This is a genomic window from Kribbella sp. NPDC051620 (assembly GCF_044453825.1).
Taxonomy (GTDB): Bacteria; Actinomycetota; Actinomycetes; order Propionibacteriales; family Kribbellaceae; genus Kribbella.
Genome location: NZ_JBITDB010000001.1, coordinates 1,033,738 through 1,087,117, shown reverse-complemented (window position 1 = coordinate 1,087,117; position 53,380 = coordinate 1,033,738). Strand labels below are relative to the sequence as shown.

The window sequence follows — 53,380 nt, the reverse complement described above, 5'->3', positions numbered from 1 at the left end:
ACAAGCCCGCCCTTCGGACATACATGAATCCGAAAGCCGCCGGGTACCGGAAGGCGCTCTGACGAGCCACGGTCGACCTGGGTTGCGCAATCAGCCCATCAGCGCTGCTGTGCCGTGTCGACCTGGCATCGCGAAGGACACCAACGATGGATCCAGCAGTAGTCCAGCAAGCCGTCGGCGTGCTGATGGACTGGTACGACATCTCGCCGGATGCGGCGGCCCGGCAGTTGCAGGCATGGGCCGACAAGTGCGGCGCCACGATCGGGGAAGTCGCCGAAGGCCTCGTCCGCGGGATCTGCCTCGGCCGGCCGACAAGCTGCCCGGAGCAGATCCTCCGCCGGCTGGAAGACCTGCTCCGTCAGCTACCGACCCCGGCAATGGTGCCGGACTGAACAGTCAGGGGCGGCTGAGCGCGGCCAGGAGATGGTCGACGTGCTGAGGGGTGAGGTGGGTCGCCGGAACGCCGTGTACGGCTGAGACCAGGCGTCGGGCGAGGTCGCGGACCGCGAGGCCGCCGTTGCGGGAGTGCCAGGTCAGCAGCGCGAACGCCGCGTCCGGGTTGAGTCCGTAGACGATCATCAGGATTCCCTTGGCCTGATCGATGTCCGCGCGCGAGGCCAGCGCCCGCCGCAGGTGGCGGACTTCCTCGATCAACAGGTCCGGGGAGGGCGGAGCCGTAGCCGGCAGGCTCAAGAGCTCGGCCACTGCCATCGGCCGGGTGGGAAACGCCCTGACTGTGAGCGGACGCCGGGTGGTCAGCTCTTCGAGGACGTCCGGCTCCAGGCCGGCGACGGCCGTCGGCATGCTGTCCGGCACCACCTCGGTCAGAACCTGCGCCATGGTGGCCAGACCCTGCTCGTTCGCGGCGGCCAGCACCGTCGCATCGACCAGCATCCGGTCGGGCCACCAGCCGACCGCGTCGCGGACGACACGGCGCAGCTGTCTTTCCAGCCGTCCGTCGAGGTTGCCACGCAAGGTGGCGGTCAGCAGACCGGGGACGAAGTCGAACTCGACCCGCAGCGCCGGACCACTGTCGGCAAGCCAGCGGAACCGGCCGGGTACGGAGTCGGGGCGCGTACGCACGAAGGATGAATCCATAGCACTGAAACCCTTGGTGACGGGACGGGCCAGGCTGCCTTCCGAACCTGGTTCAACCGTAGATCGCGTTCAGGCCGCCAGCAAGGCGGATCGCAGCCGCAGCATGATCTCCTGCAGCAATCGCGAGACCTGCATCTGGCTCACGCCGATCTCGGTGCCGATCTCGGCCTGGGTGCGATGGTCGACGAAACGGCGCCGAAGGATGAGCTGGTCGCGCGGCGCCAGTCCCTGCACGACCGGCCGCAGCGATTCCACGTGCTCGACCAGCCGATAGGTGTCGCCGCGTTCGGGGATCAACGCGCTCAGCGTCAACGACGAGGACCCACCGACGGTGGCGTCCAGCGAGGCAGGACGGAAACATCCCTGCGCCCGCTGCGCGTCCACCACTTCCCTTACCGGTACGTCGAGGTGCGCGGCCACCTCCGCGTCGTCCGGCCAGCGGTGCAGGGTCGCCGCCAGCTCGTTCTCGGCAGCGCTGATCGCTGCCTGCAGATCCTGGATCCGGCGCGGTGGCCGCACCATCCACGCCTGGTCCCGGAAGTACCGCAGGATCTCGCCCCGGATCGTGGGCAGTCCGTACGACCGGAAGTCGGTGTCCGGGCCCGGCCGGTATCCCCGGGCCGCCTTCACCAGGCCGACCATCGCGATCTGGTTGAGATCCTCCTCATCGACACCGCGGTGCCGGTACCGCCGGGCAAGGGTGTTGGCGATCGGCACCCCCGCCACCGTTGCCTGCTCCACGAGTTCGGTACGCCTGCTGCCCGACTCGACGGCCGCCAGCCTCAGCAGCCGCTCCACCTCGGCCGCGTGCTGTCCTCTGTGATGCTGCTGCGTCGTCGTACGGGATGGTTCACCAATAGCCACCGAGGGCTCCGCTCAGCCACTGCCGGCTAGCTGACGCGGGGCTGGGTCAAGGCCGACGTTCCTCCCGTACCCAGCTCTATCCGGAGAAACGCTTCGCTGCCCAAAACCTCTGCAGAGCGGGACCTCGGGAAGAAGAAGCGCTACTGCACGTGTACGAGCACTTTGGAGGGGTACTGCCGCGTCCTCGTTCCTGAGGAGGTGAACCTGGATGCGGGTTCTCGGAGTCAACGCGATCTTCCACGATCCCTCGGCCGCGCTGGTGGTCGACGGCCGGATAGTTGCCGCGGCGGAGGAGGAGCGGTTCAGCCGGCGCAAGCACGGCAAGCGGCCGGTCCCCTGGTCGGCCTGGGAGTTGCCTGAGCAGGCGATCCGCTGGTGCCTGGCCGAAGCGGGTCTGCAACCGTCCGAACTCGATGCCGTCGGCTACTCGTTCGACCCGTCGCTGTGCGTCGATTTGTCGGGCCTCGGTGTAACCGATCCCGGCGACCAGGTCCGGGTCGATTACGCCTGGCGGGCGCCCCGATTCCTCGCGGCCGCGTTGCCCGGACTAGATCCGGAGAAGGTGGTTTTCGTACCGCACCACGTCGCCCACGCGGCGTCCGCGGGGCTGGCCGCGCCGTACGAGCGGAACGCCTGTCTGGTCCTCGACGGACGAGGCGAACGGGCCTCGCACCTGGCCGGCCTGTACGACGGCAACGAGTTGAAGGTGCTCGCCGCGCAGGAGCTGCCGCACTCGCTCGGCCTGTTGTACGAGGACCTCACCGAGCATCTCGGCTTCCTCCGGTCGAGTGACGAGTACAAGGTGATGGCGCTCGCGTCGTACGGAAAACCGCGGCATCTGGCCGACTTCCGTGAACTCGTCCGTACCACCGGTGACGGCGGCTTCGTCACCGAGAGTGTCGACTGGGCGGCCTTCGCGGCGGCCGGCCGAAGTGGCGAAGAGTTGTCCGGCGCCCAGGCGGACCTGGCCTGCAGTGTGCAGCGCCGGCTGGAGGAGGTACTGCTCGAACTCGCTCGCTGGTTGCACGAGCAGACGGGGGCGAAGGCACTCACGATGGCGGGCGGTACGGCGCTGAACTGTGTCGCCAATTCGGTGATCGCTCAGCACGGACCGTACGAGCACCTGTGGGTCCAGCCCGCGGCGGGTGACGCCGGTACGTCGCTCGGCGCAGCCCTGCAGTTAAGCGCAGTGACCGAGCGTCCGCAGCCGATGACCACGGCCGCGCTCGGCCGGGAATGGAGCGACGAGGAACTCACGGCCAGGCTCCGGCAGGCGGCGCTGCCGTTCGAGACGCCACCCGATCTGGCCGCGGTGGTCGGCCAGGCGCTGGCGGACAACGAGATCGTCGCCTGGTACCAGGGCAGGTCGGAGTACGGACCGCGGGCGCTCGGCCACCGGTCCTTGCTGGCCCACCCCGGACATCGGCAGAACCTCGAACGGCTCAACGACATCAAGGGCCGCGAACAGTTCCGCCCGGTGGCGCCGCTGGTCCTGGTGGAGAAGGCCGCCGAGATCTTCGCCGGCCCATTGCCCAGTCCGTACATGCTCTTCGTCCACGACGTCGCACCGGCCTGGCAGGAGCGGATTCCGGCCGTCGTACACGTCGATGGCACCGCCCGGATCCAGACCGTGGACCGCGCCGACGAGCCCTTGCTGGCCTCGCTGCTGGACGAGTTCGAAGCGCGGACCGGACTGCCGGTACTGGTCAACACCAGTCTCAACACCGCCGGCCGGCCGATGGTGGACAGCCCTTCCGACGCGCTCGAACTGTTCGGCTCGACCCCGGCCGGTCTCCTGGTGCTCGGTCCGCACGTCATCAGACGACAGGCGGCCTTCCGGTGACCAGTTGGTCGGTGGTCGTTCCCACTGTCGGCAGGCCATCCCTGCACGAGCTGCTGGCCGATCTCGCCAAGCAGCCCCGGCAACCTGACGAGGTACTCGTAGTCGACGACCGCGCACGGCCACGCGAGCCATTGGCCGTTGCCACGACCGTACTGCGGGGCCACGGTCGTGGGCCGGCCGCGGCCCGGAACCTGGGCTGGCGGCGCTCCGACTCCGAGTGGGTCTCGTTCCTGGACGACGACGTCCGGCTGCCCGAAAGCTGGTCGGAGGACCTGCTCGCCGACCTCACGACGGCCGATGCCCTGACCGCGGGCGTACAGGGGCGCATCGTCGTACCCCGGCCCGGTGACCGGCGGCCGACCGACTGGGAGCGCAGTACCGCAGGCCTCGAAGAAGCCGACTGGGCGACCGCCGACATGGCGTACCGCCGGTCGGCGCTGGCCGAGGTGGAAGGCTTCGACGAGCGGTTCCCGCGGGCCTACCGCGAAGACGCCGACCTCGCTCTGCGGGTCCGCCAGCACGGCGGAAAGCTTGCCAAGGGCAACCGTTACGTGATCCACCCGGTCCGGCCGGAAGACTTCTGGGTCAGTGTCCGGGTCCAGCGCGGCAATGCCGATGACGCCCTGCTACGGGCGATGTACGGCCGGGACTGGCGCCGGCTAACCGAGTGCCCCGCCGGCCGATTCAGATGGCACCTCGCGACCGTGCTGACGACAGTCCTGCTGGCGACCAGGCTGCGGCCTTGGGCGGCACTCGGTTGGGCGGCGCTCACGTCCGACCTCATCCGACGCAGAGTTCTTCCCGGACCGCGAACCGCCGGTGAGATAACCAAGATGGCGGTGACGTCGGCAGTACTCCCCTATGCCGCGGTCTGGCACCGAGCACGCGGCACACTGCGCCACCGCGGCAGCAAGCCGTGGCCCGGCCCGGTCAAGGCCGTACTGTTCGATCGGGACGGCACGCTCGTGCACGACGTTCCCTACAACGGTGATCCTGAGCAGGTCCGGCCGGTCGACGACGCGGCCGCCGCCGTCGAGCGATTGCGGACGGCGGGCGTGCGGCTCGGGGTGATCACCAATCAGTCGGGGATCGGCCATGGCCGGATCACCGCCGATCAGGTGGCCGATGTCAATCGACGGATCGACCAACTGCTCGGCCCGTTCCAGACCTGGCAGGTCTGTCCGCACCGATCCACCGATGGTTGCGCCTGCCGCAAACCCGCGGCGGGCATGGTCCTGGCAGCCGCGGCCGAACTCGGCGTCGCGCCGCACGAGATCGTTGTCATCGGCGACATCGGCTCGGATGTGGCCGCCGCGACGGCGGCCGGCGCCCGCTCCGTACTGGTGCCGACGGTGAACACCAGGCCCGAGGAGATCCTGACCACCCGCGCGACTGCTCCGAACCTCACCGCGGCTGTCGACCTCATACTCCGCCAAAGCCGGCGATCCTGATGCGAACCGTACTGATTACCCGGCTGGACAACGACGGCGACGTCTTGCTGGCCGGACCGGCGATCCGGGCCGTCGCGGCCACCGACCGCGTCGTACTGCTCGTCGCCCCGTCCGGCGAACAGGCCGCGCGCCTCCTTCCCGGCGTCCACGACCTACTCGTCTGGCCGTGCCCCTGGACCGGGTTCAATCCACCACCGGTCGAACGGAAGAGCGTCGACACGCTCATCGACGTACTGTCGCTCGCACATCTGGCCGCGGCGATCATCCTGACCTCGTACCACCAGAGTCCGTTGCCGATGGCCCTCTTGTTGCGGATGGCCGGTATCCCCGAGATCGCCGCTGACAGCGTGGACTATCCGGGCTCGTTGCTCGACCTGCGGCATCATGCCGAGCCGGGACACGAGGTCGATCGTGCCTTGTCGCTCGTGCGCGCCGCCGGCTACGAACTGCCCTTCGGAGACGACGGCAGGCTGCTGATCAAGACGAGACTGCCGGTCGCCAAGGCGGACGCCGAGCCGTACGTCGTCGTCCATCCGGGCGCGTCGGTGCCGGCCAGGTCCATGGGCCCGGGGCCATTGGCCCGAGTGGTGGAGGCCCTTTGCCGCGACGGTCATCGCGTGCTGGTGACCGGTAGTACGCAGGAGAAGTCCCTGACTGCAGCCGTCGCGGGCCGCAACGCGACAGATCTTGGCGGCCGGACCGACTACGCGCGACTGGCCGAGGTACTGCGCGGCGCCTCGTGCGTGGTGGTCGGAAACACCGGCCCTGCCCATCTCGCCGCGGCCGTCGGTACGCCGGTCGTCTCCTTGTTCGCGCCGGTGGTCCCAGCCCGCAACTGGGGGCCGTGGCGGGTTCCGTCGGTACTGCTCGGTGATCAGCAGGCGGACTGCCGCGACACCAGAGCCCGTGAGTGCCCGATCTCCGGACACCCCTGCCTGAACGGCATCGACCCGGAGGAAGTGGTCGTTGCCGTGCGCAAGCTGATCGAGGAGGTCGCAGCGTGAGGATTCTCTGCTGGCACGTCCACGCCGCCTGGATGACGTCGTTCGTCCAGGGGGCGCACGAGTACTACGTTCCGGTGCTGCCGGATCGCGGGGCGGACGGCAAGGGCCGGGCGCAGACCTACGAGTGGCCGGACACCGTGACGGAGCTCGGTCCGGAGCAACTTCGCGACGCCGAGTTCGACGCGGTCGTCCTGCAACGTCCACACGAGCTGGAGCTTTTCGCCCGCTGGACCGGACGGGCGCCGGGGCGGCGCGGAGTACCGGCCGTCTATGTCGAGCACAACACTCCCCGCGGCGACGTCGACGACTGGCAGCACTGGCTGGCGGCGCGGACGGACATCCCGATCGTGCACGTCACGGAGTACAACCGGATGATCTGGGACAACGGGATCGCACCGACCGTCGTGATCGAGCACGGGGTGCCCGACTACGGCTACCACTACCAGGGGTATCTCGACTCGTTGGTTGCCGCGATCAACGAACCGGTACGCCGCCGGCGGGTGGCCGGCCTCGACCTGCTCGAACGGATCGCGACCCAGGTGCCGGTGAGCGTCTACGGCATGGGCACCGACCAGCTGCTCTCCCGGATCACCGACGGGCTGGACGAAGTGGGCGACTTCTCCCAGGACTACCTGCACGAACGGATGGTCGAGCACTTCGGCTATCTGCACCCGTACCGCTGGACCAGCAACGGCCTCGCCCTGATCGAGGCGATGACGCTGGGTCTGCCCGTCCTCGCGATCGGTGCGACGGCGGCGTACGAGACCGTGCCCGCCGCCGCCGGCCTGGTCAGCGCCAGCCCCGACCGGCTGGCCGACATGGCAGCGCGCTGGCGGATGGAACCCGAGGAACCCCGCGAACGCGGCCGGGCAGCTCGCGAGCACGCGCTGCGGCACTTCGGTCTGCCGAGGTTCCTCACCGAGTGGGACGCACTACTGAAGGAGGTCTGCGCATGAGGATCGCGATGGTCTCCGAGCACGCCAGTCCGCTGGCGGTGCTCGGCGGAGCCGATGCCGGTGGCCAGAACGTCCATGTGGCGGCCTTGTCGCTGGCGCTCGCCGACCGCGGGCACCAGGTCGAGGTCTACACCCGGCGGGAAGATCCCGCCATCGCGGAGCGGGTCGAGCTGGGACCGGACGTCGACGTCATCCACGTTCCGGCCGGGCCGCCCGAGCCGATCCCCAAGGACGAGCTTCTCCCCCACATGCCGGCCTTCGGCCAGTGGCTCGGAAGTCGCTGGGCGGCCAGTCCCCCGCAGGTTGTCCACGCCCACTTCTGGATGTCCGGCCTGGCGTGCCGGCCGGCCCGGCAACTGGCCGATTTCCCTTACGCCCAGACGTTCCATGCCTTGGGCGTGATCAAGCGCCGGCACCAGGGCCGCAACGACACCTCGCCACCGGAGCGGCTGCGGATCGAGACCGGGCTGGCGCTGGCCGCCGACGCGGTGATCGCCACGGCGACCGATGAGGTGACCGAACTGCTCGCCCTCGGGGCCCGGGCCGAAACCCTGCACGTCGTGCCCTGTGGCGTCGATCAGTTCCCCGGCACCACAGCGGACGACCGCTGGTGGACCGACGGCCACCAGCGGATCCTGTCACTCGGCCGGCTGGTCGAGCGTAAGGGTGTCGACACCGTGATCGCGGCTCTGGCCGAGCTGCCGACTGCCGAGCTGGTGATCGCGGGCGGGCCGGTCACCGGATTCGACGACGATCACGAGGTACGCCGGTTGCGCGCCGAAGCGGATCGGCTCGGACTCACGGACCGGGTCAGACTGGTCGGGCCGGTGTCCCGCGCCGAGTTGCCCGGACTACTGCGCTCGGCCGACGTGGTCGCCTGCACACCCTGGTACGAGCCGTTCGGCATCGTTCCACTCGAAGCGATGGCCTGCGGGCGACCCGTCGTGGGCTCAGCTGTCGGGGGTCTGCTCGACACCGTGGTGGACGGCGTGACCGGCCTACTCGTACCGCCTCGCGACCCCGCCGCGCTCTCGACTGCACTGGCAACGCTGCTCGCGGATCCGGCTCTGCGGCAGCGGCTGGGCCAAGCGGGCAGCGCCCGGGTCGCCGCGAAGTACACGTGGCCGAAAGTCGCGGCCGCGACCGAACAGATCTATCGACGAATAGCTGCGCCGGTGGCAGCGGGAAAGGTGTCCTGATGGCTGACTTCGGAACGCTCGGCCAGCATCTCGGCCATCTCCAGGACGCGTTGCTCAGCCTCGATCACCAGCAGGAGGTGCTGGACGGCTGGGGGCGTCAGCTCGCCGTCGCGCTGGCCGGCGGCGCCAAGTTGCTTGCCGCAGGCAACGGAGGCAGTGCCGCCGAGGCACAGCACCTGACCGCGGAGCTGGTCGGCCGGTTCGAGGCCGACCGCGAGCCACTGTCGGCGTTGTCCCTGCACGCCGAGACCTCCAGCCTGACTGCGATCTGCAACGACTTCGGCCCGGACGGCATTTTCGCCCGCCAGGTCGCCGCCCATGGCAGGGCCGGCGACATCCTGATCCTGCTGTCGACCAGCGGACGCAGCCCGAACCTGCTCAGCGCCGCGACCACCGCCCGGGTCAAAGGACTGCAGGTCTGGGCGATGACCGGACCTCGTCCCAACCCGCTCGCCGATCTGGCCGACGAAGCGCTGCCGGTGGAGTCGGCAGCGTCGACCGCCGTCCAGGAGGCCCACCTGGTCGCGATCCACGCCTTGTGTGCGTCGGTGGAGTGGTACCTGCCGATGGCCCAGCGTGCGCAGCAGATGCACGAGGAGGTGCTGCGATGACGGGCCGGATCCTGGTAGTCGGCGACGTGCTGCTCGACCGTGACATCTCCGGTGACGTGCACCGGGTGACGCCCGATGCGCCCGTGCCTGTCGTCGACATCGAGACGGTGTACGAGCGAGCCGGCGGCGCGGGACTGGCTGCCACTCTGCTGGCCCGCGATGGCCTCGAGGTCAGCCTGGCGACGGCGACCGCCGACGATGAGCAGGCCGAACACCTCGGCGAGCTGCTGGCTGGGCGCGTCCAGCTCCAGCCACTGCTCAAAGCCTCGGCCACCCGGACCAAGACGAGAGTACGCAGCAGCGGCCAATCGCTGTTGCGGATGGACGTGGACGGAACGGTGGACCAGGCCGAGCCACCCGACCCGGCAGCACTGGCAGAATTCGCGGCCGCCCTGGCCCAGGCCGATGCCGTGCTGGTGTCGGACTATGCCGGCGGCGTCATCAGTCATCCCGCGGTCAACAGCCTGCTTCGCCGCTGGGCCGGCCGGCGACCGATGGTCTGGGATCCCCACCCGCGCGGCTGTGAGCCGGCGCCCGGAGTCACGGTGGTCACCCCGAACCGCTCGGAAGCGTTCCACTTCCGCGGCCGGGGATCGGATCGGCTCGACGAGGTGGCCGCCGCGTTGCGGGAGCAGTGGCAGACCTGGTCCGTGGCCGTGACCGATGGCAGCAAGGGAGTTCACTACGCCACGACGGACGCGCCGCCGAGATTCGTGCCCGCGCCGTTCGAGTATCGCGGCGACAGTTGCGGCGCCGGCGACCGGTTCGCCGGAACTGTTGCCGCTGGCATCGGTACCGGTAGCACCACGCCGGCGGCGATCGAGGCGGCGGTACAGGACACGGCCGAGTGGCTGGCCGGCGGCGGGGTGCAGGAAACCAGCCTGGCCGCACAGGAACCACCGGAGCTGGATCCGGAGGCCGTCATCCGGCGGGTCCGGGCAGCCGGCGGGACGGTCGTGGCGACGGGCGGCTGCTTCGACGTACTGCATGCAGGGCACATCGCCGCCCTGCAGGCAGCGCGGCAGCTCGGCGACGCGCTGATCGTGCTCGTCAACTCCGACGAGAGCGTCCGCCGGCTGAAAGGCGACCGGCGTCCGGTGAACCGGCAAGCCGACCGTTGCCAGGTACTGCGCTCGCTGCGTTGTGTCGACGCCGTCATGGTCTTCGCCGACGACGACCCGCGCAAGACGCTCGATCGGCTCCGGCCGGACATCTGGGTCAAGGGCGGCGACTACACGGCCGACATGCTGCCCGAGACGGCCGTCGTCAACGCTTGGGGCGGACGGGTCGTCCTGGTGCCGTACCTGCGCGGTCGCTCAACCACAGCAATCCTCGAGGAATGGAGCAGGTCATGAGTGTTGAACGAGTAGCGGTCACCGGCGGAGCCAGCGGACTGGGCGCCGCGGTGGTCGCGGCGGTCCGGAAAGCCGGCGGTACCGCGATCGCCCTCGATCGGCAGCAACCCACTGACAGCGAGGCCGGCTGGGTCGAGGTCGACCTGTCCGACCCCGCGGCGGCCGAAACCGCTCTGGCGTCGGCCGAGAACGCGATCGGTCCGCTGACCGGAGTCGTCACCGCCGCGGGCATCGACGCGTGCGGCCGGATCGAAGACGTCGAGCTGGCCGACTGGGTGCGGGTGATCAGCGTCAACCTCGTCGGTACGGCGGCCATCGCGCGCGCCGCCGTACCGCGGCTGGAGCGCAGCCATGGCCGGCTCGTCACCGTCGCCTCGACCCTCGGGCTGCGGGCGCTCAGTGACGCGACGGCGTACTGCGCGTCGAAGTTCGGCGTCGTCGGGTTCAGCCGGGCGCTCGCCGTCGAGACGGCCGGGCGGTTGGGCGTGACGATGCTGATCCCCGGCGGCATGCAGACGGCGTTCTTCGACGGCCGGCCGGAGCAGTACAAGCCCGGTCCGGATGCGGTGCTCAACGATCCCGCCAACGTCGCCGACGCGGTCGTCTACGCGCTGTCCCAGCCACGTGGAGTGGAGATCCGCGAGCTCGTCGTCTGTCCTTCCGTCGAGCCGTCCTGGCCCTGATGAGCGCTCCCTTCCTGGTACTTCGGGCGCTCGGTCTGGGCGACGCGCTCACCGGCGTACCGGCGTTGCGCGGACTGCGCAGGCTTGATGGTGATCGTCCGCTGCTGATCGCCGGACCGCGGCCGGTCTCGGACTGGCTCTGCCGGCTGGGTGTCGTGGACGAGGTCGTACCGACCGAGGATTTGTACGGTCCGCCGCCCGGGTCGAGACTCGGGCGGCACACGGCGGTCAACCTCCATGGCTGCGGACCGCAAAGCCATCGGCTGCTTCAGGCGGGTGGCCCAGCTGACCTGATCGCCTTCGACTGCGCGGCCGCCGGTTATCGGAGTGCCTGTCGCTGGGAACGCGACGAACACGAGGTCGATCGGTGGTGCCGGCTCGTCGCCCACGCGGGCGGGCCGTGCTCCGCCGACGACCTCCGCCTGGAGATCCCCGGGGTTGCCGACGGCACCATCGTCGTGCACCCCGGGGCCGCCAGCGTGGCGCGCCAGTGGCCATTGGGCCGCTGGGCTCAGGTGATCAACGAGATGACGGCCGAGGGGCCCGTCGTACTGACCGGGTCGGAGGCCGAACTGTGCGGGCAACTGGCCGCCCGGACCGGTGCGGAGGATCTCAGTGGGCGGCTCTCGCTCGACGACCTGGCGGCCCGGCTGGCCTCCGCGTCCCTGCTGCTGAGCGGCGACACCGGCGTCGCCCATCTGGCCACCGCGCTCGGGATCAGGTCCGTGACCCTGTTCGGCCCGACTCCGCCCGCGTGGTGGGGACCGGCCATCGATCCCGACCTCCACACCGTGCTCTACCGGGGAAGCCGGTTGGGTGATCCGCATGCGGACCGGCCGGACGAGGCGCTGCTGCGGATCACCGTTCCCGAGGTCGTCACCGCAGCGCGACAGCAGCTGAGGTCCGGAACCAGTCGACCGTCGACTGGAGACCGTCCCGCCATTCGATCCGCGGCTTCCAGCTGAGAACCTGCTCGGCCAGCGCGGTGTCCGGCCGCCGGACGGCCGGGTCGTCGACCGGGCGGTCGACAAACTCGATCCCCGCCGTCGATCCGGTCATCGCCAGTACGTCCTGAGCGATCCGCAGTACCGACCGCTCGTCCGGATTGCCGATGTTCATCGGGCCCGGGTGACCGCTGAAGGCCAGCCGGAGGATGCCGTCGACGGTGTCGTCGACATGGCAGACCGAGCGGGTCTGGCTGCCGTCACCGGCCACGGTCAGGGGTTCCCCGGCGAGTGCTTGCCGGATGAACGTCGGGATCGCCCGGCCGTCGTTCGGCCGCATCCTGGGGCCGTACGTGTTGAAGATCCGCACGATCGCGGTGTCCAGGCCCTCGCTGGTCCGGTACGCCGTGGTCAGCGCTTCGGCATAACGCTTCGCCTCGTCGTACACGCCGCGTGGGCCGATCGGGTTCACGTGTCCCCAGTAGGACTCCGGCTGGGGGTGGACCTGCGGGTCGCCGTACACCTCCGAGGTGCTGGCCAGCAGGAACCGTGCGTGCTTCTCCTTGGCCAGGCCCAGCGCGTGCCAGGTGCCGATGGCACCGACCTTGAGCGTCTGGATCGGCAGTCGCAGGTAGTCGATCGGCGATGCCGGGCTGGCGAAGTGCAGAACGAGCTCGACCTCGCCCGGGATGTGGACGAACTCCGTGAGATCAGCGCGGACCAGGCTGAACCGCGGCTCGTCGAGCAGGTGCGCGACGTTGTCCGGCGTACCGGTGAGGAAGTTGTCCAGGCAACTGACCCGATGACCTTCGGCCAGCAGGCGCTCACACAGATGACTCCCGACGAAGCCCGCTCCGCCGGTGACCACGACATGACTCTCGACCATGGCCCGCGGTACCCCCCGCGCAACCTCCGAAACGGAACTCGCGAGATCCGTCCGCCCGGCCTGCCGTACGTCTGGCCGACCTCGGACGGGCCACCTTGCCGGCCGGAATTGCGGGCGGTAGGCAACCAGCCCCAGGATTGACGCGGGGTACGGAGACGGCATGGGACGTAACCATTCCGATGATGCTCGCAGTCTCGCAGAACAAGTTGGAGCCCTGGCCCAGGCCGGTGGCGCCAAGATCGCGGTGGCGGAGTCGCTCACCAGCGGAGCGATCGCCGGCCGGCTCGGCGCGGCGCCGGAAGCCGGCTCCTGGTTCGCCGGCGGCGTGATCGCGTACTCCCCAGAGGTCAAGTTCAAGGTCCTCGACGTCGAGCCCGGTCCCGTCGTGACAGCTCGCTGCGCCGCCCAGATGGCCGGTGGGGTCGCCCGGCTACTGGTCGCCGACTTCGCCGTCTCGGCGACCGGAGTAGGCGGTCCGGAGCCCGACGAGGGACATCCGGCCGGCACCGTCTACCTCGCGGTCACCGGCGGCGCGTCCGGGAACGTCGAGGAGCACCACTTCGACGGCGACCCGTCCGAGGTGATCGAGCTGACGACGATCGCCGCCCTCCAGCTGCTGCTGACCGCCCTGAAGGCCGGTTAGCAGTCCCGGTATCACTGCGACAACGATGCGCGGACGGATGAATCGATGCTCCGGCCGTGGGAACCGCGGGCCGGACCGATGCCGCCCGGCATCGTCGCCGGTGACCCGGTCACCGGCCGGCAGTGAAAGGACGACGTCACCATGGTTGACGCTGCATCGCGAGGTACGACCACGACCACCCTTCAGAAGGCGGCCCTGACAGTGGCGGTGGCTTTTCTGGCCGTCGGAGTACTGGGGTTCATCCCGGGGATCACCACCGACTACGACACGATGATGTTCGGGGGCCACCACTCCGAGGCCAAGCTCCTCGGCCTGTTCCAGGTCTCGATCCTGCACAACATCGTCCATCTGCTCTTCGGCGTCGCCGGCCTGGTCCTGGCCCGGTCCGCGTCCGGAGCGCGGAACTTCCTGATCGGCGGCGGGATCGTGTACCTCGTCCTGTGGATCTACGGACTGGTGATCGACCGGACCAGCTCGGCCAACTTCGTACCGATGAACACCGCCGACAACTGGCTGCACCTCTTCCTGGGCGCAGCGATGATCCTGCTCGGTGTCCTCCTCAGCCGGCGCCCGGCCGCTCCGGCCACCCGCGCTCGCTGACCGAGCCGCCGGAGCCGTCGTCAGTGCCGGGTAGTGGCGCGGCGGCGGTTCCGGCGGATCAGGTAGACGACGATCGAGCCGCCGACCAGCACGGCGATGGTCAGCGGTGCGACGACTGCCAGCCACACCTGTGACCAGTCCGCGGGGTCACCGTCGTTGTCGCCCGGCGGGTTGACACCTGGCTGCGGCGTCGACCCCAGCGTCGGGCTCGGACTGTCTGCCACCAGAGTGATGGTCGTGGCGACGCCCGGCTGTGGGGCGGCCAGGTCCTGCACGACGATCCCACCCACGGCCAGGGCCAGCACGGCGAGGACCAACCTGATGACGGACATGATCAACCTTCTTCGTTCTTCTCGAGATGCTCCCGCCGGCCCTGGTCCTCGCCGGCATCGAGCAGGTTGTCGCTTGGCGCGCCGCTGTCGGCGTACTCCTGTTTCGCGACGTCGGGATGGTGCAGGTCGAAGGCCGGGCTCTCGGACCGGATCCGCGGCAGGCTGACGAAGTTGTGCCGCGGCGGCGGCGAACTCGTCGCCCACTCCATTGAACGGCCCCAGCCCCACGGGTCGTCGATGCGGACCAGCGGCGACTTGCGGGACTTGTAGACGTTGTAGAGGAACGGCAGGGTCGAGACTCCCAGCAGCATCGCGCCCACCGACGAAACCTGATGCAGGGTGGTGAAGCCCTCGTTCGCCCCGTACGACGCGTACCGCCGCGGCATGCCCTCGACACCCAGCCAGTGCTGCACCAGGAAGGTCGTGTGGAAACCGATGAACAGCAGCCAGAAGTGCAGCTTGCCCAGCTTCTCGTCCAGCATCCGCCCGGTCATCTTCGGCCACCAGAAGTAGAAGCCCGCGAACATCGCGAACACCACCGTCCCGAACACGACGTAGTGGAAGTGCGCCACCACGAAGTACGAGTCGTTGAGCTGGTAGTCCAAGGCCGGCGAGGCGAGGATGACGCCGGTCAGGCCGCCGAACAAGAAGGTGGTGAGGAAGCCGACCGACCACAGCATCGGGGTGTCGAACGACACCGACCCGCCCCACATCGTGCCGATCCAGTTGAAGAACTTCACCCCGGTCGGCACCGCGATGATGAAGGTGGACAGCGAGAAGAACGGCAGGCTGACGGCGCCGGTGACGAACATGTGGTGGGCCCAGACGACCACGGAGTACAAGGCGATGGTGATGGTGGCGGCGACGAGGCCGACGTACCCGAAGACCGGTTTGCGGCTGAAGACCGGGAGGATCTCGGTGATGATGCCGAAGAACGGCAGCGCGATGATGTACACCTCGGGATGCCCGAAGAACCAGAACAAGTGCTGCCACAGCAATGGCCCGCCATTGGCGGCGTCGAAGACGTGAGCCCCCAAGGCCCGATCCGCCTCCAGCATCAGCAGCGCGCCGGCCAGGATCGGGAACGCGATCAGCACCAGGATCGACGTGACCAGGATGTTCCAGGTGAAGATCGGCATCCGGAACATCGTCATACCCGGCGCCCGCATCGTGATGATCGTCGTCACGAAGTTCACCGCACCCAGGATGGTACCGAGACCGGCCATCCACAGACCCATGATCCACAGGTCACCACCGACCCCGGGTGACCTCTCCGGACCGGAGAGCGGCGCGTAGGCGGTCCAGCCGAAGTCGGCCGCGCCGCCCGGGGTCAGAAAACCGCCGAGGGTGATCAGGCCACCGAAGAGGAACAGCCAATAGCTGAACATGTTCAGCCGCGGGAACGCGACGTCAGGGGCACCGATCTGGACCGGCATGATCACGTTCGCGAAACCCACGAACAGCGGGGTCGCGAACAGCAGCAGCATGATCGTGCCGTGCATGGTGAAGAGCTGGTTGTAGACCTCTTCGTTGACGATCTGCAGACCCGGCTTGGCCAACTCGGCCCGGATCAGCAGCGCCATCACGCCACCGATCAGGAAGAACGCGAACGACGTGATCAGGTACAGCTGCCCGATCAGCTTGTGATCGGTCGTGGTGATGATGCGGACAACCACCTGCCCCAAGGGCCTCCGTGCCACCCGCTCGCCGGCCACCGAGGACCGCCGTTGAACCACCTCAACCATGCGTCACCGTCCTCCTCCCCCACTCGGCCCGGGAGGGATCGAGTCGGCCTTGACCGCGTTGCGTTCGCCGAGGGGGCGGGGTTCGCCCTTGGTGGTGTCGCGGACCGTCTGCTGCTCGGACTCCGCGTTGATCTCGGCGCCGAGCAGGATGGCGTACGCGGTCAGCCAGAGCCACAGCATCAGCACCACCACGGCCGCCAGACTGCCGTACGTCTTGGCGTAGTTGCCGAAGGTGGCGACGTAGAAGGAGAAGCCGATCGACGCGACCAGCCAGATCACCGTGGCAACGGCCGCACCGACGGAGACCCAGCGAAGACGCGGCGCATCGCGGTCCGGCCCCAATCGGTAGACGACTGCCAACGCGACCGTGATCAGCACGATCGCCAGCAACAGCCGTACGACCTCCAGCAGGACCCGCAACGGCGTCGCGACGTCCTCCCCGATCGCCGCCCCCGCCGCGAACAGGGCGATCGCGAGCAGGACGAAGATGATCGCTCCGACGGTCATCCCCAGCGCCAGCAGCTTGCGGCGTACGAACCCGCGGGACTCGTCCTCGTCGTAGGCGAGGTTCACCGCCGTGAGCAGGTAGCCGACACCGCCCGAAGCGCTCCACAGCGCGGCGACCACAGCGATCGCCAGGCCGATGCCCAGCCCCTGCCGCGGCGCCGAGGTGAGGGCATCGAGCTGCTGGAGCAGCAGATCACGCCCGGACGCGGGCATCGCCGCGGTCAGCTCCTCGGCCTGGTTGCGGATCTGCGCCGGATCCGCAACCAGCCCGTAGGCCAGCACGGCAGCCACGACAGCCGGGAACAGCGAGAGGAAGCCGAAGAACGCGACCCCGGCCGCCAGCAACGGAACCTGGTCGGCCTTGGCCTCCGCCCAGGCCCGCCGGACGACCTGCCACCAGCCGGTCGCCGGAATCTCGGCCGGCCGGTCGGCATCCATCCCCGGTACTGCGCGCTGCCGTGAACTCATCAGCTCGAGGAGCCGGCCTGGCGGACGTTGCCGGCCGAGTCCTTCGCATCGTCGGCGACCTGCCGCGCGGCGGAACGCCCGTCGTCGGCCACGTCGGTGGCCGCCTGCGACGCCGTCTCCTTGACGCTCTGGACCGCCTCCTGCACCGGCTCCCGCAGATCGTCCTTGATCTCCTGGGCGACCTGCGCGGCCTGCTCCTTCACCGGCCCGGCGGCTTCGGCAACCTTGTCCTTCGCCTCCTGGGCGAGCTCACGTTCCTTCGTCGAAGCAGGCATCGCGGCAGACACGATCCAGCCCGCGGCGAAAGCGACCAGGCCCGCGGCCAGCGGCGTACCGCGGGTGCGCGAACGAGCCATCTGCGGCGCAGAGCCGACCACTTCGCCGACCTTGCTGCCGGCGTCCTGCACCGACGAAGCGGCCGAACCAGCGGTGTCGCCGACCGTTCCGGTGACCGAGTCCACGGTCCCCATCACGTGGTCCTTCAGCCGGTGTACTCCGCCACGGGCCCGTTCGACCCGCCGGCCGACAATGCGGCTGGGGGTGACCTTCTCGGTCAGGGCATCGACGTCGCGGCCCACCCGGTGCCGGGTCTGCTCGATGTCGCGTCTCAGCTCTTCCGTGGTTTCAGCCATTGCGCATCCTCCTTGAGTGATTCGACCGTCTGGTCGGGTTTCGGGCTGACCTCCTGCAGTTCCCTGCGCCCGCGCGTCGCCAGCACCGCGGCGACGACCGCCCAGAGCGCGGCGACGATGAGCGCCGCCCAGATGAGATCCATCGCCTCGTCCAGGGCCCACATGATCGTGAAGGAGACGAAGAGCGCGACCATCCAGCCGGCCACCGCCGCGCCGCCGAGCATGCCCGCACCCTTGCCTGCCTTCTTCGCCTCGGCCTGTAGCTCGGCCTTGGCCAGGGCCAGCTCCTTACGGGTCAGATCGCCGAGGTCGGTGGTCAGCTGGGAGACCAGCTCGCCGACCGACTCGTCCACCGAGGCCGGCCTCGCGCCGCCGTTGGGTGATGATCCGCTGACCGTCATGTCACTGCACCGACCCGGGACCGAACCTCGGCGTCACCGGCGCACCCGGATCCGGATCCGGCGCGACCGGAGTCGGCGTCGGCGGTACCGGGCTCGTCGGCGGCATCTGGCTCGTCATCGGAGGTCCGGCGGTGGTCGTCGGAGGTACCCCTGTCGACGTCGGCGGTACCGGCGGCGGAGGCGTCGTCTGGCCGACCGGCGGCGCGCTCATCGGCGCCGACGGCGGTGTGGAGTAACCGTTGCCGGTGTCCGGGTGCCCTTGAGCTCCGTACCCACCGCGTGATGATGCCTCCGGTTCGCCGGCCGACAACGCCCGGGTCATCCGGCCGGCCACCATGCCTGCCGCGGCGGCCATCAGCAGGAAGGTGCCCGGCTTGCGCCGCGCGTAGCGACGTACCTCGTCGAGCAACTCACCCGGTTCGTGCTGCTGCAGGAAATCGGCCGCCTGGTTCGCGAACCCGGCGCCCTGCCTGGCCAGCTGAGCCCCCAGCCCGGACTGCCCATGCTCTGCCATCCCCCGCAATTCATCGCCGACTGCCCGCAGACTGTCGGCAGCACGGTCCTTCTGCTGACCGGCCTGGCCGGCCAGTTCGTCGCGCGTCTGACCCACCAGCCTGCGGGTCTGTTCGCGGGCGTCCGACGCCACGTCGGACGTCTTCTCCTTGACCGACTGCGCCACCTCACGGACAGCGTCGGCCGAGGTCTCCTTCAGTTGCCCGGCTTCGGCGCGGGCCGCGTCGGTGACGCTGTCCGCGGGCGGACTGCCGCCCGCCAGCTGCTGATTCGTCGTAGGCGTCATGACTGACTCCTCCAGGGATTTGATCTGTACTGCGAAAGATTCGGCTGGGTCCGCCGGGCAGAAGGCCGCGGCGAACGTCGGGCCGGGCGGCACACTTCCGTACCACCACCGGATACGAAACGCCTGTGCCCACGGCGAAACACGGCAATCGCGAGTGAATCCGGCACGGGCGGGGTACCGCAGGGCCAGGTTCGGCCAAGAGCCTCGGAATGCAAGCAGCACGGGGACGAAGATGACCAAACCGTTGGCCGGTACGCCCCTCGACGGCAGGAATCTGCGCTCGTTGTTCTCCAGCACTGCGGCTGGAACGGTTGGTCTGGAGGAGGAGCTCCTGCTGGTCAGCCGGGAAAACTGGCGACCGGTCGCGGCCGGCGACGTGGTGACCAAGGTCGGCGATCCGCGGGTGAAACCTGAGCTGATGGCCTGCCAGCTCGAGATCGCGACCTCCGCCCACAAGCAGCCGGCCAGTGCGATCGAGGAGTTGGGTGCCTGCCGAGCACTCATCGCGGCGGCGTGTACCTCCGACGTCGCCCCGATCGCCACCCCCGTTCATCCCCTGGTCGATGGCCCCTCGCTGCTCTCACAGTCGAACCGGGCAAGGGAGTTGGGTGCCCGGTACCGCGAGGTCATCAGCCGGCAACTGGTGTCGTCTCTGCAAGTACACCTGGCCTTCGGCGACGCGGACTGCACCTTGGCCGTCTACAACAGCTTGCGGAATCTCCTTCCCGAGCTGGCCGCACTGGCCGCCGCTTCTCCCTTCGCTGCTGGACAAGACACCGGCCTGTGCTCCGTACGCCCGGTGATCGCCACCCAGCTCCCCCGCCAAGGCGTCCCTCCGATCATCACCTCGTGGGAGCAGCACGCGCAGGAACTCACCTGGGCTGCCCGCGGAAGCTCGATGGCCGACCCCTCCGAGTGGTGGTGGGAACTCCGGCCCCACCTGCGGTACGGCACGCTGGAACTCCGAGTCCTCGACGTACAAGCGACAGTCGCCCGTACCGGCGCGATCACCCGGCTGGTGCACGCACTCGGCGCCCGGCTCGCCGAGCTGTATCAACTCGGCGAACTCGAGCCACCCGCACCGAGCTGGCGGATCGCTGAGAACCGCTGGTCCGCCCTCCGCGACGGTGTCCGCGGCGAACTCCTCGATCTGCGAACCGGCGAGGCCCGGCCGACCAGCCGCTGCCTCCACGAACTCATCGACGACGCCGAGCCGCACGCACCAGGCGGCCTGGACAGCGCCCGGGCGCTCGTCCGGAACCCGCCGGTGGAGCACCTCCGCGTACTCGGCGCCGAACGCGTGGTCCCTTGGCTGACGGAGGTGTTCACCGCATGAATCTGCTGATCCTGCCCGGCGTTTTCGCACCCATCTCGGACTCGTGGATGCTGGCCGACGCCATCCGCCAAGAGTCCATCGGCCCGGGCTCACAGGTGCTCGACGTCTGCACCGGCAGCGGCGTACTCGCCCTCACCGCGGCCTCTTGTGGTGCGGACACGACTGCTGTCGACGTCTCCCGCCGGGCACTGCTCACGGTCCGGCTGAACGCTTATCGGCACGGCCTCACTGTCCGTACCTTGCGAGGCCGCACGTTCGCGGCGCTCGGCGGCCAACGGTTCGACCTGATCGTGAGCAACCCGCCTTATGTGCCGTCGCCGCGTCCCGACGTACCGCGGTATGGCGCGAGTCGGGCCTGGGAGGCCGGCCACGACGGCCGGATCATTCTCGACGCCCTGTGCGATCAGGCCCCCGCGCATCTACGGCCCGGCGGAGTGCTGCTTCTCGTGCACTCCTCCCTGATCGGCACCGACAAGACCTTGGAGCGACTGCGACGGGCCGGACTGGTCGACGTCGAGGTGCGCCAGTCCGTCCGGGGTCCGCTCGGTCCACTGATGCGAGACCAGCAGGTCGCCGGCACGATTCCGGCCGACATCGACGAAGAGGACGTGGTCCTCGTCCGGGCAGTCGCGCCGATACCGAATTGACGCGTTAGTGCGGGGCCGTGGAGGGAACCGCCGTCCTTCAGCAATCACCGTCCTAGGAGGCCGGATGTTCTTCCACCGTCAGGAACTGCAGTTCAAGTCGACGCCGGATCGCGCGGACGCCGTCTACGCCCGCAAGCTGCAGGAGGTGCTCGGCGGCCAGTACGGCGAGATCACCGTTGCCATGCAGTACATGTTCCAGGGCTGGAACATGCACACCCCCGGCAAGTACCGCGATCTGGTCTTCGGCGTCGGCGCCGAAGAGGTCGGGCACGTCGAGATGCTGGCCACGATGATCGCCCAACTACTCGAGAAGGCGCCGTTGGGAATCACCGACGACGCCGTCCAGGACGACCCGACCGTCGCGGCCGTGATCGGCGGCACCGACATCCAGCAAGCCATCGTCGCCGGTGCCGGCGCTCGTGCGGTCGACAGCATGGGAAATCCCTGGCAGGGCTCGTACATCACCGCCAGCGGCAACCTGCTCGCCGACTTCCAGGCCAACGCCAACGCCGAGATGCAGGGCCGCGTCCAGGTCGCCCGGCTCTATCACATGACCGACGACCACGGGGTACGCGATCTGCTCTCGTTCCTGCTGGCGCGCGACACCATGCACCAGAACATGTGGCTCGCGGCCGCCGCCGAGCTGATGGAGGAAGGCGCGGAGTCGATGCCCGTGCCCAGCAACTTCCCCCAGGGCAAGGAGCACACGGACGTCTCGTACCAGTACCTGAACTTCAGCGACGGCCAGGCCGCCTCCGAAGGCACCTGGGCCAAGGGACCGACGCCCGACGGGCATGGCGAGTTCACCTACCACGACGGCCCGACGACCTCCGTACCGATGCCGCCGCCGACCCGTCCCGACGCCCGCTTCTACGGCACGACAGACCTTCCGAACACCGTCGAGAAGCTGGCGGGTTCCGCGCAGGGCAAGCTCAAGAAGGAGTGACCGCCCGTTTTCCCACGGGTACCGGCCGGTTGTGGTCGCTGACGGTAGCGGAGGAGCTGGCTGATGACAGATCGGTTGCAACTCTTCGTCCGGCTCGCGACTCTCGCCGCCGCCGATGAGACCCATACCGACCTGGCCGGCCGGCTGTGCGCGGCCGGCCGGTCGATCCTCGGAGCCGACGGCGCGGCGATCACGGTCGAGAACATCAGCTCGAACCGGACCACCCTTTCGACCACGGATGGGGTGATGGCGACGCTGGAGGACCTGCAGGACGTCACCGGCGAAGGACCCTGCCTGGACGCGTTCCGGCACAGCACCCACTTCGTCCTGGCCCTGAACGACAGGCCGGGTGGGCGCTGGCCGGAGTTCGCCCGGTCGGCGTGGCAAGCGGTCGGCGATCTGACGATGTACTCGTTCCCGATGCGCCCGGGCGGCAAGATCTTCGGAGTCATCAGCGTCTACCTGAGCAACGGCCGGGAACTGCCGGAGCCGATCGACACCGCCCAGTTTGTCGCCAACGCCGTCGGCGCCGCGCTGCTGGGTGATCCGACCGCCGCCGAGGGCTTCGGCACCGACAGCCCGTGGGCATCCCGTGCGCAGGTGCACCAAGCCTGCGGCATGGTGGCCGCCCAACTGCGGTTGCCACCGGACGACGGGCTGGCGATCCTGCGCGCCCACGCGTACGCGTACAACCTCACCCTGGCCGAGACCGCCCGCCAGGTAGTGGATCGTGAACTCGACTTCCGGGAGGACTCATGAACAGCCGGCTCGACGCCGCCATGTCGCAGAGCGCGGTCCGCGAGCTCGCGGCTGCCGCCGCCGCGCTGGTCGCCGAGCACGACGTCCTCGGATCGGTGACCGGTCTCCTCGCCGGTTGCCAGCGGTGCCTGCGAGCAGACGGCAGCGGGATCGTCGTACTACGTCCCGGCGACCGGCGGATGGAGTTCCTCGCCGCCACGAGCCACCGGGCCGAGGACATCGAGCTGTACCAGGCTCAGATCGACCAGGGCCCCGCAGCCGACACCCTCGCCGGCGGACAATCGGTGTCCGCGGGCAGCAAGGCCTTCGCCGATCGCTGGCCCGAGCTGGCGGACCGTTTCCACGCCCGCGGCTTTCGCAGCGTGTACGCGCACCCGATGGCCTGGCACGGCCAGACGTTCGGCGCGGTGAACCTGTTCTTCGCCGGCGACGAAGTTGCCGAGGGCATCGAGCCGGTCGCCCAGACGTTCTCCGACCTCGCCACGGTGGTCATCGCCCAGACCGGTACGAGCGGGCCGGCCGACCTCGCCGAGGGGCTGCGGAGCGCGCTGGCCGACCGGAACGTGATCGAACAGGCGAAAGGCGTGGTCGCCTACACCGACGACCTCAGCGTGGACGCCGCCTTCGAACGCCTGCTGGCACTGGCCCGGACCGCCGGCCGGCCGCTGTCGGAGGTTGCCGCCGGCATCGTCGACGGGCTGGCCGACCCACAGGCCACCCGGCCACGCAACTCCTGAGCCGGCCGCTCAGGCCCGCTCGCGGTCGAGTTGCTCGGTCAGTTTGTCGACCTTCGCCTCGAGCCGTTCCATGTCCTCCGCGTCGACGCGGAAGATCAGATGCTTGGCGCCGAGCAGCAGGATCGCCTGGAAGACGAGTTGAAGCCACTCGCTCTGCCAGTTCTCGAAGGTGCTGGCGAAGAAGTTGGTCAGGTAGTCGGCCCACTGGAACGCCTGGCCATGCTCCTGCTGATCACTGCGGAACTCGCTCAGCTGGGTGAAGAACTGGCCCAGCCACGACCCGACGAACAGCACAGCCAACACATAAACAGCACCCCAGCGGCGTGCATGACTCTCCCGCTGGTGATTCGGCCGGGGATCCGGCGCCAACTCATCACTTGGGTTCATGCCCGGCCGGTACCCACCTTCCACCGTTCACATGTAGGAGACGTGAATACAGGGTCAGCGGCAGGGGTACAGCGAGCCATGACAGTGACTTCGTTGCTCAGGGCCCGTCGGCAGCTGTACAGCTACTGGGCCATTGCCGCGATCCATCTGGTGGCGGTCGCCTTCGACTTGAAAGCCATCCGCTTGCTGTCCAAGGTGACGCTGATGCCTTCACTGGCCTCCTGGGTCCGGGAGCAGCAGGGTTCGCCCTTGCTCATCGCGGCGATTCTCGCCTCCGCGGTCGGTGATCTGCTGATGGAGCTCGACTGGCTGGTACCGGCCATGGCCGCGTTCGCCGTCGCGCATGCCTGCTACATCGCCGTCTTCTCCCGCGGTACGCGTCGCCGCTCCTGGATCGTACCGACGGTGTACTGCCTGCTCGGGCTGTCGGTCATGGTGGCCTTCTGGCCCGGGCTGGGTCTGTACCGGGCGCCCGTGGCCGCCTACGCGACAATGCTGATGGCAACGGCCGTGACGTCGTTATGGTACGGAGGCCGCGCCGGAGTCGGCGGCGCGCTCTTCCTCGCCTCCGACACGATGATCTGCGCGAAGCTCGCGGGCTACGACTTCCCACTGCGGACCTTGCTGCTGAAGACCGCCTATGGCGCCGGCCAGTATCAGATCGCCGTCGGTCTCACCGGCGGAGCTTCAGCGCGAACGCTCAGCCAGCGGTAGCCGTAGCCGTTCAGGTGGAGGTTGTCCGTTGCGGGTGGCTCGTAGCGCGCGTCGGCGAGCAGGTCCGCGTGCACTTGGTACGGCAGGTGTAGCTCGACCGCGTCGGCGGCGAGGTTCGCCAGCATCAGTACGGTGTCGTCGCCGCGGTGATGCAGGACGCCGAAGACCGAGGCCTCTTCGAACTCGACGACCTCGCAACTGCTCATCGGCAGTGCACCGAGTTCGAGCCGGCAGTGGACGAGTTGCGATACCCTGCGCAGCAACGATTCTTCGTCCGATTCCTGATCCGCGACGTTGACCAGCGCTGCGCCGTACGGGCCGTTCTCGAGCGGCGCGGGATCCACCACCGACGCCTTGCTGAAGCCGGCGTTCTCGCCGGCGGTCCACTGCATCGGAGTACGGACCGCGGTCCTCTCCGGGAGGGAGAGGTCTTCGCCCATCCCGATCTCCTCGCCGTACCGGACGACGGGCACGCCCGGCAGCGACTGAAGGATCGCGTGCGCCATCGCGGTCCGGCGTACGTCGCCGAGCATCGGTGCGACCCGGCGTCGGATACCACGCCCGTACGCCCGCATCTCCTCGGCCGGCGCGAAGGCCTGGAACACCTCCTCGCGCTCGTCCGGGGCGAGCCGCTCGAGGTCGAGTTCGTCGTGGTTGCGCAACCAGTTGACGTAGGTACAGCCCTCCGGCGGCTGCGGTTGGTCATGCAACGCGCGCCGCAGCGGCTCGGCGTCACCCCGCGCCAGGGCGAGAAACGTCAGGTTGTTCACCCAGAAGTCCAGTACGGCGTTCAGCCGGTCGCCACCGCCGAAATAGTGCTTGTAGGCGTCCGGCGGCTCGTCGACCTCACCCATCAACGGCGCACCGTCCGCGGCCGCGGCCAGTTCGGTAAGGAACCAGTAGCCCTGATCCCGATCGTCGGTCTGCGCGGCCTGCCGGACCATGTAGGGCACGGCATCGACCCGGAATCCGTTGACACCACGGTCGAGCCAGTGCCGGACGATCCGGGCAATCTCCTTGCGCACCTCCGGGTGCCCGACGTCGAGATCCGGCTCGTGCCGGTAGAACGCATGGCGGTAGTACATCCCAGCCCGCTCGTCGTACGCCCAGATCGAATCCTCGACACCGGGAAACACCGGCTCGCTGACCGCTGGATCGTCGCGCGGCTCGGACGCCCAGACGTAGTAGTCGCGGTACGGCGAATCGGGGTCCTCGCGAGCCGCCCGGAACCACGGATGATCCACCGACGTGTGCTGCACGACCAGCTCGACGATCACCCGGAGGCCTACCTCGTGGCAGCGCTCGACCAGTTCCTCGAAATCCGCCAGCGAGCCGAAACGTTGCGACACGTCCAGGTGATCGACGATGTCGTAGCCGCCGTCACGATACGGCGAGACGTAGAACGGCTGAAGCCAGATGGTGTCGGCACCGAGCGCCCGGATGTGGTCCAGCCGCCTGAGTACGCCGCCCAGGTCGCCCACACCGTCACCGTCGGCGTCGAAGAACAGGGCAGGATCCAGCTGGTAGATCACTCGTCCGTCGAGTCGCAGAAGATCACCCACGCCACAACCACCTCCAGTATCGGTCAGTACCCAGCAACAACTCCGCCAAGCTCGGCTACGAAGCGTGAAGGTCGTTGCCTTGGGTACCGGCCCGGCATGAGCGAACTCGACCAGTCGTCCGCGCCCGTGCTCGAAGCGCTGCAGGAGTACCACCGGCGCGGTTACCGCAACTTCTCGCCACCTGGGCACAAGCAGGGAAAGGGCGCCGACAAGCTGGTGCGGCAGGTGCTCGGGACCGACGTGTTCCGCTCCGACGTACTGGCGTCAGGCGCTCTGGACGATCGCAAGCAGCGCGGGAAGGTACTGTCGCGCGCTCAGGAACTGATGGCCGACGCGGTCGGCGCCGAGCACGCCTTCTTCTCGACCTGCGGGAGCTCGCTGTCGGTGAAGAGCGCGATGATGGCCGTCGCCGCCCCCGGCGAGAAGCTGCTGATCGGCCGTGACGCGCACAAGTCGGTCATCTCAGGACTCGTACTGGCCGGGATCCATCCGGTCTGGGTCCGGCCTGAGTGGGATACCGACCTGCACCTGGCACATCCGCCCCACCCGGAGGCCTTCGAGCGGGCCTTCGAGGAGAACCCAGAGGCGGTCGGAGCGCTGGTCACCAGCCCGTCGCCGTACGGGACCTGCAGTGATCTGAGCTCGATCGCCCAGATCTGCCACCGGCGAGGCAAGCCACTGATCGTGGACGAGGCCTGGGGAGCGCACCTGCCCTTCCACGACGACCTGCCCACGTGGGCGATGGATGCCGGCGCGGATGTCTGCGTGGTCTCGATCCACAAGGCCGGTGCGGGTTTCGAGCAGGGTTCCGTCTTCCACCTGCAAGGCGACCTCGTCGACCCAGTGAGGCTGCAGGAGAGCGAGGATCTCCTGTCGACCACCAGCCCGAACGTCCTGCTGTACGCCGCGATGGACGGCTGGCGACGCCAAATGGTGTTGCACGGCAACGAACTGCTCGGAGCAGCGCTCAAGCTGGCCCGATCGACCCGGGCCGACATCGACGGACTGCCCGGCCTGCGGGTCTTCGAGGACAAGCTGATCGCCGACGAGGCGTCGCACGACCTGGATCGCCTGCAGATCATGATCGACGTGCTCGACGCCGGCATCTCCGGCTACCAGGCCGCCGACTGGCTCCGGGAGCAGAAGGCGATCAACGTCGGGCTGTCCGACCACCGCCGGATCCTTGCCCAGTTGACCTTCGCCGACGACCCCGAAGACGCCGACCACCTCGTCTCGGCCTTGGCCGAACTCACCCGCACCCCGTTCCCGGCGCCGTCTTCGGTGGTCCTGCCGAGGCCGGCAGATCTCGAACTCGAACAGGCGATGCAGCCTCGCGAAGCCTTCTTCGCTAGCCACGAAACCATCCCGGTCGAGGAGGCGGCCGGCCGGATCGCCGTGGAGCAGATCACGCCGTACCCGCCGGGGATCCCGGCCATCGTGCCCGGCGAGCGCATCTCCGCCGGAGTCATCGACTACCTGCGATCGGGTGTCGCGGCGACCATGGTGCTGCCGGACGCCGCCGATCCCAAGTTCAAGACCATCCGGGTCAGCGAGAAGTAGCCCCCCGGCTCTGAAGGCGCAGAACGATTCGGGCCTGGGTACAAAGTTGGGCATGAGTGAGAACGAACGTCTGATCAACGCGTCTGTCGAGGACGTCTTCGCCATCCTCACCGACGGCTGGAGCTACGCGTCGTGGGTGGTGGGTGCTTCCCGGATCCGCGATGTCGAGCCCGGCTGGCCACAGCCCGGGCACAGCATCCATCACTCCGTCGGCGCCTGGCCGCTGCTCATCGACGACACCACCACGATCGAGCAGCACCAGCCGCTGCGCTATCTGCAGTTGAGGGTGCGCGCCTGGCCGACCGGCGAGGGGATCGTCGAGTTCGAGGCGACGGACCTGGACGGCCGGTGTCAGCTCGTGATGCGCGAACACCCCGCGAAGGGCCCGGCCGCCTTGCTCCCGAAGGCTCTGGTCGACCCGATCCTGCATGCACGTAATACAGAGACTCTCGAGCGTCTGGCGCTCATCGCCGAGGGCCGCCGCCTCTAGCGGCGCGCGCTCTCTAGCGGCGCGCTCTCCTCCAGGCTGAGGCCGAGGCTGCGGCAAGGCCTGCGCCGGTGGCGAGCAGGGCGAGCGGTCCCCGGTGCTGGGAGGCCCAGAGTTGGTAGCTGCGGTTCGTCGACCTGGCATCGAAGACACCGTGGCCTCCGAAGTCGTCCTCACTGTCGGCCGGTTCCCACAGATTGGCCGGCTGGCCGGGCTTCTGCGGCTGGTCGGTCTGCTGGGAGCGATAGCCGGTCCGGGCCAGATAGTGGTCCAGCAGCCCGGGTGCGAACTTGTTCGCGATCAACGTCCCCACGGTCGGCGCACCCACCCAGTACTCGCGGCGGCGCGGGTGGTCGGCGGCGTACAGGATCGCGGCCGCTGCCACTTCGGGCTGGTAGATCGGCGGTACCGGCTGCGGATGTCTGGGCAGCCTGGACAGCACCCAGGAGAACTGAGGGGTGTTCACTGCCGGCATCTGAACCATCGTCACCTTCACCTGCGACTTGTCGTGCAGCAGTTCGCACCGCAACGAGTCGTGGAAGCCCTGGATGGCGTGCTTCGCGCCGCAGTACGCCGACTGCAGCGGGATCCCTCGATAGGCCAAGGCCGATCCGACCTGGACGATCGTGCCGCGGTCGCGTGGTTTCATCCGGTCCAGCGCGGCCCGGGTGCCGTAGACATAGCCGAGGTAGCTGACCTCGGTCGCCCGCTTGAACTCCTTCGGCTCGATCTGCGTGAACGGCGCGAAGACCGACGTGAAGGCGACATTGACCCAGACGTCGATCTCGCCCAGCTCCTCCTCGACGCGGGCAGCCGCGGCCTCCACCTGGTCGTAGTCGGCGACGTCGACCGGGATGGGCAACGCCGTACCGCCTGCTGCCTCGATCTCCTCGGCCGCACCCTTCAGACCGGCTTCGCCGCGCGCCAGCAGCGCCACCTTGGCTCCTCGCGCCGCGAATGCTTCAGCGGTCGCCCGACCGATCCCGCCACTCGCGCCCGTCACCACAACCGTCTTCACTCGCTCGTTCACCGTCACTCCTTCGCTGACCTGTCAGGTGGTCCCGGTTCCCACCACGCCCACGCTTCATCCGCGCCTGGATCGTGGCTGACTTCGAACCGCTTCGGGTGCATCATGGGAGGCATGGATCATCCTGAGGACTCGGGTGCCCCAGGCGAGAAGCACGCTGATCCGCCGCTCGGCCTGACACCTGAGGAGGTGTCGGCTGCCACCGTGTTCGCGGGGCTCGCCGTGGAGCTCTACGACTCGCACGGCATCGAGCAGACCATCGACGCGGTGGTCGCCTTCGCGCTCCAAGCGCTCGGCTGCTCCCACGCGGGGGTGGCCATCGCCGGCCGGGGCCGCAAACCCGAGATCCCCGCCGTCACCGATCCGGTCGTGGCCGGGATCTACCGTGAACAGTTGGTCCACGGCAACGGACCGATGACCGTGTGCATGACCGAGCGTGCCCCGGTACTTGTCACCGACACCGCCCTGGACGGCCGGTGGCCGGAGTGGGCGGCCCACGTGCGCGAACTCGGCGTCCGGAGCGTCTTCGACGTACCGCTGAAGACGGCTGAAGGACCTGTCGGCGTGCTGGGGCTGTACAGCGCCGAGCCCGACGCCTTCAGCACCGACGACCAGGCCATCGCGCACATCCTGGCCCGGCACGCGGCCGTCGCCATCGCGAACGCGCGGCACGACGCCACAATGCTCCAGGCCATCGACGCCCGGAAACTGGTCGGCCAGGCGATGGGCATCCTGATGGAACGCTTCGACCTCGACGCCGACCGTGCCTTCGAGCTGCTGAAACGCTACTCCCAGGACCACAACCTGAAACTCCGCGACGTCGCCAAAACCCTCGTCGAAACCCGCCGCCTTCCCGACCACCAACCGGCCGGTGACCACGCACCCTGAGCCGTGACGAATCTCAGCGGCACCTCACCGCCCCCGCGCAGCGCCCTGACCCTGCGCCTCGTCCTCGCGGCGTTCGGGCTGATCGTGTGCGCCGGCGCCGCGCTGATCTTCGCGTATTCAGGAGTGCCGCCGGCCCTGATCGTCGTCGCCGTCCTGCTGGCCGTCGTCGCCGCGGCCGACCTCGTCATCGTCATCACCCGAAAAGCCCGCGGCGAGCCCGGCTGACCCCACCGCGATCCGGCCCGGCAGCCAGGCGAATCAGGCGTTCGTGCGCTGGTTGGCCGGCTTGGGTCGGCTCGGCCGGTGCTGCTGTGCCTCTGGCGCATCCTCGCGGGACGCGCTCTCGGGCGTCGGGCAGACCGGATCACGACGGATCGGGCCGCCGCCGAGTCTTCGGCTCTTCCACTGCTTCTCGTCGTAGTCGTAGTACGTGTCGACTCCGCCCACAGCCATCATCGTTCTCCCGCCAAACCAAACCACCGATTCGGCTGCTGGCTGCTCAACAGACCGCCGATTTCAGATTGCCACGGGACAGCCAACCCACACCAGTCCCGATTTCCGCACAACCGAGTCACGAACCTGCTCGCTGCTGATGTGGGGCCACGGCTCGCAGGAGCAGGACCGAGAAGGCCGCCAGCGGAACGGAGGTCAGCAGGCCCCACCAGAATTGGGTGACCACGAAGTACAGGCTGACCAGGGCCCAGGCGGTCGCCAGCGTGCGTAGTACAGGCCGGTACCGCGTGCGCGCGTCCACCGGCGGACCGGCTGTGTAACCGCCCATGCGGTTGAAGTGGACAACCATCCGCACGCGGGCGATCCAGCCCGCGACGAAAGGCGCCATCAACGCGACCGCCGGCCACACACCGGCGACGGCCGCCACGATCAAGGCGGCGAGGAAGACCGCGAGGGTGATCAGCGCAAGGGTCAGCTGGCCGCGGTACGAAGGCCGGGCGGTGAAGTCGCTCTGAGCGGGGACGGGTTGTGGACTCATCTCGCTTTCACGTGTGTTGGGCGGGCAATTCCTCGGGGGTCGTAGGCCAGATGCCCATGGCTGCGAGGGATTCACAGACGTTGGGGTCGGTGGCCGTGACCTCGAGGCGGCGGCTTGCTGCCCAGCAGCGGCGCTGAGCGGTGTCCATCAGGCGGCCGAGCACGGTGGGATTCCTTGGGTCGAGCTCGGCCTCGATGGTCAGAACTATGCCCTTCGCGCGGCGCTCGCAGGCATTCACGATCATCTCCCGCGCGGTCGAGACGGTGGCATCGGTCAGGACGCCCCCGACGACGATCCGCACGACGTCCGCATCGCATTCCCACCGCACCGGATTACCCTGCGCGTCGGCTCTGTCATACGCATCCATCACCATCATGGCTTCACCCCTGGTCGAACAGCACAAAGCGGCTCGCGCGCTGCCTGACGAGTGGCTCACCCGGTACCCACCTGGGACCGGGAGTCAAACCTGCGCGTACGACCGGCGGTGACAGCGACGACCGGGACAGCAACGACCGCCGCCGTGACAACGACCGTCAACCAGCCGGACAGGTAGTCGAGACGGTCGCCGCGGCCGGCCACGGCGACCGTGATCGCGACCATGATCGCCGTACCGAGCTGAGCCGCCGTGTTGAGCAGGCCGGCTGCGCTCCCCTGCTGCTCGCTCGGGACGGCAGTGCCGAGACCGTACGCCGCCACCGCGCCCACACCGTTTCCCAGTCCGGCCAACGCAAGCCCGGCCAGCAAGGCGGCGGTCGTGGACCACAAACCCACCGCGGCCGCGCCGACACCGATCAGCAGCAGGCCCGACACCAGCATCCTGCGCGGCCCGACGTGCGGCATCGACCGACCGGCCACGCCGGCACCGAGCACCACGGACACGCTGAACGGCAAGATCAGCAACCCCGCGCCCGCCGGGCTGAATCCCTTCTCGTCCTGCAGATACAGCGTGCCGACGACAACGAAGGAGCTCGTCGTCGCCGTGACACCGAACGACCCGATCAGCCCGGCCACGAACGGCCGTCGCCACAGCTTCGCCGGTACCAGAGGCGCGGCCGTACGACGTTCGCGAGCCACCAACCAACCCACCGCCACTACGCCGACCAGAGCCAGTACCACCGGGACAACCCAAGCGCGGGCAGCCGTGTTCGCGGCCGCAACCACCGCACCGACCGCTACGACCTGCAGCCCCACCGATCGCAGATCGAGGGCCACCGTCTTCGGAAGCACTCGATCCCGTTCTACCAGCCGCAGCAGTACCGCGATCAGCACCGCGGCGATCACCAGATTGCCCCAGAAGATCGCCCGCCAACTCACCGCCGAGGTCGTCAACCCACCCACCAGCAGGCCTGCCGCGCCCGCCAGACCACCACACGCGTTCCACGCGCCAAGGGCTCGATCGCGAGCACCCTGCGTCCGGGCCGCCCGCGTCAGCAGAACCAGGGCGTTCGGCACCGTCATGGCCGCCGCCGCTCCCTGGATCGCCCGCCCCGTGACCAACATCGTCATCATCGGTGCGACCGCGGCGACCACCGAACCGATCGCGAAGAGAACCAGCCCCGCGATCAACACCCGTCGGGCCCCGAATCGATCGCCGAGCCTGGCCGACAAGAGCAGCAGACTGCTGAAGCCGACCGCGTACACCGGCACCAGCAGGCCGGCTTGGCCTGCCGATCCACCGAGCTCAGCCAGCATCCGCGGCAGGGCGGAGACAACGACGGTCACGCCCATCACATCGACGACCTGGACCGTACAGAGAGCGACCAGACGGCCTCGTGAGTTGTCCATCAACCCACGTTAAGGTAATGCTTTCCGATACGAAAAGCGTTAGCGTGTTGGTATGCAGATCGAGCTGACCTGGACCTGGCTGGAAGGGCATCCATCGCTCGACTTCGCCAACACGGTGATCAGACGCGGCTGGACGGAGTACGAACTGATCAACTCGGTCGCCGACCTCGACTCCTGGCTGGACGCGGCAGCGCTGCCCGCGCCCCGCCCGCCGACTGTCACCGGGGACGACCTCCAGGCCTTCCTGCCGCTCCGCGACGCGGCACTCCGCCTACTGAGGGCCGGCGCCGGCCACGGCGACTGGCAGGCCACCGACGTCCAGACCCTCAACGAAACACTTCTCAGCCACCCCGAAGTGACGCTGCTCGGAGCGACGATGGGATCGGTGGAGTCCCGGCCGGTGGGCGCCCCGACGCCCTTCACGCTCCTGCTGGCGAAGCTCGCCGCCGAGGTCCGCGACGTACTCGCCGGACCGCGGCCCGACCTGGCATTCTGCGATGCCCCCAGTTGCGGCCAGCTCTTCTTCCAGCGCCGCCCCAACCAAGCCTGGTGCGGACCACCCTGCGGCAACCGCGCCCGAGTTGCCCGCCACCACACGACCAGCAGCAACTGACCGTCGTTCAGGACTTGGCGGTGGCTCGTCGGGCGGCCAGGTCGAACAGGCGGTCCGGGAGCAGGCTGCGTACCTTCGGGATCACCCTGGCGGCGACGCCGATCGGGTAGCGCGTGCGCGGCGTCGGAGCGGTGATCGCGTGCTCGATCACCGTCGCCACCTTCGCCGGGCTCGCGCCGTTCTTCGATGCGCTGCGCAACGATTCCCGGAAGGATTCGATCCGCTCCGCGTACCGGTCGCTGGCCGGCAGCCGGTCAAGGGTCTCGACCGCCTTGGCCCACAGCGGCGTTGCGATCGGCCCCGGTTCGACGATCGACACCGAGATGCCCTCCGGAGCCAGTTCCTGACGCCAGGTGTCACCGATCGCTTCGATCGCGTACTTCGACGCGTGGTACGCGCCGGCCAGCTGTACCGCCACCAGACCGCCCATCGACCCGACGAACACGACCCGGCCGCCCCTGCCACGCCGAAGCAGTGGCAGGGCGACCTGCGTCACCGAGACCGCGCCGATCACGTTCACGTCGAGCTGCTCGCGAAGGCTCTCGACCGGGAGCAACTCCAACGGCCCCGCGATCCCCTCCCCTGCCACGTTGACCACCGCGGTCAACGCTTCAGCTCCGAGGGCCGCCGACACCTCGGCCGCCAGCGCCTCGACGGACCCGCGATCCCGGACATCGACGGTATGGACGCTCAGCGCAGGCGAGGACTGCCGGGCCAGGATGTCGCCGTCGTCGCGGTCATGGACAGCGGCGAAGACGCGCATGCCCTGGCGATCGAGGTGCAGCGCCGTGGCGGCGCCGATCCCGCTGCCCGCGCCGGTGAGAAGTACCGACGTCATGCGTCCGGCCGCTCGACATCGCCGCGCCAGCCGCCGGACTCCGGGCCGTGCTCCTCGATGAAGTCCCGGAAGCGCTGCAGGTCGCCCTTGACCCGGCCGCTGATCATCCCGGACTTGTCCGCGACCTGCTCGGCGAAACCGTCAGGGTCGAGGTCCATCTGCGCGGTGACCCGGGTGGTCGTGTCGTCGAGCCGGTGGAAGGTGATCACGCCGGCGTGCCTCGGCTCACTCTCCGACTTCCAGGCGACCCGTTCGTCCGGATGCTGCTCGGTGATCGTCGCGTCGAACTCGCGCTTCACCCCGGCGATGCTGGTCACCCAGTGCGTATGCGTGTCGTCCAGCTGCCGGACCTCGTCGACCCCGTCCATGAACCGCGGGAACGACTCGAACTGTGTCCACTGGTTGTAGACGACGCCGATCGGCGCCTTGACGTCCACGGACTCGGTAGTGGTACCCATCGTCTGGTTTCCTCTCGGATCGGGAGATCTCCCGGTAACCCGCCGGGGCAGCCCGAAACCGGAACTTGTGCAGCCCGGCCCCGCCACGCCCAGCCGGGCGCAGTACCGGGATCGCGGTCGGCGAGGCATGATTTGGGCATGGATCAGCACGCTCACCCCGCTGCCCCACCCGGGGCGCACTCGGCCGCGGACACCTTCGCCCGGCTCGCTGTCGAACTGCACGACAACGACGGCGTCGAGGAAACCGTCCAGGCGGTCGTCGACTTCGCACTCCAGGCGCTGAGCTGCTGCACCCACGCCGGCGTCGCGCTGGCCACCAAGGGCCGCGGACTCGAGATCCCGGCGGTCACCGACCCCGTCGTCGCGGAGATCTATCAGGGTCAGATGGATCGCGATGACGGGCCGCTCACCGAATGTCTGCGAGGCCGCCGGGCGCTCCTGGTGATCGACACCAAGGACGAGGCACGCTGGCCCGAGTGGAGTTCACAGGTCCAGTCTCTCGGCGTGCGCAGCGTGCTCGACGTTCCGCTCACTACTGCTGCCGGAGTGATCGGGGTGCTCTGCCTCTACAGCAGCCACCCGAACGCGTTCACCCCGGACGACGAGGCGATCGCCCACATCCTCGCCCGGCACGCGTCGGTCGCGGTCGCGAACGCCCGGCACGACGAGTCCATGCTGCAGGCCGTCGACGCCCGCAAGCTGGTCGGACAGGCGATGGGCATCCTGATGGAGCGCTTCGACCTCGACGGGGACCGCGCGTTCGAAGTACTCAAGCGCTACTCCCAGGACAACAACCAGAAACTGCGTGACGTGGCCCAGTACCTGATCGAAACCAGAAAACTGCCTAGCCGCCTCACCAGCTAGCGATGGCGAGGCCGGCCGCTGCGAGGGTTCCGGGCGGGCAGCGGCCGGCCTGGCAGCCGGGTCAGTTCCACCAGTAGAAGTGGTAGCCGCCGCCGCGGTAGTAGATCTTGCTGACGATGTAGTTCTTGACGAGCACGTAGTCGTACCACTTCGTCACGCAGGCGCTGTAGTCGTAGCCGCACGCGACCTCGCCTTCACCCTGAACGCCTGTACCACCGGTGGTCTGCGCGTACGCCGCCGTGCCGCCACCACCGACCAAGGCCACCACCATTCCCACTACCGCCACCATCCGAGCAATGGGTCTCATGAGTCGATTCCGCCCTTCCGTCCTCAACCTTGCCTAGCGCAACATAGTCACGCTCTGTCCATCGCCCGGTACCCTGCGCAATCAGTCTCAATCCCCGGAAACCACCACTCCCTGCAGGCTTGGACCGCTGCATAGTCCTGGAGCGGACGGGAACCTGGAGGTCATGTCAGCCAGCTTGCCTGTTGCTTCGGTTGCCGATACCGCGCGTGCTGTTCGGGATGTACTGCTGCCCGTTGCCGCTCAGGGAGCGATTCTGCGGCGGCCGGCGATGACGTACCTCGCTCAGCGACTGGCTGCCGACGAGCGGTCTCTGCGGCAGGTTCGGCGGCTTCGGAAGCGGTACGGCGAAGGGCCGTTGCTGCTGCGGCTTCCCGGCCGGACCGTGGCGCTCGTCCTGCAGCCAGAGCATGTCCACCGAGTGCTGGAGCAGACACCCGTGCCGTTCTCTCCGGCAGCCGCCGAGAAGGTCGGCGCTCTGCGGCACTTCCAGCCGCACGCCGTACTGATCAGCGAACCAGCTCTGCGCGGTCCGCGACGGGAACTCAATGAGCACGCCCTCGACTCCCACCAACCCGTGCATCGTCACGCCCACAAGATGACCGGCATCATCACCGAGGAGCTGGACAAGCTCGACGCCACCGTGGGCTGGACCGGGTTCCGCGAGATCTGGTCACGCGCCGTCCGCCGGATCGTGCTCGGCGACCGGGCGGCCGGCGACACCGAGCTCACCGCGCTGCTGGACACCCTTCGCTCGAACGCGAACTGGGCCGAGTTCCATCCCCGCAACGCACCGGCAAGACATCGCTTCCAGGCACGACTCAGCCAGTACGTCGTACGCGCCGAGCCCGGCAGCCTGGTCGAGGCGCTCGACGCGACGCCGGACAGTCCACTCGATCCAGCCGGCCAGGTACCGCACTGGCTGTTCGCGTTCGACGCGGCAGGCATCGCATTGTGGCGGCTCCTCGCGCTGCTCGGCACCCATCCCGAGCAGGCCGAGATCGTGGCGTACGAGGCACGCCATCCGCAGGCGTCCCCGCTACTCGCCCAGGCCGGCGCCGCAGTACAGGAATCCCTCCGCCTCTGGCCGACCACCCTCGTCGTACTACGAGAAGCCACCGAACCCACCAGCTGGGCAGCCGGTACCGCCCCAGCAGGCACCCAGTTCGCGATCGTCAGCTCGGTCTTCCATCGCGACGACCAAGCCCTCCCCTTCGCCAACACCTTCGAACCGGCCATCTGGCTCGATGGCCGGTCGGACTCCGCCTGGCCGCTGATTCCGTTCAGCGCCGGCCCCGCCGTCTGCCCAGGCCGCAACGTCGTCCTGCTGACCACCAGCGCCGCCACCAGCCACGTCATCAGCAACTACGACCTGGACGTCGATCCGATCACCCGGGCTGACCTCACCGGGCGACTCCCGGGCTCCCTCGACCACAGCCGGATCAGAATCGGATTCTGGCGCAAACAGAGCCTCCCGACCGCAGACCGTCAGCTAGCTGAAAGGAGTAGTTCGTGACTGCGAAACCCGCCGAGATCGGGGATCTGCGACTGGCGACCGTCGTCGTCAACTCCACCGACATGGACAGGACCGCCGCGTTCTGGTCCGCGGCGCTCGGCTACACCGCACCGGACCGGATCGGTGAGCACGATCAGTTCGCGAAGCTCACCGATCCCGACGGCACCGGGCCGAGCGTGCTGGTCCAGCGAGCGCCGAAGATCCCGTCCGACCCAGCGCCGGTCCACATCGATCTCTACACCCGCGAGCGGGATCACCACATCGACCGGCTGGTGAAGCTCGGCGCGACCGTGGCCGACGACTGGGACTACCCCGACGAACACGACTTCATCGTGCTGCGTGATCCGGACGGCAACGAGTTCTGCGTGATCCACGTCGAGACCGAGTGAAGGGACGAAGACAGTGGCGACGAAGTTGAACAAGGCAGCCTTCGACCATGCGAAGGACCTGATCAAGAAGGCCAGGACGGTCAAGGACGAGCGGGACGACTGGAGCGAGCACGCGCCGACCGCGGACGAGGAGAACGCCTACCTCGACAAGCACGGCTGGGACGACTTCGGCCTGTGGTACCTCGGTATCGACACCGAGCAGAGCGAGCAGACCAAGGGCCGCTACAAGTTCCCGTACGGCGACTTCCGGCGCGTCCACCGCTGTGGAGTGATCAGCGCCGAGTCCCGCGCCGCGCAGTACGACCATGACGAGATCGCGGAAGCGGTCGCCGAGCTCCACGAGCTCCTCGACGGCGACCACTCCTGACCGACCGCCCGCTTGACCGCCTTGTGAGGAACGCGATGGCCCGCCAGCCCTACAGCCGTGAAGACGAAGACGCCGGTGAACGCCTCGACCGGCACTGGAACGAGCTCCTGCAGGAGCTCCGGCTGGCTCAGACCGGCACCCAGATCCTGTTCGCGTTCCTGCTGACCATCGCCTACCAGAGCGGGTTCCAGGCGGCCGACCAATTCACCCACCACGTGTACGCGGTGACCCTGACCGCGTCGGCCATCGCCGTCGCGCTCTTTCTGGCGCCGGTGTCATTCCACCGGATGGTCTACCAGCAAGGGATGCGGGACAAGTTGGTGCCGATCAGCCATCACCTGGTCGGCGCCGGCCTGGTCTTCCTGATCGGCGCCATCGCCGGTGGCGTCCTGCTCGCGTTGGACGCGGTGCTCTCCCGGCCGGTCGCGATGACGATCCTGGCCGGAGTGCTCGTCGCCTTCATCCTGTCCTGGTACGCGCTGCCCGCCTACGTGCGCGCGAAGTACAGAGACAACAGCTGAGACCCTGATCAAGAGGCGCCGTCGGCGGGATCGTCGACGTTCGTGCGCAGGAAGGGGCGGGGGTTGCCGCCTGCGCTCGCGGCAGATGACGACAGCCACGCGTTCAGGCCGACCGGGTCGCGGCGTTCGAGTTCGTCGAGGCAGCGCTGCCGGGCCATCACGATCCGCAGCCGGGCAGTGCTTCCGACGGCGTTCAGCGAGGCGTAGCTCTCCTGCCATTGACGGCAGATCTCGGCCGTACTGACCGTCGGCAGCACCCGCTCCGCGCTACTCGCCGACTCCGGCGTCCACCCCACCTTGCGCCCGCACCAGACGATCACGGGCGGCGAGCTCAGCCCGAGAAGCATGACGACGAAGACGACCCCGCCACCGATCAGAAACCCGAGCCCCGCCGCGGCCGGCAACGCCATCCCCGCCAGCGCGATGATCAGCGCCGACCGACCGGCGGGCAGGCGATCACGCGTACTGTCGTCAGCGGACCGCCAGGTCACGATCACGGCCGACGAGACCGTCGCGCCGAAGACAGCCAGCCAGATCAGCGCCTTGCCGGGCAGCAGGATGAAGCCACTGACCAGACCGAGCAGCCCGAAGGCGACGCAGAAGCCCCGCCAGAGGAGTCGATAGACGTTCACGATGGCGGCCTCCCTCGAACCGGCCGCTGCTGGACCGAGCGGCGTATTCTCCCGGTTCCCGCAGGCACTTGCATCAATCGCCGCCCGACCGATTTGTCACCCGATCAGGTACCGGGTCAAGGCGCTTGCCGTCTCCGGCAGCACGGTCTCCCTGGGCGGCTCGTTCGCCGGCGGCGAGCCGGTCAGCTCGGTGGGTACTGCTGGGACTTGAGCAGCCGGGCGAGGTGCGCCGCGTTCGCGGCCAGGGTCTTGGTGGCGGAGCCGGTGGTGTCGGCCTTGGGGCCGGCGTCCTGGTAGTCGACGCCGCCCATCGCCTCGCCCACCCAGTACGTCGATCCGCCGGCCGCGACGCTGAAGCCGACATCGTTCAGGCCTTGCAGCAGCTCGGCGGTGACATGGTGGGCACCGTCCTCGTTGCCGACCACCGCGACCGCCGCGACCTTGCCGAAGGTGAGCATCCGGCCCCGCTCGTCCTTCTCGCTCAGCTCGGCGTCGAGCCGCTCCAGCACGAGTTTCGCCACGCTGGACGGCTGTCCCAGCCAGATCGGCGTCGCGATCACCAGGATGTCCGCGGCCAGCACCTTCTCCCGGATCGCCGGCCACTCATCACCGTCGCCCTCGTCGGTGGAGACGCCGAACTTCACCGTGTGATCGACGATCCGGACCACCTCGCCCTCGGTGTCGTGGTCGGCCAGCGCTGTCAGCACCTCGCGGCCGAGCAGCTCCGAGCTGGACGGCGCCGGGGACTTCTTCAGCGAACAGCCGAGGACGAGCGCTTGCAGGGTTGTCATGTACTGCGTCTCCTGTTCAGAGGTCGTTGAGGGCCGGACCGAGTTCCTTGCTGAAGAAGTCGAAGAAGCCGTCGGGGTCCGGGCCCGCGTTGATCAGGGCGAGCTGGTCGTAGCCCGCGTCGGCGAACTGTTTCGCGATCTCCAGATGACGGCTGACCTCGGGACCGCAGCCGAACTGCTCCGCCATGTGGTCGCCCGTCACCAACTCGGTCGCGGCGTCGAAGTTCACCGGGTTCGGCAACTCCGCCTGTACCTTCCAGCCGGGCACCCCGAACCGGAACAGCCGCCGGGCCGACTCCGCGGCCTCCTCGACGGATGGCGCCCACGCCAGCGGCACCTCGGCGTACCGCGGGCCGTCTCCACCAGCTTCCTCGTACGCCGCGATGAGGTCGGCCCGAGGTTCTGTCGCGAAGAGCGCGTCACCGTGTTCTCCGGCAATCCGAGCCGCGGCCGGACCTCCCGCCGCGACAGCGATCCGCGGCAGCGGGTCCGGAAGGTCGAAGACCCGAGCATCCTCAAGCCGCAGATGCTTGCCCTCGTACGAGTGGTACCCGCCGCTCCACAGCAGCCGGATGATCTCGATCGACTCGCGCAGCATTTCGTGGCGCTGGGCAACGGCCGGCCAGCCCTTGCCGACCACGTGCTCATTGAGCCGCTCCCCCGCGCCGAGGCCGAGCGTGAACCGACCGTCCGCGAGCAACCCGGTGGTCGCCGCCGCCTGCGCGACGATCGCCGGGTGATAGCGGATGAACGGACACGTCACACCGGTCGCGAGCTCGATCCGCGTAGTACGGGCCGCGATCGCCGCCAGCATCGAGAACGCGAAGCCGGAATGCTCGTGCTCCGAGACCCACGGATGAAAGTGATCACTCACCTCGACGAAGTCGAAGCCCACCTCCTCCGCCCGCACCGCCTGCTCCACGATCTCGACCGGCGAATACGCCTCCGCGATCAACTTGAACCCGATCCGCATCCGTACCTCCGAATCTGTTGAGAACCGTTGCCGTGCGGCGGATCAGGCAGCCGACGGCAGCGGGGCCAGCCGGTCTTTGAGGTTGTCGAGGATCTGCCGCAGCAAGCGGGACACCTGCATCTGGCTGACGCCGATCTCGGCACCGATGTCGGTCTGCGTCAGACCCTCCACGAACCGCAACTGCAAGATCTCCCGATCCCGGTCGCACAGCTCCGCCAGCACCGGCCGGAGTACCTCGATCGCCTCCAGTTGATCCAGCGACCGGTCGTCCTCATCGGCCACCACGTCGGCCAACGGCAAGCCGGCCTCGGTCTCCGGCCGATCCAGCGACAGCACCCTGAAGCAACCACAGGCTGCCCGGGCCCGGTCGACCTCCTCTTCCTCCACCCCCAGCCGCTCGGCGATCTCGGCCGAACTCGGCTCCCGGCCCAGCTCCTGCTCCAGATCCGGCAGCCTGGCCGCGATCATCCCCTGCAACTCCTGCAACCGCCGCGGGATCCGCACCGTCCAGGCGCAGTCACGGAAGTACCGCTTCACCTCGCCCCGGATGGTCGGAATCGCATAACCGATGAACGGCGTGTCCGCGTCGAGCCGGTAGCCGCGCGCGGCCTTCACCAATCCCAGATAGGCGACCTGCTCGAGATCCTCCGCCTCCGGCCCCTTGTTGCGGAACCGTTGCGCGATCCCTCGCGCGATCTCGATGTTGACCTCGACAATCGCCTCGAGCAGCTCCTGCCGCTCGGTTTCGTCGGTACTCCGCTCCCGTCGCCTGAACAACTCCTGAGTCGCGGACTCGCGCGCCGCGCGATCCCGGGCGGAGTGACACTGCGTGGGCACTGAACTGACACAAGCAACCATTTCGACCTCGCGACACCAACGTCACGGCGTGGCCTACTTCTAGACCACGGTCAGCAGCACACCCTCCGTACCCCCTCGCTCACAAACCATGCACCGCGTCCAGGATCACGCTCAGAGCCCTCGGCGTACCGGGCCGGTAAATGATGTGTACCGAGGATTGTCTGCAGCCGGAACATATTCACCGTCGGCGGCAGGGCTCTCCTGCACGGCGTCACAGCCAGGTGAGCTGAGGGCTCTCAGCCGAAGAAGGCGGCGAGTGCTTGCGCCACCGCCTCCGGTTGTTCGATCGGGAGGAAGTGGCCGGACTCGTCGACCATGGTCAACCGGACGTCAGCACCCAACTGTGGCCAGGTCTGCTGGATCCCCGCGAAGTTCGCCGGCGAGGCGAGCCCGAGGATCGGTACCGTCACCTTGTCGTAGGTCTTGAAGTCCGCGACGTCCTGGTCGAAGGTCTGGAACCAGCCGTTCCCGGCCGCGATGGCATCGGGACTGTCGTAGGCACGCGCGTAGGCCAGCCGATCGCGCTCACCGACCTTGCTCCGGTCGACCAGGTGGGTGTCGAAAACGTAGTCGACGACGAACCGCATCCGTCCCGCCAGCAGCTGCTCGGGCAGGCCACGGATCTGGTTGAGCGGGAACCACCACAGGTTCGGCGCACCGTCGGACGGGAGCAGCCTCAGCTCGTACAGGCTGGGATCCGGATGCCCGACCTCCATCATGGCCAGCTTGGTGATGGCCTCGGGATGATTGATCGCGTAGCTGTAGGCCACCATCGACCCGATGTCGTGGCCGGCGATACTGGCCATCGAGTAGCCGAGGTGACGAACGAGCTCGAAGATGTCCCGCGCCATGGTCCGCTTGTCGTAGCCGGAGGCCGGCTTGGCCGACAGATTCATCCCCCGCAGGTCGACCGCGATCACCCGGTACCGCTCGGCCAGCAGCGGCATGACATGGCGGAACTCCCGCCACGTCAGATCACTCCCACTCCGTCGACGACCAGTATTCAACTAAGACCGGCCCGGCCACCGCCTTGTGACACAAAACCTCTCTGACAGGGAGTGAGATTCCTACGGAGCTCGTCTGGCCAGCGGGTGGAATGTCCGGTATGAACGACTTCCCCCCGATGATCGTGCCGGTGGATCACACCGCACCGGTCCCGCGCCGGATCCGGGCGATGCTCTCGAACCGTTGTGTCGTGGACACCACCAACGCGCTCTACTTGTGGGAGTGGCCGGGCTACCCGGCGTACTACATCCCGGTCGAGGACGTCGCCGACGGGCTGTTGCGGGACACCGGAGAGGTCGAACAGCAGGCTCGTGGCCTGGCCCGGATCCACCAGGCCGGCCACGGACAGGCGCGCCGGTACGATGACGGCCTCGTCCCTGGCCGGGTCACCTTCGACTGGGAGGCGCTGGATGCCTGGTTCGAGGAGGACGACCAGGTCTGGGTCCATCCGAGAAGCCCGTACCACCGGGTCGACCCGATGCGCTCGTCGCGTCACGTCAAGGTGGAGCTCGACGGTGTCGTCCTGGCCGAATCCAGCTCGACGGTCACCGTGTTCGAAACAGGTCTGCCGACTCGCTACTACTTCCCTCGTCAGGCCGTGAAGTTCGAGCACCTCACCGCGAGCCCGACCCGGACGCAATGCCCCTACAAGGGCCGTACCAGCGAATACTGGTCGGTGGGAGACCAAGCTGATCTCGCATGGTCGTACGACTTCCCGACGGTCGCACTGCGGCCGGTGATGGGACTGGTCGCGTTCCTGAACGAGGCGGTCGACCTGACGGTCGACGGCGTGCGCCTGGACCGCGTAGTCACCCACTTCTCCCGCTGATCGAAGGAGCACGTTTTCGTGGATCTGAACATTGCCGGCCGGACCGCCGTGGTGTGCGCCTCGACCTCCGGGCTGGGCGAGGGCGTGGCCAGGGCACTCGCCGCGGAAGGCGCGAACGTCGTGGTGACCGGGCGCCGGGCGGAGCTGGCCAAGTCGATTGCCGCACAGTTGCCGTCGGCAATCGGTGTCGGCGTGGACATGATGCGCGACGGCGGTCCTGAGCAGATCATCCAAGCCGCGACGGACGTCTTCGGATCGGTGGACATCCTGGTCCTCAACGGTCCTGGGCCGAAGCCGGCCAGCGCACTGGACGTGACGACGGAGGACATCGGTACGGCGGTGGCGTCGGTGATCCGGCCACAGCAGCGGCTGGTGTCTCTGGTACTGGACGGGATGCGGCAGCGTGGCTGGGGCAGGATCCTGGCCGTTTCGGCCACCAACATCGTGGAACCGCTGCCCGCGTTGACGTTGTCGAACATCGGCCGCCCCGCACTCGCCGGGTACCTCAAGACCCTCGCGACCCAGGTCGCACCGGACGGCGTAACGGTGAACCTGCTGCTGGCCGGCGGCTTCCGGACCGCCCGCCGGGACGCCGTCGAAGCGACCAAGGCCGCTCGGACCGGCCGGCCCGCGGCCGAGATCCAGGCCGAGGAGGCCGCCGAGGTCCCGATGCGCCGGTTCGGCGCCGTCCACGAGTTCGCCTCCGTCGCCGCGTTCCTGTGCAGCGACCTGTCGTCCTACGTGACAGGAACCGCTGTCCGCTGCGACGGCGGCCTGGTCCACAGCCTCTGAGCCGTACCGTCGACACCCGCTCGAGGCATCAGCGGGTGGTCGAGATGAGGTTGAGTTCGCGACCGCGCTGTACGGCGGTACCGCGATCGGTGGCGCCGAGCTTGGCGTAGATCCTGCGAATGTGGGTGTTGACGGTGTTCAGCGAGATCAGCAGTTCGGCGGCGATCTCCGGCCGGGTCAGGTTGGTGGGCAGGTAGCGGAGGACGCGAAGCTCACCGGGACTGAGGGTTTCGGCCGGGATCCGGGCCGGCGGCGCACCGCTGCTGACGGCATCGAGGACATCGGCCACGAGGGCAGCGTGCCGGGTCTCCCAAGCCGGCAGTACCTTGAGGACCCGCCACGCGCCGGTCATCGCGAACGGCAGGATCAGCCGATCCTGCTCGGCGAGGTCGAGCGCGTGCTCGATCGCAACCACGGCCGCGCGCCTGTCCCCGAGCTCGCAACAGGCCAGCGCCATCACCAGGCTTCCTTCGAGGTCCAGGACAGCGTCGGATTCCAGCATGCGGCGCGCGATCTCACCCTGCACCAGCAGTACGTGACCGACATCGTCGACAACGCACGCACCGCACTGGCCACCGTCCACCCCATGCCCTTCTACGCCAAGTACGGCGACAACACCTGGGCAGCAGTCAAGGCCTACCTCGACACGGCCTCCGCACAAGCCGCAGCACCAGTCATCAACAGGTACTCCACCGTCCTGGGCGCCACCGACGTCTTCATCACCAGTACCGTCTTCGTCATCCTCGAATCCCTCCGCCTAGACCTAGGCGAAGGCCTCTACCTCCACCCCTGAGCCTGCGCGTCAGTGCTGGGGGAAGCAGGCGGCGACGGCGAGGGTGTCTACGAAGTCGTTCATCTCGTGGCCGGAGTGGCCTTTCACCCATTGGAAGGCGACATCCTCGCGCTTGGTCACCAATTCCACGAGGGGTTCCCAGAGGTCTCTGTTGGCGACGGGCTTCATGGCCGAGGTGAGCCAGCCTCGCTCGAGCCAGCCGGTGTGCCAGGCGTCGCGGAAGCAGTTGACGACGTAGGTCGAGTCCGAGACGACCAGTAGCGGGCCGTCGTTCGCCCGGACGGCCTCGAGGGCGGCGCGGATCTCCATCCGCTGGTTCGTGGAATCCGCCTCGTGGCCGGCGGCGTACTCCGTCGTCGACAACGCCCAGGCCCAGCCGCCAGGCCCGGGATTGCGCGAACAGGCACCATCGGTGAACACCGACCGCGCGCCCACGGGGACTGGCATGTCGGCCGGACGAGGACGGCGGGCGCGAGGTTTCACGGCAAAACCCTACCTGGACCCGAGTCACTCCAAGAGGGCGCGGGCCTGGGCTGCCATCGTCAGGTCTTCGCGGGACTCCACGATGCTGACGGCGATGTCGTTGCCGGGGGCATTGATCACCGGGGTGGCGGACTCGTTGGCCTCGGCGTCGATCAGGATGCCGAGCCAGGCCAGTTGACGGGTCACGGCCGCGCGGAGGGATGCCGAGTGCTCCCCCACGCCGCCGGTGAACGCCAGCGCGTCGAGGCCGTTCAGCGCGGCTGCCATCCGGGCGATCTCGCCCGCCAGCCTGTGCACGTACACCTCGTACGCCAGCCTGCACGCGTCGTCGCCGGCCTCGAACCCGGCCAGTACCCCGCGCAGGTCACCCGACTTCCCACTGAGCCCGAGCAATCCCGACTCGTGCTCCAGCGCGTCGCCGATCTCGTCCGCACCGAGCCCGCCCGAGGTCTGCAGCCAGAGCAGCAACCCGGGGTCGACCGATCCCGACCGAGTCGCCATCACCAGACCGTCGAGCGGAGTGAACCCCATCGTCGTGTCGACCGACCGGCCCTCGGCGATCGCGCACAACGACGCACCGGCCCCCAGATGAGCACTCACCAGCCGCGGTACTTCGCGATCGAGCAACTCAGGCACCCGGCGTGCGACGTACGCGTGCGAAAGCCCGTGGAACCCGTACTTCCGCAAGCCGAACCGATCCCGCCAGCGCCCCGGAAGCGCATAGGTCGCCGCACTGTCCGGAATGCTCCGATGAAACGCCGTGTCGAAACAAGCGATAACCGGCAGGCCACCGGATCGCGTATGCCGGATCAGCTCGAGCGCCTGTGGCTGATGCAACGGCGCCAGCGACACCAGCTCCTCGATCGCCGCCTCGACCTCGTCGTCAACCAGCACGGCCCGGTCGAACCGCTCACCGCCGTGCACGACCCGATGCACCACCGCGTCGGCGTCGAGCTTGTCCAGCGCCGCCGGCGAACCATCCCAGTCGGAAACGTTCTGCTCGTCGAGCACCTCGTCGTCGTCGGACAGCACCCGCAGCTTCAGGCTCGACGAACCCGCGTTCACGATCAGCAGGTTCATCGGCTCCAGCGCCAATCACGAACCTCCGGCAGGTCCTCGCCGTGCTCCGTCACATACGCGTGATGCCGGGTCCGCTGGTCGGCGAACCACTGCCGCTTCGAGATCGCGTGGCTGCCCAGCGACGGCACCCGGTCGATCACATCCATCGCCAGGTGGTACCGGTCGAGATTGTTGCGCACCACCATGTCGAACGGCGTGGTCGTCGTGCCCTCCTCGATGTACCCGCGCACGTGCAGGTCCTGGTGGTTGTTGCGCCGGTACGTCAGCCGATGGATCAGCCACGGATACCCGTGGTACGCGAAGATCACCGGCGTACCGGGCGGGAAGAGCGCGTCGAAGTCCGGATCGGTCAGTCCGTGCGGGTGCTCGGTCGCGCCCTGCAGCCGCATCAGGTCGACCACGTTGACGACCCGGATCTTCAACTGGGGCAGGTGTTCGCGCAGCAGATCGACCGCCGCCATCGTCTCCAGCGTCGGTACGTCGCCGGCACAGGCCATCACCACATCCGGCTCGCCGTCGTCATTGCTGGCGAAGTCCCAGACCCCGATGCCGCGGGCGCAGTGCAGCGCGGCCGCTTCCCAGTCGAGCCAGTTCGGCTGCGGTTGCTTGCCTGCGACAACGACGTTGATGTAGTTCTTCGTCCGCAGGCAGTGGTCCATGGTCGAGAGCAACGTGTTCGTGTCCGGCGGCAGGTAGACCCGGACGACCTCGGCCTTCTTGTTCACCACGTGGTCGATGAACCCGGGGTCCTGGTGCGAGAAGCCGTTGTGGTCCTGCCGCCAGACGTGCGAGGTCAGCAGGTAGTTCAGCGACGGGATCGGCCGTCGCCAGTCGAGCCGGTTGACGGTCTTCAGCCACTTCGCGTGCTGGTTCACCATCGAGTCGACGATGTGCACGAACGCCTCGTACGACGAGAACAACCCGTGCCGGCCGGTCAGCAGATACCCCTCCAGCCAGCCCTGGCAGGTGTGCTCGCTGAGCATCTCCAGCACCCGTCCGTCGGTCGCCAGGTTGACGTCGGTGTCGCGCCGGTCCGCGTTCCACGCCTTGGCGGTCACCTCGTAGACCGCGGACAACCGGTTCGACTCGGTCTCGTCCGGTCCGACCATCCGGAAGTTGCGATGCGTCTGGTTGGCGGTGAAGACGTCTCGCAGGAACGCTCCCAGCACCTTCGTCGGCTCACCGTCCTCGGCCCCGGGCGCCTTCACCGGTACGGCGTACTCCGCGATCGCCGGCAACTCCAGCTCCCGCGTGATCAGCCCACCGTTGGCATGCGGGCTCGACCCCATCCGGCGATCCGCCGCCGGCGCCAGCTCCAGCACACTCGAGACAGGCTGGCCGGTCTCCTCGAACAACTCCTCCGGCCGATAACTCCGCAGCCAGTCCTCCAACTGCGGAGATGATCCTCATTCGTCCGTACTCCGGACAGCGGCACCTGATGTGATCGCCAGGTGTCCTCGACCGGCTCGCCGTCGACGGTGTGCGGCCCGGTCCAGCCCTTCGGCGTCTTGAGCACGATCATCGGCCACGCGGCCCGGGGTACGTCAGCGGTGGTGGTACGGGCCTCGCGCTGGATGTCGGAGATCCGGTCGAGACAGCGATCCATCGCGGCCGCCAGCGCTTGGTGGACCTCCTCCGGTTCCGAGCCCTCGACCAGGTAGGGCTCGTGACCGTAGCCCTGGAGCAGCGCGGTCAGCTCCTCGTCGCCGATCCGCGCGAGCACCGACGGGTTGGCGATCTTGTAGCCGTTCAGGTGCAGGATCGGCAGCACGGCGCCGTCGCGGCGTGGGTCCACGAACTTGTTCGAGTGCCACGAGGTCGCCAGCGGGCCGGTCTCGGCCTCACCATCGCCGACCACGCAGGCCACGACCAGCCGCGGGTTGTCGAACGCGGCGCCGTACGCGTGGCTGAGCGAGTAGCCCAGCTCCCCGCCCTCGTTGATCGATCCCGGTACTTCGGGCGCGACGTGACTCGGAATGCCGCCGGGGAACGAGAACTGCTTGAACAACCTGGTCAGCCCGGCGAGATCCTGTCCGGTGTTCGGATACGTCGCCGTCCAGCTGCCCTCCAGCCAGCTGTTCGCCACGATCGCGGGACCACCGTGGCCGGGCCCGATCACGTACATGAACTCGTGCTCGCGCTGCCGGATCAGCCGATTGAGATGGGTGTAGATCAGGTTGAGCCCGGGCGTCGTACCCCAGTGCCCGAGCAGCCGCGGCTTGATGTGCTCGGGCCGCAACGACTCCTTCAGCAGCGGGTTCGCGAGCAGGTAGATCTGTCCGACGGACAGGTAATTGGCTGCCCGCCAGTAAGCATCGAGGCCCTGCAGCTCGTCGTCGTTCAGTGGCGCGGCATTGATCCGTTGCACCGAAGATTCCTCCCTGGCTTTGCGCACCCCGCTCGGTCGGCGCTCCAGTACCCCCGGAGCCGACGAGCAATCCGCACGCGCGCAGACAGCATCTCCTCACGGCGATCCGCCGGGGCCGGGCTCGTGGAGCATCCAGCGAAGTTGATGCAGGCGCTGCTCGAGTTCGGAAGACACTTTCGCTGGGTTGGCGCCACCCTCCGTCCGCGCGGCAACCGCGCGGCGTAGTTCTCGGAGAAGCAGGTTTCGCAGCCGCTCAGTGGGATCGGACATGGCGTCGCCGGTCTCAGCGGCCACGACAAGCCAGCGCGGCCCAGAGCGCCGGACGGGTCAGGTCGATCGTTTCGACGGTTCTGACATGGGCGCCGGTCAGCAACGGCGCCAGGTCACGATCGGGGTCGAGCATCCACCGGTGGACGGCGTTCACGGCCGCCGCCGGAAGAAGACGATGGTCGACGAGCATCAGGTGGGTCATGAAGAGAGCAAGTTCGGCGTACGGCGCCGGGACCGGCCATTGCCAGCCGATGACACTGGAGAAGCCCGCGTCGAGGAACCCGTCCGCGATCGACGCGAATCCGGAGGGTTCTGGTTTCGCGAGGACGACCAGTCCTTTGCCGTGCACGTTCTCGTCGCGCACGAGAAGGGACTGATCCTCGGCCAGGAGGAGGGCCGGCACCCCGTCGTCTTGGAGCCCGCAGGCCAGGTGCGTCATCGATGCGCCGGGCAGGCCCGTCAGCAGGTCCTCCCTCGTCCCCGCTGCGTCCACCGACTCGATGGCACGGCCCAGACAGGTCGAGCGCGGATAGAACAGGCGCCGCAGAACCATCACGTCGGCCATCTCCGAATCCCGGTCACCCCGCGGGTTGACCACGAACAGCGGAGCGTCGGTGATCGGCACAGGTGGGCGACCGGCCAGGTCGATCACGCGTGCGCCGGAGGACACGTAGGTGACGCTCATCTTCTGGGCAAGGCGCCGGCCTGTGGAGGTTCGGACGGCGGGCAGCGCAAGGCGGCTGAGCTCGCCGGTTGCGACGACGAGGAGGCTGCCGGCGGTCCACCGCCCCGTGATCGCCGACCAGCCGGGGTCGTCCAGCAGCAGCGGATCATTCACCGGAACATTCGCGAGTACGTCGAGGCGGTCGGTCGCCGGATCCAAGCACAACACGCCGGCGGCCCGGCCCGCGTCATCGGTCGGATGTAGGTAGACGAGCGCGGTGGCTCCGATCGAGCGGACCGCGGCGGCCACATCTGTGAGCAGCGGCACCTCGATGGGTAGCGAGGCCTGGGGGTCGATGCCGACGATGACGCCGCGAACGTCCTCGGCGAGCCGTACCGGTTGGCCGGACGCGGTCGCTGCCACTTCGAGAGCGGCGAACGCCTCCGCGGTACGCCTCTCCCCCAGCATCTGCCCGGCGAACCGCGCCGCGCTCTCTGTGTCCTGGCCACCGCCGTTCAACGCGTTCACCCCGGCGTCGCGGCTCAGCTCGGCGTCTCCGGGCCTTCCGCGCCGGCGATACGCCGTGGCCAGCCGCCACCAGGATCGGGTGCGCAGCCCCACGCTGGCATCATCGAGCTCCCGGATGGCCTTGGACAGCAGGTGAATGGCGGCCTCGAGGTCTCGCTGCTCTCCCGTCAGCTCCAGGTAACTCGCGCCGACGATCGCTGCCAACCGCGGTGACAGAACCTCGCCGGTAAGTCCGTCGACAGCCTTGCGCAGCAGCTCCGCGTCATCATGAACCACCGCGTCGAGCAGCCCGGTGACTCCCGTCGGCTCCGGCCCGACCGCTGCGCGGATGGCAGCGGGATCATGGGCCCGCACAGCCGCCACGAGTCGAAGCTGCCGGACCGCGCTCGACAACCCGGCGTACGCGAAATGATCGGCCGGTACGGTGGCGACGGCAGCCTCGAGCGGCTCCGGATCGACGCCTCCACCGGTGGCCACGACGCGACACAACTCGCTGACGGCGATCACCGGCGCCGAACGCGGCGACACCTCCGCCGCGTACGCCTCGAACTGACCAGTGATCACGCCGGCCAAGGGCCGCGCCTGGTCAAGCGTGCCGCCAACTGCCTCGATGACAGCGGCCGCGGCCGGATGATCGGGCGGAATGCCTTCCTTCGCGGCCAGAAGCTGCTCCGCGGCGGCGAGGTTGAGGCCGGCGTCGTCGTCCTCGCCCCATCCACTGCCGTCCCGCCGCTCCCGCAAGCACAGTGCAACGGCCGACAGCAGGCGATCCAGCCCCGACTCGACCGGGTCTTCATCCGCGGTCGCGGCCGCGTTCACCGCCGCGCCGACGAACGAGTCCAGTTCTGCGGCTCCGAGCTGCTCGGGCCCCGCCTGGAGCAAGGCCAGCGCCTGCTCCCAGACGGGTTGTCCGGAGACCCCCGACAGAGTCGCCAACCGGCTGCGCGCGGCCTTCCGAGCAGCGTCGGGTTCGGCGACCACAACCGGGGTTGAGGCGGGACGGCGCGGCACGGGGGCCGGCTTCGACGGAGCCGCGCCCTGCATGGTGGCAACGCGATGGTCGAGCGGGTCGACGGTACCGGCATCGAAGGTGAAAGCCGGCGGTGAGGGCATTCGCGCGCCTGGCGTCATGAGCGGGCTGCCGCCTTGCTGCAGCTGCTGCACCGCTGTCATCGCAGTCATCATCTTGGTGACGTCGAAGCCGGCCAGGTTGCCGTCGAGCAAGGGGCGGATCGCTTCGACCAGCGTGAGCATGGCCTGGACCAGGGTGGTGAGCTCGGCGCTGATCACCGGGCCGGCGAGCACCTCGCGGAAGCACTCGGCCGCAAGGTCCGCATCGGACCTCGACGCCCCGGACGCCGCACCCGCGAAGCCGCCGCGCGCCGCCGCGGGGTTGATTGCCTCCATCGCGCGGTTCAGGTGCAGTTGGCCAAGCGACAGGCGCGCCGTCATGACCTCCATCGGCGGGAAGCCGGGGAAGCTGAGCGCCTCGCGGAGCACGACGATGCCGGTCTCCCGGTCCTCCGTCGAGCCTCCGTGCGTGCCGTAGCGAGCAGACAACAGCCAACCGAGTAGTCCGGCAAGGTGCCCGCGGGCCGGATCACTGCGACCGGCCAGGCCATGGGCCTCGTTGATCGCGGCGATTGCATCGGACAGATCGGCGAGCGCAGCCGGGGTGCCTGGTCCGGTGCGCATGTAGCGCCTGCTGAGCTCCTGCCCGAGGAGTAGCAGCTTGGGCAGCCGCGCCGGGCCTTTCAAGTGCGCGAGGTCAGCTCGTAGCTTCGCGATGGTCACGTCCATGGCATTGCTGCCTTCCCTGTTGGTCATTGTCCCCAGTGGACGAACCCGGCCCACGAGGTGAGGCGGGTGGGGTCCGTGCCCGCGAGCATCCGGCGCAGCGGCACGGGCATCTGGCTGGGCACCGATCGCGCGTCGTCCAGCATCCACAGCTGCGCCTGCCGGAGCGCGTCCCACGGTGGGCGGCGCTCGGTGATCAGGAAGTGGTGGAACATGTACATCAGCAGTGAGGTGTCCTGATCCGGGATGCTCCATTGCGTCGACAGCACCGTGCGCGCGCCGGCGGCGAGAAACAGCGTGCCGAGGCTGTATGCCTCGTCGTACCCGTGAATCGACTGGCCGGTGTGGCAGCCGGCCAGCACCACCAGGCCGATGGGATGCCGGCCGCCGTCCAGCAAGCGGATCAGTTCGTCCGCGGTGAGGTCTCCACCGGCCAGCAGCAGCCGTGACGACGCGTGAGCCGCGTCGGTCGTCATGTCTCCGTGGGTCGCGAAGTGCACCATCGTTCCCGCGTGTGAGCCGTCTGCCCGCAACCAGTTCCGGACCTCATCCGGGGTACCAGCGCCGGAGCCGCTGACACTGCCGTCCGGCCGACGGCCGAGATAGGTCGCGCCGGGACAGAAAGTCCGGTGGATCGCGTACGCCTCCAGGCGCGCGGACTGCAGGTCCACCGCCGGTCCCTCGGTCTCCGGGTCGGCCACCACCAAGCCGGCCGCTGTGTGCCGGACCGGCTCGGCCGCCGCGGAGGCGCACAGCATCCGGGCCGACGCGGCCTGCGACACGGCGGCGAGCTCGACCAG

At 68.6% G+C, this 53,380-nt stretch carries 61 protein-coding genes and 1 pseudogene (1 of these 62 cut by a window edge); 31 read left to right on the top strand and 31 right to left on the bottom strand.

The genetic code is table 11. The features are described from left to right. Positions 1–146 precede the first annotated feature (146 nt). Positions 147–392, top strand: coding sequence for an ANTAR domain-containing protein (locus ACIA12_RS04740; protein ID WP_396365451.1), 246 nt, complete (start codon positions 147–149; stop codon positions 390–392). Positions 393–396: 4 nt separating this feature from the next. Here ACIA12_RS04740 and ACIA12_RS04735 read toward each other — a convergent pair whose 3' ends face one another. Together ACIA12_RS04735 and ACIA12_RS04730 are read right to left on the bottom strand one after the other, a co-directional pair. After that, positions 397–1,083 carry an ANTAR domain-containing protein gene (locus ACIA12_RS04735; RefSeq protein ID WP_396365450.1) on the bottom strand — a complete coding sequence of 229 codons (687 nt, stop codon included), beginning with the start codon at positions 1,081–1,083 and terminating at the stop codon, positions 397–399. A gap of 84 nt (positions 1,084–1,167) precedes the next feature. Then, on the bottom strand, positions 1,168–1,962 hold the full coding sequence (locus tag ACIA12_RS04730) for a sigma-70 family RNA polymerase sigma factor (protein WP_396365449.1): 795 nt from the start codon (positions 1,960–1,962) through the stop codon (positions 1,168–1,170). Positions 1,963–2,170: 208 nt separating this feature from the next. Between ACIA12_RS04730 and ACIA12_RS04725 the strand changes: the two genes are divergently transcribed. Genes ACIA12_RS04725 through ACIA12_RS04685 form a run of 9 tightly spaced genes read left to right on the top strand, consistent with a single transcriptional unit; the run spans position 2,171 to position 12,029 of the window. Beyond that, complete coding sequence (locus tag ACIA12_RS04725) at positions 2,171–3,805, top strand: carbamoyltransferase (protein WP_396365448.1); 1,635 nt, start codon at positions 2,171–2,173, stop codon at positions 3,803–3,805. After that, entirely contained in the window at positions 3,802–5,256 is a 1,455-nt protein-coding gene (locus ACIA12_RS04720) for an HAD-IIIA family hydrolase (RefSeq protein ID WP_396365447.1), read from the top strand. The genes ACIA12_RS04725 and ACIA12_RS04720 overlap by 4 nt, the downstream gene beginning before the upstream one ends. After that, positions 5,256–6,260, top strand: coding sequence for a glycosyltransferase family 9 protein (locus ACIA12_RS04715; RefSeq protein WP_396365446.1), 1,005 nt, complete (start codon positions 5,256–5,258; stop codon positions 6,258–6,260). Before ACIA12_RS04720 ends, ACIA12_RS04715 begins: the two co-directional genes overlap by 1 nt. Next, complete coding sequence (locus ACIA12_RS04710; protein WP_396365445.1) at positions 6,257–7,216, top strand: glycosyltransferase; 960 nt, start codon at positions 6,257–6,259, stop codon at positions 7,214–7,216. Before ACIA12_RS04715 ends, ACIA12_RS04710 begins: the two co-directional genes overlap by 4 nt. Next, entirely contained in the window at positions 7,213–8,415 is a 1,203-nt protein-coding gene (locus ACIA12_RS04705) for a glycosyltransferase (protein ID WP_396365444.1), read from the top strand. The genes ACIA12_RS04710 and ACIA12_RS04705 overlap by 4 nt, the downstream gene beginning before the upstream one ends. Beyond that, positions 8,415–9,026: an SIS domain-containing protein gene (locus ACIA12_RS04700; protein WP_396365443.1), complete on the top strand. Its 612-nt coding sequence runs from the start codon at positions 8,415–8,417 to the stop codon at positions 9,024–9,026. Before ACIA12_RS04705 ends, ACIA12_RS04700 begins: the two co-directional genes overlap by 1 nt. Further along, on the top strand, positions 9,023–10,381 hold the full coding sequence (gene rfaE2 / locus ACIA12_RS04695; protein WP_396365442.1) for a D-glycero-beta-D-manno-heptose 1-phosphate adenylyltransferase: 1,359 nt from the start codon (positions 9,023–9,025) through the stop codon (positions 10,379–10,381). The genes ACIA12_RS04700 and rfaE2 overlap by 4 nt, the downstream gene beginning before the upstream one ends. Further along, positions 10,378–11,064, top strand: coding sequence for an SDR family oxidoreductase (locus ACIA12_RS04690; protein ID WP_396365441.1), 687 nt, complete (start codon positions 10,378–10,380; stop codon positions 11,062–11,064). The genes rfaE2 and ACIA12_RS04690 overlap by 4 nt, the downstream gene beginning before the upstream one ends. After that, positions 11,064–12,029 carry a glycosyltransferase family 9 protein gene (locus ACIA12_RS04685; protein WP_396365440.1) on the top strand — a complete coding sequence of 322 codons (966 nt, stop codon included), beginning with the start codon at positions 11,064–11,066 and terminating at the stop codon, positions 12,027–12,029. Before ACIA12_RS04690 ends, ACIA12_RS04685 begins: the two co-directional genes overlap by 1 nt. Here the strand turns inward: ACIA12_RS04685 and ACIA12_RS04680 are convergent. After that, complete coding sequence (locus tag ACIA12_RS04680) at positions 11,941–12,894, bottom strand: UDP-glucuronic acid decarboxylase family protein (RefSeq protein ID WP_396365439.1); 954 nt, start codon at positions 12,892–12,894, stop codon at positions 11,941–11,943. The two genes, ACIA12_RS04685 and ACIA12_RS04680, sit on opposite strands and share 89 nt — an antisense overlap. Positions 12,895–13,054: 160 nt before the next feature. Between ACIA12_RS04680 and ACIA12_RS04675 the strand changes: the two genes are divergently transcribed. Continuing rightward, a complete protein-coding gene (locus ACIA12_RS04675) occupies positions 13,055–13,537 on the top strand; it encodes a CinA family protein (protein WP_396365438.1) in 483 nt (160 codons plus the stop codon). Between the two features lie 141 nt (positions 13,538–13,678). Further along, on the top strand, positions 13,679–14,137 hold the full coding sequence (locus ACIA12_RS04670) for a DUF4383 domain-containing protein (protein WP_396365437.1): 459 nt from the start codon (positions 13,679–13,681) through the stop codon (positions 14,135–14,137). A gap of 20 nt (positions 14,138–14,157) precedes the next feature. Here ACIA12_RS04670 and ACIA12_RS04665 read toward each other — a convergent pair whose 3' ends face one another. Genes ACIA12_RS04665 through ACIA12_RS04640 form a run of 6 tightly spaced genes read right to left on the bottom strand, consistent with a single transcriptional unit; the run spans position 14,158 to position 19,021 of the window. Beyond that, on the bottom strand, positions 14,158–14,469 hold the full coding sequence (locus tag ACIA12_RS04665) for a hypothetical protein (protein WP_396365436.1): 312 nt from the start codon (positions 14,467–14,469) through the stop codon (positions 14,158–14,160). Positions 14,470–14,471: 2 nt separating this feature from the next. Next, positions 14,472–16,214 carry a cytochrome c oxidase subunit I gene (gene ctaD / locus ACIA12_RS04660; protein WP_396365435.1) on the bottom strand — a complete coding sequence of 581 codons (1,743 nt, stop codon included), beginning with the start codon at positions 16,212–16,214 and terminating at the stop codon, positions 14,472–14,474. A gap of 3 nt (positions 16,215–16,217) precedes the next feature. Then, complete coding sequence (locus ACIA12_RS04655) at positions 16,218–17,189, bottom strand: YihY/virulence factor BrkB family protein (protein ID WP_396365434.1); 972 nt, start codon at positions 17,187–17,189, stop codon at positions 16,218–16,220. Next, positions 17,189–17,821, bottom strand: coding sequence for a DUF3618 domain-containing protein (locus tag ACIA12_RS04650; protein WP_396365433.1), 633 nt, complete (start codon positions 17,819–17,821; stop codon positions 17,189–17,191). The genes ACIA12_RS04655 and ACIA12_RS04650 overlap by 1 nt, the downstream gene beginning before the upstream one ends. Beyond that, positions 17,797–18,222, bottom strand: coding sequence for a phage holin family protein (locus ACIA12_RS04645; protein ID WP_396365432.1), 426 nt, complete (start codon positions 18,220–18,222; stop codon positions 17,797–17,799). Before ACIA12_RS04645 ends, ACIA12_RS04650 begins: the two co-directional genes overlap by 25 nt. Before the next feature lies 1 nt (position 18,223). Beyond that, positions 18,224–19,021 carry a hypothetical protein gene (locus ACIA12_RS04640; protein ID WP_396365431.1) on the bottom strand — a complete coding sequence of 266 codons (798 nt, stop codon included), beginning with the start codon at positions 19,019–19,021 and terminating at the stop codon, positions 18,224–18,226. A gap of 232 nt (positions 19,022–19,253) precedes the next feature. On the opposite strand from ACIA12_RS04640, the gene ACIA12_RS04635 reads away from it, so the two are divergent. The 5 genes from ACIA12_RS04635 (at position 19,254) to ACIA12_RS04615 (ending at position 23,446) form a co-directional block, all read left to right on the top strand. Further along, positions 19,254–20,357, top strand: coding sequence for a YbdK family carboxylate-amine ligase (locus ACIA12_RS04635; RefSeq protein ID WP_396365430.1), 1,104 nt, complete (start codon positions 19,254–19,256; stop codon positions 20,355–20,357). Continuing rightward, positions 20,354–21,004 carry a HemK2/MTQ2 family protein methyltransferase gene (locus tag ACIA12_RS04630; RefSeq protein WP_396365429.1) on the top strand — a complete coding sequence of 217 codons (651 nt, stop codon included), beginning with the start codon at positions 20,354–20,356 and terminating at the stop codon, positions 21,002–21,004. Before ACIA12_RS04635 ends, ACIA12_RS04630 begins: the two co-directional genes overlap by 4 nt. Before the next feature lie 64 nt (positions 21,005–21,068). Next, on the top strand, positions 21,069–21,950 hold the full coding sequence (locus tag ACIA12_RS04625) for a manganese catalase family protein (RefSeq protein ID WP_396365428.1): 882 nt from the start codon (positions 21,069–21,071) through the stop codon (positions 21,948–21,950). Positions 21,951–22,013: 63 nt separating this feature from the next. Beyond that, positions 22,014–22,709, top strand: coding sequence for a GAF and ANTAR domain-containing protein (locus ACIA12_RS04620; protein WP_396365427.1), 696 nt, complete (start codon positions 22,014–22,016; stop codon positions 22,707–22,709). Next, on the top strand, positions 22,706–23,446 hold the full coding sequence (locus ACIA12_RS04615) for an ANTAR domain-containing protein (RefSeq protein WP_396365426.1): 741 nt from the start codon (positions 22,706–22,708) through the stop codon (positions 23,444–23,446). The genes ACIA12_RS04620 and ACIA12_RS04615 overlap by 4 nt, the downstream gene beginning before the upstream one ends. A 9-nt stretch (positions 23,447–23,455) precedes the next feature. On the opposite strand, the gene ACIA12_RS04610 is transcribed toward ACIA12_RS04615, so the two are convergent. Continuing rightward, on the bottom strand, positions 23,456–23,833 hold the full coding sequence (locus tag ACIA12_RS04610) for a DUF6766 family protein (RefSeq protein ID WP_396365425.1): 378 nt from the start codon (positions 23,831–23,833) through the stop codon (positions 23,456–23,458). A gap of 78 nt (positions 23,834–23,911) precedes the next feature. Here ACIA12_RS04610 and ACIA12_RS04605 point away from each other — a divergent pair, with 78 nt between their 5' ends. Then, positions 23,912–24,547, top strand: coding sequence for a lysoplasmalogenase family protein (locus ACIA12_RS04605; protein WP_396365424.1), 636 nt, complete (start codon positions 23,912–23,914; stop codon positions 24,545–24,547). Here the strand turns inward: ACIA12_RS04605 and ACIA12_RS04600 are convergent. Next, complete coding sequence (locus tag ACIA12_RS04600; RefSeq protein WP_396365423.1) at positions 24,490–26,109, bottom strand: alpha-amylase family glycosyl hydrolase; 1,620 nt, start codon at positions 26,107–26,109, stop codon at positions 24,490–24,492. The genes ACIA12_RS04605 and ACIA12_RS04600 overlap by 58 nt on opposite strands. A gap of 96 nt (positions 26,110–26,205) precedes the next feature. On the opposite strand from ACIA12_RS04600, the gene ACIA12_RS04595 reads away from it, so the two are divergent. After that, the gene (locus ACIA12_RS04595; RefSeq protein ID WP_396365422.1) at positions 26,206–27,669 is read left to right on the top strand and encodes an aminotransferase class I/II-fold pyridoxal phosphate-dependent enzyme; all 1,464 of its coding nucleotides are present in this window, start codon (positions 26,206–26,208) and stop codon (positions 27,667–27,669) included. Between the two features lie 52 nt (positions 27,670–27,721). After that, the gene (locus ACIA12_RS04590) at positions 27,722–28,159 is read left to right on the top strand and encodes an SRPBCC family protein (RefSeq protein WP_396365421.1); all 438 of its coding nucleotides are present in this window, start codon (positions 27,722–27,724) and stop codon (positions 28,157–28,159) included. A gap of 13 nt (positions 28,160–28,172) precedes the next feature. Here the strand turns inward: ACIA12_RS04590 and ACIA12_RS04585 are convergent, their stop codons facing one another. Continuing rightward, positions 28,173–29,186 (bottom strand): SDR family oxidoreductase, encoded by a 1,014-nt coding sequence (locus ACIA12_RS04585; protein ID WP_396365420.1) that lies wholly within the window; start codon positions 29,184–29,186, stop codon positions 28,173–28,175. A gap of 111 nt (positions 29,187–29,297) precedes the next feature. Between ACIA12_RS04585 and ACIA12_RS04580 the strand changes: the two genes are divergently transcribed. Beyond that, positions 29,298–30,071, top strand: a complete 774-nt coding sequence (locus ACIA12_RS04580; RefSeq protein WP_396365419.1) for a GAF and ANTAR domain-containing protein — start codon at positions 29,298–29,300, stop codon at positions 30,069–30,071. A 3-nt stretch (positions 30,072–30,074) separates the two neighbouring features. Next, positions 30,075–30,296, top strand: coding sequence for a DUF6343 family protein (locus tag ACIA12_RS04575; RefSeq protein WP_396365418.1), 222 nt, complete (start codon positions 30,075–30,077; stop codon positions 30,294–30,296). 33 nt (positions 30,297–30,329) lie between these two features. Here ACIA12_RS04575 and ACIA12_RS04570 read toward each other — a convergent pair whose 3' ends face one another. The 4 genes from ACIA12_RS04570 to ACIA12_RS04555 all read right to left on the bottom strand — a co-directional run bounded on the left by ACIA12_RS04570 (position 30,330) and on the right by ACIA12_RS04555 (position 32,847). Beyond that, positions 30,330–30,524 (bottom strand): hypothetical protein, encoded by a 195-nt coding sequence (locus tag ACIA12_RS04570; RefSeq protein WP_396365417.1) that lies wholly within the window; start codon positions 30,522–30,524, stop codon positions 30,330–30,332. Positions 30,525–30,642: 118 nt separating this feature from the next. Then, positions 30,643–31,062 carry a hypothetical protein gene (locus ACIA12_RS04565; RefSeq protein ID WP_396365416.1) on the bottom strand — a complete coding sequence of 140 codons (420 nt, stop codon included), beginning with the start codon at positions 31,060–31,062 and terminating at the stop codon, positions 30,643–30,645. A 7-nt stretch (positions 31,063–31,069) separates the two neighbouring features. After that, positions 31,070–31,438: a hypothetical protein gene (locus ACIA12_RS04560; protein WP_396365415.1), complete on the bottom strand. Its 369-nt coding sequence runs from the start codon at positions 31,436–31,438 to the stop codon at positions 31,070–31,072. Between the two features lie 56 nt (positions 31,439–31,494). Beyond that, positions 31,495–32,847, bottom strand: a complete 1,353-nt coding sequence (locus tag ACIA12_RS04555) for an MFS transporter (protein WP_396365414.1) — start codon at positions 32,845–32,847, stop codon at positions 31,495–31,497. 52 nt (positions 32,848–32,899) lie between these two features. Between ACIA12_RS04555 and ACIA12_RS04550 the strand changes: the two genes are divergently transcribed. Continuing rightward, positions 32,900–33,460, top strand: coding sequence for a CGNR zinc finger domain-containing protein (locus ACIA12_RS04550; protein ID WP_396365413.1), 561 nt, complete (start codon positions 32,900–32,902; stop codon positions 33,458–33,460). Positions 33,461–33,467: 7 nt separating this feature from the next. Here the strand turns inward: ACIA12_RS04550 and ACIA12_RS04545 are convergent, their stop codons facing one another. Together ACIA12_RS04545 and ACIA12_RS04540 are read right to left on the bottom strand one after the other, a co-directional pair. Further along, on the bottom strand, positions 33,468–34,298 hold the full coding sequence (locus ACIA12_RS04545; RefSeq protein WP_396365412.1) for an SDR family oxidoreductase: 831 nt from the start codon (positions 34,296–34,298) through the stop codon (positions 33,468–33,470). After that, positions 34,295–34,756, bottom strand: a complete 462-nt coding sequence (locus tag ACIA12_RS04540) for an SRPBCC family protein (protein ID WP_396365411.1) — start codon at positions 34,754–34,756, stop codon at positions 34,295–34,297. Before ACIA12_RS04540 ends, ACIA12_RS04545 begins: the two co-directional genes overlap by 4 nt. Before the next feature lie 138 nt (positions 34,757–34,894). On the opposite strand from ACIA12_RS04540, the gene ACIA12_RS04535 reads away from it, so the two are divergent. Then, positions 34,895–35,620 carry a GAF and ANTAR domain-containing protein gene (locus tag ACIA12_RS04535; RefSeq protein WP_396365410.1) on the top strand — a complete coding sequence of 242 codons (726 nt, stop codon included), beginning with the start codon at positions 34,895–34,897 and terminating at the stop codon, positions 35,618–35,620. A 61-nt stretch (positions 35,621–35,681) separates the two neighbouring features. Here the strand turns inward: ACIA12_RS04535 and ACIA12_RS04530 are convergent, their stop codons facing one another. Next, entirely contained in the window at positions 35,682–35,927 is a 246-nt protein-coding gene (locus tag ACIA12_RS04530) for a hypothetical protein (RefSeq protein ID WP_396365409.1), read from the bottom strand. Positions 35,928–36,090: 163 nt separating this feature from the next. Here ACIA12_RS04530 and ACIA12_RS04525 point away from each other — a divergent pair, with 163 nt between their 5' ends. The 4 genes from ACIA12_RS04525 to ACIA12_RS04510 are packed head-to-tail and all read left to right on the top strand — an operon-like array spanning position 36,091 to position 38,717. After that, positions 36,091–37,440, top strand: a complete 1,350-nt coding sequence (locus ACIA12_RS04525; protein WP_396365408.1) for a cytochrome P450 — start codon at positions 36,091–36,093, stop codon at positions 37,438–37,440. Beyond that, complete coding sequence (locus tag ACIA12_RS04520) at positions 37,437–37,829, top strand: VOC family protein (protein ID WP_396365407.1); 393 nt, start codon at positions 37,437–37,439, stop codon at positions 37,827–37,829. The genes ACIA12_RS04525 and ACIA12_RS04520 overlap by 4 nt, the downstream gene beginning before the upstream one ends. A gap of 13 nt (positions 37,830–37,842) precedes the next feature. Then, a complete protein-coding gene (locus tag ACIA12_RS04515; protein ID WP_396365406.1) occupies positions 37,843–38,196 on the top strand; it encodes a hypothetical protein in 354 nt (117 codons plus the stop codon). 35 nt (positions 38,197–38,231) lie between these two features. Then, positions 38,232–38,717, top strand: a complete 486-nt coding sequence (locus ACIA12_RS04510) for a DUF6328 family protein (protein ID WP_396365405.1) — start codon at positions 38,232–38,234, stop codon at positions 38,715–38,717. A gap of 8 nt (positions 38,718–38,725) precedes the next feature. On the opposite strand, the gene ACIA12_RS04505 is transcribed toward ACIA12_RS04510, so the two are convergent. From ACIA12_RS04505 to ACIA12_RS04485, 5 genes are all read right to left on the bottom strand, one after another. Continuing rightward, positions 38,726–39,349 carry a hypothetical protein gene (locus ACIA12_RS04505; protein ID WP_396365404.1) on the bottom strand — a complete coding sequence of 208 codons (624 nt, stop codon included), beginning with the start codon at positions 39,347–39,349 and terminating at the stop codon, positions 38,726–38,728. A 182-nt stretch (positions 39,350–39,531) separates the two neighbouring features. Next, complete coding sequence (locus tag ACIA12_RS04500) at positions 39,532–40,140, bottom strand: flavodoxin family protein (protein WP_396365403.1); 609 nt, start codon at positions 40,138–40,140, stop codon at positions 39,532–39,534. Positions 40,141–40,156: 16 nt separating this feature from the next. Next, positions 40,157–41,113 carry a TIGR03557 family F420-dependent LLM class oxidoreductase gene (locus ACIA12_RS04495; RefSeq protein ID WP_396365402.1) on the bottom strand — a complete coding sequence of 319 codons (957 nt, stop codon included), beginning with the start codon at positions 41,111–41,113 and terminating at the stop codon, positions 40,157–40,159. Positions 41,114–41,155: 42 nt separating this feature from the next. Continuing rightward, a complete protein-coding gene (locus ACIA12_RS04490; RefSeq protein WP_396365401.1) occupies positions 41,156–41,950 on the bottom strand; it encodes a sigma-70 family RNA polymerase sigma factor in 795 nt (264 codons plus the stop codon). Between the two features lie 257 nt (positions 41,951–42,207). Next, complete coding sequence (locus ACIA12_RS04485) at positions 42,208–42,978, bottom strand: alpha/beta fold hydrolase (RefSeq protein WP_396365400.1); 771 nt, start codon at positions 42,976–42,978, stop codon at positions 42,208–42,210. Between the two features lie 98 nt (positions 42,979–43,076). Between ACIA12_RS04485 and ACIA12_RS04480 the strand changes: the two genes are divergently transcribed. Next, positions 43,077–43,805: a DUF427 domain-containing protein gene (locus ACIA12_RS04480; RefSeq protein ID WP_396365399.1), complete on the top strand. Its 729-nt coding sequence runs from the start codon at positions 43,077–43,079 to the stop codon at positions 43,803–43,805. Positions 43,806–43,823: 18 nt separating this feature from the next. Continuing rightward, a complete protein-coding gene (locus tag ACIA12_RS04475; protein ID WP_396365398.1) occupies positions 43,824–44,597 on the top strand; it encodes an SDR family oxidoreductase in 774 nt (257 codons plus the stop codon). Positions 44,598–44,625: 28 nt separating this feature from the next. Here the strand turns inward: ACIA12_RS04475 and ACIA12_RS04470 are convergent, their stop codons facing one another. Beyond that, complete coding sequence (locus tag ACIA12_RS04470) at positions 44,626–45,012, bottom strand: response regulator transcription factor (RefSeq protein WP_396365397.1); 387 nt, start codon at positions 45,010–45,012, stop codon at positions 44,626–44,628. Here ACIA12_RS04470 and ACIA12_RS04465 point away from each other — a divergent pair. Further along, positions 44,995–45,390, top strand: coding sequence for a hypothetical protein (locus tag ACIA12_RS04465; protein ID WP_396365396.1), 396 nt, complete (start codon positions 44,995–44,997; stop codon positions 45,388–45,390). The genes ACIA12_RS04470 and ACIA12_RS04465 overlap by 18 nt on opposite strands. Positions 45,391–45,399: 9 nt before the next feature. On the opposite strand, the gene ACIA12_RS04460 is transcribed toward ACIA12_RS04465, so the two are convergent. The 6 genes and pseudogenes from ACIA12_RS04460 to ACIA12_RS04435 all read right to left on the bottom strand — a co-directional run. Next, positions 45,400–45,837, bottom strand: coding sequence for a ribonuclease H (locus ACIA12_RS04460; protein ID WP_396365395.1), 438 nt, complete (start codon positions 45,835–45,837; stop codon positions 45,400–45,402). Between the two features lie 60 nt (positions 45,838–45,897). Continuing rightward, positions 45,898–46,968, bottom strand: coding sequence for an acetate/propionate family kinase (locus tag ACIA12_RS04455; protein ID WP_396365394.1), 1,071 nt, complete (start codon positions 46,966–46,968; stop codon positions 45,898–45,900). Further along, positions 46,950–48,062 carry a hypothetical protein gene (locus tag ACIA12_RS04450; protein WP_396366027.1) on the bottom strand — a complete coding sequence of 371 codons (1,113 nt, stop codon included), beginning with the start codon at positions 48,060–48,062 and terminating at the stop codon, positions 46,950–46,952. Before ACIA12_RS04450 ends, ACIA12_RS04455 begins: the two co-directional genes overlap by 19 nt. 207 nt (positions 48,063–48,269) lie before the next feature. Further along, a pseudogene (locus tag ACIA12_RS04445) lies at positions 48,270–49,321 on the bottom strand (phosphoketolase); the annotation flags it as partial. Between the two features lie 283 nt (positions 49,322–49,604). Beyond that, entirely contained in the window at positions 49,605–52,610 is a 3,006-nt protein-coding gene (locus ACIA12_RS04440) for a CHAT domain-containing protein (RefSeq protein ID WP_396365393.1), read from the bottom strand. Further along, positions 52,607–53,380: the final stretch of a CHAT domain-containing protein gene (locus tag ACIA12_RS04435; RefSeq protein ID WP_396365392.1), read on the bottom strand. Its footprint extends 1,686 nt past the window's final position; 774 of the gene's 2,460 nt are visible here — the last part of the coding sequence; its start codon lies off the right edge, out of view; its stop codon occupies positions 52,607–52,609. Before ACIA12_RS04435 ends, ACIA12_RS04440 begins: the two co-directional genes overlap by 4 nt.

Excerpts from the sequence above, each read along its gene's own strand:
- ACIA12_RS04740 (WP_396365451.1), top strand. The coding sequence starts at position 147 with ATGGATCCAGCAGTAGTCCAGCAAGCCGTCGGCGTGCTGATGGACTGG.
- ACIA12_RS04725 (WP_396365448.1), top strand. The coding sequence starts at position 2,171 with ATGCGGGTTCTCGGAGTCAACGCGATCTTCCACGATCCCTCGGCCGCG.
- ACIA12_RS04715 (WP_396365446.1), top strand. The coding sequence starts at position 5,256 with ATGCGAACCGTACTGATTACCCGGCTGGACAACGACGGCGACGTCTTG.
- ACIA12_RS04705 (WP_396365444.1), top strand. The coding sequence starts at position 7,213 with ATGAGGATCGCGATGGTCTCCGAGCACGCCAGTCCGCTGGCGGTGCTC.
- ACIA12_RS04700 (WP_396365443.1), top strand. The coding sequence starts at position 8,415 with ATGGCTGACTTCGGAACGCTCGGCCAGCATCTCGGCCATCTCCAGGAC.
- rfaE2 (WP_396365442.1), top strand. The coding sequence starts at position 9,023 with ATGACGGGCCGGATCCTGGTAGTCGGCGACGTGCTGCTCGACCGTGAC.
- ACIA12_RS04690 (WP_396365441.1), top strand. The coding sequence starts at position 10,378 with ATGAGTGTTGAACGAGTAGCGGTCACCGGCGGAGCCAGCGGACTGGGC.
- ACIA12_RS04685 (WP_396365440.1), top strand. The coding sequence starts at position 11,064 with ATGAGCGCTCCCTTCCTGGTACTTCGGGCGCTCGGTCTGGGCGACGCG.
- ACIA12_RS04680 (WP_396365439.1), bottom strand. The coding sequence starts at position 12,894 with ATGGTCGAGAGTCATGTCGTGGTCACCGGCGGAGCGGGCTTCGTCGGG.
- ACIA12_RS04675 (WP_396365438.1), top strand. The coding sequence starts at position 13,055 with ATGGGACGTAACCATTCCGATGATGCTCGCAGTCTCGCAGAACAAGTT.
- ACIA12_RS04670 (WP_396365437.1), top strand. The coding sequence starts at position 13,679 with ATGGTTGACGCTGCATCGCGAGGTACGACCACGACCACCCTTCAGAAG.
- ACIA12_RS04665 (WP_396365436.1), bottom strand. The coding sequence starts at position 14,469 with ATGTCCGTCATCAGGTTGGTCCTCGCCGTGCTGGCCCTGGCCGTGGGT.
- ctaD (WP_396365435.1), bottom strand. The coding sequence starts at position 16,214 with ATGGTTGAGGTGGTTCAACGGCGGTCCTCGGTGGCCGGCGAGCGGGTG.
- ACIA12_RS04655 (WP_396365434.1), bottom strand. The coding sequence starts at position 17,189 with ATGAGTTCACGGCAGCGCGCAGTACCGGGGATGGATGCCGACCGGCCG.
- ACIA12_RS04650 (WP_396365433.1), bottom strand. The coding sequence starts at position 17,821 with ATGGCTGAAACCACGGAAGAGCTGAGACGCGACATCGAGCAGACCCGG.
- ACIA12_RS04645 (WP_396365432.1), bottom strand. The coding sequence starts at position 18,222 with ATGACGGTCAGCGGATCATCACCCAACGGCGGCGCGAGGCCGGCCTCG.
- ACIA12_RS04640 (WP_396365431.1), bottom strand. The coding sequence starts at position 19,021 with ATGACGCCTACGACGAATCAGCAGCTGGCGGGCGGCAGTCCGCCCGCG.
- ACIA12_RS04635 (WP_396365430.1), top strand. The coding sequence starts at position 19,254 with ATGACCAAACCGTTGGCCGGTACGCCCCTCGACGGCAGGAATCTGCGC.
- ACIA12_RS04630 (WP_396365429.1), top strand. The coding sequence starts at position 20,354 with ATGAATCTGCTGATCCTGCCCGGCGTTTTCGCACCCATCTCGGACTCG.
- ACIA12_RS04625 (WP_396365428.1), top strand. The coding sequence starts at position 21,069 with ATGTTCTTCCACCGTCAGGAACTGCAGTTCAAGTCGACGCCGGATCGC.
- ACIA12_RS04620 (WP_396365427.1), top strand. The coding sequence starts at position 22,014 with ATGACAGATCGGTTGCAACTCTTCGTCCGGCTCGCGACTCTCGCCGCC.
- ACIA12_RS04615 (WP_396365426.1), top strand. The coding sequence starts at position 22,706 with ATGAACAGCCGGCTCGACGCCGCCATGTCGCAGAGCGCGGTCCGCGAG.
- ACIA12_RS04610 (WP_396365425.1), bottom strand. The coding sequence starts at position 23,833 with ATGAACCCAAGTGATGAGTTGGCGCCGGATCCCCGGCCGAATCACCAG.
- ACIA12_RS04605 (WP_396365424.1), top strand. The coding sequence starts at position 23,912 with ATGACAGTGACTTCGTTGCTCAGGGCCCGTCGGCAGCTGTACAGCTAC.
- ACIA12_RS04595 (WP_396365422.1), top strand. The coding sequence starts at position 26,206 with ATGAGCGAACTCGACCAGTCGTCCGCGCCCGTGCTCGAAGCGCTGCAG.
- ACIA12_RS04590 (WP_396365421.1), top strand. The coding sequence starts at position 27,722 with ATGAGTGAGAACGAACGTCTGATCAACGCGTCTGTCGAGGACGTCTTC.
- ACIA12_RS04580 (WP_396365419.1), top strand. The coding sequence starts at position 29,298 with ATGGATCATCCTGAGGACTCGGGTGCCCCAGGCGAGAAGCACGCTGAT.
- ACIA12_RS04570 (WP_396365417.1), bottom strand. The coding sequence starts at position 30,524 with ATGGCTGTGGGCGGAGTCGACACGTACTACGACTACGACGAGAAGCAG.
- ACIA12_RS04565 (WP_396365416.1), bottom strand. The coding sequence starts at position 31,062 with ATGAGTCCACAACCCGTCCCCGCTCAGAGCGACTTCACCGCCCGGCCT.
- ACIA12_RS04560 (WP_396365415.1), bottom strand. The coding sequence starts at position 31,438 with ATGATGGTGATGGATGCGTATGACAGAGCCGACGCGCAGGGTAATCCG.
- ACIA12_RS04555 (WP_396365414.1), bottom strand. The coding sequence starts at position 32,847 with ATGGACAACTCACGAGGCCGTCTGGTCGCTCTCTGTACGGTCCAGGTC.
- ACIA12_RS04550 (WP_396365413.1), top strand. The coding sequence starts at position 32,900 with ATGCAGATCGAGCTGACCTGGACCTGGCTGGAAGGGCATCCATCGCTC.
- ACIA12_RS04545 (WP_396365412.1), bottom strand. The coding sequence starts at position 34,298 with ATGACGTCGGTACTTCTCACCGGCGCGGGCAGCGGGATCGGCGCCGCC.
- ACIA12_RS04540 (WP_396365411.1), bottom strand. The coding sequence starts at position 34,756 with ATGGGTACCACTACCGAGTCCGTGGACGTCAAGGCGCCGATCGGCGTC.
- ACIA12_RS04535 (WP_396365410.1), top strand. The coding sequence starts at position 34,895 with ATGGATCAGCACGCTCACCCCGCTGCCCCACCCGGGGCGCACTCGGCC.
- ACIA12_RS04530 (WP_396365409.1), bottom strand. The coding sequence starts at position 35,927 with ATGAGACCCATTGCTCGGATGGTGGCGGTAGTGGGAATGGTGGTGGCC.
- ACIA12_RS04525 (WP_396365408.1), top strand. The coding sequence starts at position 36,091 with ATGTCAGCCAGCTTGCCTGTTGCTTCGGTTGCCGATACCGCGCGTGCT.
- ACIA12_RS04510 (WP_396365405.1), top strand. The coding sequence starts at position 38,232 with ATGGCCCGCCAGCCCTACAGCCGTGAAGACGAAGACGCCGGTGAACGC.
- ACIA12_RS04500 (WP_396365403.1), bottom strand. The coding sequence starts at position 40,140 with ATGACAACCCTGCAAGCGCTCGTCCTCGGCTGTTCGCTGAAGAAGTCC.
- ACIA12_RS04495 (WP_396365402.1), bottom strand. The coding sequence starts at position 41,113 with ATGCGGATCGGGTTCAAGTTGATCGCGGAGGCGTATTCGCCGGTCGAG.
- ACIA12_RS04480 (WP_396365399.1), top strand. The coding sequence starts at position 43,077 with ATGAACGACTTCCCCCCGATGATCGTGCCGGTGGATCACACCGCACCG.
- ACIA12_RS04460 (WP_396365395.1), bottom strand. The coding sequence starts at position 45,837 with ATGCCAGTCCCCGTGGGCGCGCGGTCGGTGTTCACCGATGGTGCCTGT.
- ACIA12_RS04450 (WP_396366027.1), bottom strand. The coding sequence starts at position 48,062 with ATGGTCGGACCGGACGAGACCGAGTCGAACCGGTTGTCCGCGGTCTAC.
- ACIA12_RS04440 (WP_396365393.1), bottom strand. The coding sequence starts at position 52,610 with ATGACCAACAGGGAAGGCAGCAATGCCATGGACGTGACCATCGCGAAG.